The organism is Alcanivorax jadensis T9 (genome assembly GCF_000756655.1).
Classification (GTDB): domain Bacteria; phylum Pseudomonadota; class Gammaproteobacteria; order Pseudomonadales; family Alcanivoracaceae; genus Alcanivorax; species Alcanivorax jadensis.
In genome coordinates this window covers 56,684-114,354 of record NZ_ARXU01000010.1, presented here as the reverse complement: position 1 = coordinate 114,354, position 57,671 = coordinate 56,684, and the positions used below count along the sequence as shown (strand labels likewise).

Below are 57,671 nucleotides of genomic sequence, written 5' to 3'. Positions count from 1 at the left end.
CGCCATAATTGACCCGGCCGCCGATGAATTCGTAGGCAGAGATATGACTGTGGGCATCCACGTAGCCGAACACATCGTCGTTATCGATGCCGGGGGTGCCACGGAAGCGATCGACCTCTTGCAGGTAAATGGCCGGGCCGCTGTCGACCACGGTGGCGTTCAGCTCGGCTTCAGGGTAACCGTTGCAGCCTTCAGCATCGGTGAGGACAAAACGGGTGTCGGCATTCTCCAGGCTGGGCGAGGTCAGAGTCAGCCCGTCATCGCCGGCGGTGAGTAGCAGGCCGGTGACCTGGGAGGCCAGGGTGAAGCTGTCGCCCTCGCTGGGGTTGAGATTCCATACCGCCAGATCATTGGCATCGGCGACCATGGCCAGAGACGGGCGCAGGGTGGTGTCGCCCAGGTTGTTACCGATGCCTTCCAGATTTTCTCCCAGCTCCCGCAGCAGGCCGCCCAGGGGGGCCACCGGATCCAGTACCAGGTTGAGGGTGTCGCCCAGGCCTGCCACCAGATAACTGAGTTCCCCGACGAAATTACCGCCCTGATCCAGCAGCTCCCCGGCAGGGTCGCTGATGCCCAACAGTTGTTTCTGACCGATGCTGCCGGTGGTGCGCTGGTAATCAGACACCAGCAGATAGCGGCCCAGATCGGTGGGTTTCAGGGTAAAGGTGGTGGCCTGGGAGGCGTCCGCGGTCAGGCCATAGGCGCTGCTGGCGGTGTTCGCCTGCAGGAAGCGTCCGTCGCTATTCAGGGTGTAGCAGCCATTGGCGAACTGGAAGCGATTGAGCGGTTGTGGCTCTGGCGCCGGTTCCGGGCCGGGTTCCGGCGTCGGGGCCGGGTTCTCGGTATCGGGCTGGCGCGGCTGCTCGCCGGCAGGGCTGGCGGAGGAGCCGCCACTACCACCGCCACAGCCGGCCAGAAGGCTGACGGCCAGTAGCAGCGAGCAGGGCAATACAGAAGTGTTCAGGGCCGGAGCCCGGGTCAGTTGTAGCATGGCTAACCCCTTAAGGGAGTCCTCGCGATGCGGGGCGCCCGTTGTTGTTATGGGTACGTACGTTCTTATTGGTACGTTTGTACAACTAAAGGACTGGGAGAGGCTGTAGCGTTATTGTCAAAAAGGGGGAGGGGTTTGTTACTGGAGGGGCTCGGGGGGAGATCTAGCGATAACTGTGTAGGGTGCACTGAGCCTAGGGCGAACTGCACCGATCAGACGCCGGGATGGTGCAGTTCGCCCTAGGCTGAGTGCACCCTACGGAGAGTGGGAGAGTGGGTTGGGAGAGCGGTCGCCCCCACAGGGTGTGAGAGGCGACCGCTTCCACAAAAAACGAAAAAAGGGAGCTTATGCCGCCTGCTGGTTATCCAGCGGGCGGGTCAGGTAGCCCAGTACCAGGGCGGCGATATTCACCTTGGGCTGGTAGTGCAGGAAAAAGCCGCCCAGGGTGCCGAACACCCGCGCCAGCATGATGAAGTCGCCGGGCATTTTTTCCACCGGATCATGTTCCAGGCGATCGAGAAGATGGCTGACCTGTTGCATCATTTCCTCGGCGCTGGGCCAGCCCTTGTCCGGGTCCGGGTAGATGATGGCGTTGCGCACCTGATCGAGAATGGCGGCGACGAACGCCAGCAGGGTATCCGGGTTGCCGCTCCGGGTGGTGAAACCCATGGCGGTAAGGGTGTCGGCAATCACTTTCTGATCATCCACCACGCAGGCCTGCAAGACCCGGAAGTAGCCGTGCCGGGCTGCATCGCTGAGGCTCTGGGCACAGCCGAAATCCAGCAGCACCAGGGTATCGTCGGCGGTGATCATGATGTTGCCCGGGTGCGGGTCGGCATGGAAGACGCCGCCATGCAGCACCTGGGAGAACCAGGCATCCAGCAGCCGATGCAGCACTATACCCAGGCGCTCCGGGTCGGTGTGGTGCAGTTCATCCAGCACGGTGGTGAGCTTGCGCCCGTGTACGAATTCAGTGGTCAGCACATGGCGGCTGCTGTGTTCTGCCACCAGGGCTGGTGTGGTGATGCCGGTGACGCTGGCCAATTGTGCGCCGATTTTTGTCATCACCCGGGCTTCGCGTTCATAGTCCAGCTCTTCACGCACGGTGCGCTGGATTTCACTGACGATGGTATCCATGTCCATGGGGGGGAGGGCAGATTTCACTGCGTCCATAAAGACCTTGAGCAGGGCCATGTCCAGCTCCACCACCTCGTCCAGGCCCGGGCGCTGTACCTTTACCGCCACCTCGCGGCCATCATGCAGCCGCGCCCGATGTACCTGGCCGATGCTGGCGGCGGCCAGTGGTTCCGGGTCGAAATGGGCAAACAGCTGGTCCAGCGGCTGGCCGAATTCCTGCTCCAGTACCAGGGCGATCTCGTCGAAGGGCACCGGGTTGGCTTGATCCTGCAAGATCGTCAGTTCATCCACCCAGGCCTGGGGGAGCAGGTCCGGGCGGCTGGACAGCAGCTGACCGATCTTCAGGAAGGCGCCGCCCTGTTCCAGGGAGGTATCGCGGAAGCGGCGGGCATTGCGCTGGTGCAGGCTCTCCAGGGCGGCCTCGCGCATGCTGGTTGGCAAAAAGGCAGAGCGGGTGCCCCACAGGCGGTAGCTGGCCACCACCTTGGTGAGCATCCAGCCGGTTTTGCTCAGGCGCTTGAGGCGGGTCGGCCAGCGGCGCGCCTCGTCAGCCAGGATCTGCATTTCCTCGTTCACGGCGTTGGCGCCACGGCCCACCGCCTTGCAGGCCTTGAGCGCCTGGTCGGCGATGTCGCGACCCTGCCAGGCGGTTTTCTCGATGGCCCGGATACAGCCCTCCACCACGGACAGCCAGGCCTTCAGGCCACTGTCTTTCTGCTTGCGCTCGGCAAAGTCGTTGAGCGGCTGCCAGTTGGGCTCTGCCGGGGTGGTCGGGGTTTGTTGCAATGACGTGTTTTTCATAAGGCACGCCTCCGCTTTGTGAATAGGTGTTCACAAAATAGGGATGAAGGGCTCGATTGGCAAGCAAAAATGTTTACGACCGTTCACTTTGTAGGGCAATTCAGGTCGGGGCGTTGATGCAATGCGGCTCCAGTGCGTCAGGGAATGATGGCTTGGTGCTACCACGGGTAACCTTTCTTTGGTTCTTTCGTACTAAATTCAAAGGGTTACGTGTTCCGGTGTGATGGGCGGTAGTGCCGTGTGGATAACCGGCACTGCAGGCAACGTCTCCCTCACCCACAGTGGACAGACTCCGATACCGTTTGGGAACGGCGGGTCGGTGCCCTTAACGATAATAACAACGTAATCAGAGGAACCTGATGACAACCACTACCAGGATGTTGGTACCAGCCGTGTTGTTGCTGGCGCCGGTGGTCCAGGCGCAATCTCCTGCGTCGCTGGAAGACATGGAGCGGCGTCTTGAGCAACTGGAAATGCAGCAGTACGAAAAGCAGAACAACTGGAGCGATCGCCTCTCCCTTAACGGCTTCATGACCTATGGCGTTACCCGTCACGATGTTCATGTTCGCGCCAATAATGGTGAGCCGATCGATTACATCGATCGTACTACCGACGAGATTTCCCACCGGGAGCTGTCACGGGCGGGGATCCAGTTCAATGCAACCATCAGCGATGAGACCAGTGCTACGGTACAGGTGCTGGCCCGGGGGCGGGATGATTACGATGCACAAGTGCAGTGGGCTTACCTGAGCCATGATCTGTCGCCGTCGGTGACGGTTCGGGCCGGCCGTATGGTGTTGCCGTTTTTCATGCACACCCAGTACAACAATGTGGGTTACACCTACCACTGGGCGACCTTGCCCGGTGAAGCCTACGACGTGGTGCCGTTTGACACCATGGAAGGGGTGGACCTGAGCTGGAATCTGAACACCGGTCCGGTCTCCCATCGTCTCAATGTATATGGCGGTGCCACCGATGTGCCCAGTTTTTCGCTGCCCGCACCGGTGGTGTATGAAGTCAGCGAGTTGACCGGCATCAATCTCACCAGCCAATGGCGGGACTGGACCAGCTGGCTCAGTTACAGCCATGCGGAAGTGACCCTGGATCTGACCGACCTTGCCGGCCCTACCGGTCTGCCGGTGGCGGCACTGGAAGCGCCCGTCAGCCTGGACGAGGCCCAGACCTATATCAGCAGTGTGGGCCTGCAGTATGACAACGGCGCCATGGTGCTGATGGCAGAGCGTACCCAGCTGGGTATCGAAGGCTGGTTCCCCACCAAGTGGGGTGGTTATGTCAGCGCAGGGTATCGTTTCGGGCCATGGATGCCGCATGTGACTTGGGGTGCTGCCAATGCCCACGGCGTCAGTGAAGCACAGAGCGAAGGACCGGTCGCCGCCAACTTCTCTGCAGCCAATCAGGTGCGCAGTAAAAGCTGGACGCTGGGTTTGCGTTACGAGCTGGAAGTGGGCGTTGCCGTGAAACTGGAAGCACAGCGCTTTTATGACATGAGCAACGACAAGATCATGACCAACGGTCTGTTCACTCCCCAGGGGTCGGCACCTTCCATCGAAGAGGAAGAACCGACGGTATTCCGGCTCACCGTAGATGCGGCCTTTTAAGGGAGAATGATCATGTTGAAGAAAGTGTGTGCTGTCTTCCTTGTCCTGTGCTGCCCCGCGTTATCATCCGCCGGCATGCTGGTGATAGTGGCGGAGTCTTCGCCATTGGCGCAGATGGATCGTCATGAAGTCCGTCAGCTTTACATGGATAATGCGTCCCGCTTTGGCGGTTATACCGTGACGGTGTTGGATATGCCGGAGGGCAGCCAGCAGCGCGAACGCTTCTATGAGGGCGCCACGGGCAAGTCCGCGTCTCAATTGAAAAGCTACTGGGCCAGGATGATTTTCACCGGCCAGGGTATGCCGCCACGCCAGGTGAAAAATGCCCGGGACATGGTTCAGCAGGTAAAACAGAACCCGGATGCCGTGGGTTATGTGCAGGAATCGGATCTGCAGGAGGGATTACGGGTATTGTTGCGTTTGCCATGACGTTCAGTGGCAAGTTGCAAGTGGCAGCGCGTGTGATGACAAGCCAATCGATAACCACGACCGCCGCGTTCCAGCGGCGGTTTTTTAATGATGTGATAACTCGCGCTGAAGCGCGGTCACTGTCGGTGCTGCATCGACTATAGCTATCGCGCGTTGCAACTTTCTACTTGTAACTTGCTACTGCCTTACCCTCCCAGCAAGCGGTTTTCCGCAGCTTCCACTGCTTCCAGCGGACCGTAAAGAATCACCGTATCTCCCGGCTCGAGAACCAGCTCTGGGTCAGGGCTTTCCAGTGTCTGGTCATCCCGTTTTACCGCCCGGATTTCCACATCCCGTAATGCACAGCGTGCAATGCTCCGGCCGATGCCCCGGGCCTTGTCGGATAATGTCACCGCATGCAACAGGCGGTACGGGTTGCCGGCACTGTCGGTAGTGGGCAGGGTGTCGCCGTGATAATAGCCCTGCAACATGCGGTAGCGTTCCCGGCGGGTCTTGCGCAGCGTGGCCATGACCCGGTCGAAGGGCACATCCAGCATCATCAGGGCATGGGCAACCAGCATCAGCGAAGCTTCCAGTACTTCGGGGACCACTTCTTCCGCACCGGCATCGATCAGCGCATCAAGGTAAGTGTCGTCCCGGGTACGTACCAGGATGCGGATATTGGGATTGAGCTCCCGAGCGGTATGCAGGATGCGCTCTGCCAGACGTGGGTCGTCAAAGGTCACCACCAGCAGGCGAGCGTGCTGAATACCGGCATTGACCAGGATTTCCTTGCGGCTGGAATCACCAAACAGGATGTGTTCACCGGCGGCGCTGGCTTCCTGTAGTCGTACCAGATCCCGGTCCACCGCCACGGCTTTCATGTGGAAGCTGTTCAGGTAGCGCATCAGGTTCTGACCCACCCGGCCATAGCCGCAGAGGATCACGTGGTTGCGGGTTTCATCGGAGATTGGGGTGTCTTCAGGAATTCTTTGCCAGCGTTGTAGCAGCCGGCGGGTAAGACGACCGCTGTTATCCAGCAATGCGGGCGTGAACACCATGGTCAGCACCACGATGGAGACCAGCAAGCCAGCCTTGTCCGGCGTAATCAGCTGATGAGAGACCCCCAGTGCAACCAGGACAAAACCGAACTCCCCCGCCTGGGAGAGAATCAGTCCGCTTCGCATTGCGGTATCGCTGCGCTCTTTCAACAAGCGCAGCAGCGTAAATATCAGCAGCCCCTTGAACAGCATCAATGCCGCAGCGGCGAGTATGATCCAGTGCCACTGATCGGCGAACAGGTTCGGATCCACCAGCATGCCGACACTGATAAAGAAAAGCCCCAGTAGCAGATCCCGGAAGGGGCGCAGGTCGGCTTCGATCTGATGGCGGAAGTGGCTCTCGCCCAGCATCATGCCGGCCAGAAAAGCACCCAGGGCCATGGACAGGCCCAGCCAGTGAGTTACCCAGGCCGCCAGCAATGCCAGCAGCAGGGCGGTCATGACAAAGACCTCATCGGAACGGGCGCGGCCGGTTTCTTCCAGCATGCGTGGCAGCACCCAACGGCCGATCACATAGATACCGGCAAACAACAGCAGGGATTTGCCCAGCGTCAGTGACGCCACGGACCACATGGGGCCGCTGTTTTCCTGAGTGAGGATCGGCAACATCACCAGCATGATCACGGCGGCCAGATCCTGGAACAGCAGTATGCCAGTGGAGGTTCTGCCGTAGCCGGTATTGACCGATCCCCGGGATATCAGATCGCGGATCACAATGGCGGTTGAGGAGAGGGAGAGAGCACAGGCGGTAATCAGAGAGGGTGTGTAGTCAAACCCGAGCAACCGCATGATAGCGAACACTGCCAGGCCGGTGAGGGCGACTTGCAGCGGGCCGGCGCCGAAGACGATACGGCGCAGGGTCATCAACCGTGGGATGGAAAATTCCAGGCCCAGCGTAAACAACAGAAAAACGATGCCAAACTCGGCCAGGTGTTGAATGCCGTCGGTATTGCTGACCCAGCCAAAGCCGAAGGGTCCGGCAGCAAGGCCGCAGAGCAGGTAGGCCAGAATGGGTGGCATACCAAGCCGCCGAAACAGCACCACGGCAGCCACGGCGGTGCCGAGCAGAACAACAATGAGTGTGAGGGCATCATGCATAGAAAAACCGGGTTCCTGAAGAGCCAGGTTCCCAGTGTAGCAGCCCGCCCATGACAGGACAGACCAGGATGTTGATCCTGATCAATGGGGCCGGAAATGGCTTAGAAGCAACTGAAGCGGAAGCTGTCGTCCAGCGCCAGGGGAAGGGTCATTGAGCGGAAGCCCAGAATCTCCATATGTTCGCAGTGGAAGGTTCTCTCCCCTGCATCCTGGCTGAACCGATAGTCAATATGCAGTACCGGTTTGCCGGCATCGATGAAGGGTTGCAGCAGGTGACACTCGCGCCATTCATGGCAGGATTCGTTGATGGCAAAATCCGCATAATCCACCAGTTCCCTGACCTGTTGCAGGTCATTTTTCAGGGATACGGCGAGGCTGTACTGATGGGCGGTGCGAAACAGAAAACGGTTATAAGAGAGCTGCTGCCTGCTATTCAGAGGGAAGCCGGTTTCATTGGTATAGCCATCCACATTGTCCGGATCGACCCCATCGCAGCCTTTTTGCGCGGCCAGTTCAATACGATCTGCCATGCGCTTGCGAACATTGAGGGAGCGGATATCCAGCCAGCGCTCGCCCGGCCAGTTACCCAGGCGCCGACCCTTTTCAGTGGGCAGGAAACGGTAGCGGTCCGGGCGCCAGTTTTCGTAGGTCCCGGCGGAAAAATAGCAGATCACCTTTTTGCCAGCGGCCTGCAGGTCCTGAATCACACTCTCTTCGGTATCGAAAAGGTCCACCACATACAGTTCCACGTCATAGCCGGTGTTGATCTCACCCTGTAGCTGGATCTGCCACTGCACGTCCACGTGCGGCTGGTACCACTCGGGCGCCAGGTTGCCGCCATCGGTGGGTAGAGGCAGTAATAGTGCGGCAAGCAGGTTTAACGGAAGATCCATTGGGCACCGAAAAATGGCAGGTGTTAGTTAACCGATTTTTCATTGATGTGTGACAGATTACTGTTCAATTCCAAGGTAAAAATGTAGATGTAGCGTGTCCACAATGACATTCTGTTACCTGACAGGGCGGCATGTTCGGCGGGGTGCTGCAGTCTGCCGGAGAGTGGAGGTGATGCTGTCGCCCGAACGTTCCGGCCAGTGGACGCCGGCAAATCTGATTCACGGGCGGGGGCAAGAATGATGGCTAAGGATAATGAACCGGCTATTACGGTAACGTCTCATGGGGCGGCAGGAGAGGTGACCGGCTCTTGTCACCGGCTAACCGTGCAGGGCAAGTCCGTGTTGCTCGACTGCGGTATGCATCAGGGCGGTGATGTGGTGAAACGTCTGCAGGAGGAGCGTTTCGACTTCAACCCCCGGGATATTGATGCGGTGGTGCTGTCCCATGCTCACCTGGACCATAGTGGTCTGTTGCCCCTGCTGGTGGCAGAAGGCTTTGGTGGGCCGATTTACTGCACCCATGCCACCCGAAACCTGCTGGCGATTATGCTCGAAGACGCTGCCAGTATTTACCAGCGTGATCTGGACAATGGTAACTTGCGTCGCCGTCGCGCCGGCCGCCGCCAGTTGAGTCCCCGTTATACCCTCGATCATGTGCGCCAGGTGCTGGAACAGTGCCAGCCACTGAGTTATCGCCAGGATGAAACGATTCTGTCCGGCCTGGATTTGAGCCTGCTGGATGCCGGGCACATTCTCGGCTCCGCGGTGGTTGTGTTGACCGTGGCCGGGGAGCCTCCTCGGACGCTGGTCTTTTCCGGTGACCTGGGGGCCAGCCAGCGCGTGCTGATGCGGCCACCGGAAGTGCCCGAACGTGCAGACCTGGTGTTGATGGAAAGTACCTACGGCGACCGTGATCACCGTAGCCAGGAAGACACCATGACAGAGCTGGAACAGATCATCGCCGAGGCGCGCAATGATGGTGTGATCATGATGCCGGCCTTTGCGGTTGGTCGAACTCAGGAATTACTGTTCCACTTGGGCTGTCTGTATCACCGGGGTCTGCTGTCCGGTTGGCAGGTGTTTCTGGACAGCCCCATGGCGCTGGAAGTCACACGACTCTATGACCAGTGGCTGGATGCCATGGATAAAGATGATCAGCGAGTGATGGCCCATTTCGGGGCCCGTTCACTGCAAGAGTTTTTGCCGGTGCTCTCTCCCACTCCCGACGTGGAGCAGTCCATGCGCATCAACCGCATTGAGCGTGGCGCCATTATCATTGCTGGCAGTGGCATGTGTAACGGGGGCCGTATCCGTCATCACCTCAAGCACCGTCTGTGGCAGGAACGTAATCATCTGGTGTTCACTGGCTACCAGGCACGCGGCACTCTGGGGCGGCAGATAGTGGATGGGGCCAGCCATATCCGCATGTTCGGGCAGCGTTTTGTGGTGCGTGCCCAGTGCCATACGCTGGGCGGTTTCTCTGCCCATGCCGGTCGTAATGAGCTGTTGGCCTGGGCAAAGGGCATTGGTGGAGAGCCCCGGTTTCGTCTGGTCCATGGCGAGCCGGAGGCGCTGGAAAGTCTGGCCGGTGCCTTGAGTGAGATGGGGATTCCGGTGTCTGTGGCCGAGCCCCAGGTAGCGTTCTCGCCAGATTTTTCCTGAGGCCCACAATGGATGCTTCCGCGCACCCGCAATGGCATAACGACAGCGGGGTTGCCGCTCTCGATGCCCTGGAGAGTCAGGCTGAGGGGCTAACCAGTGAGCAGGTGGCTGCTCGTCGTGGCCGCTTCGGCGAAAACCGTTTGCTGGAGCAGAAGCCTCGCAGTGTCTGGCGGCGCCTGGCCAGCCAGTTTCATAACGTACTGCTGTATATCCTGCTGGCTGCGGCGCTGTTGGCGTTGCTGCTGGGCTATTACAGTGATGCCACGGTAATCCTGCTGGTGGTGGTGATCAATGCCCTGGTGGGCTTCGTTCAGGAAGGCAAGGCTGAGGCCGCCCTGCGCTCGATCCAATGCATGCTGGTTTCCCATTGCCAAGTACTTCGTGATGGTCGGCCGCATACCCTGGAAGCCAGTGAGCTGGTGCCGGGGGATGTGGTGATACTGGCCGCCGGGGACCGGGTGCCGGCAGATCTGCGCCTGCTGCAGGTGCGTGAGCTTCACTGTGACGAAGCCATGCTCACCGGCGAATCGGTACCGGTTGCCAAACAGCAGGATTCGTTACCCGGCGATTTTCCCCTGGCGGAAAGGCGCAATATGGCCTGGATGGGGTCCCTGGTGACCACAGGCAGCGCCCAGGGCGTCGTGGTGGCCACCGGCATGGCAACCCAGCTGGGGCACATCGGGAACCTGGTGGCCACGGTCAGTGCGCCGGTGACCCCGTTGACCCGGGCGCTGACTCGTTTCGGTCACCAACTGGCGTTGCTGATCATTGTGGTGAGCGGTATAGGGCTGGCCTGGGGGGCCGGCATCATGGGGCTGGCGCCCGGCGAATTGTTACGGGTTGCCGTGGGGGTGGTGGTAGCGGCGATTCCGGAAGGGTTGCCGGCGGTGGTCACCATTACCCTGGCCATAGGCGTGCAACGGATGGCCAGGAACCATGCGGTGATTCGCAAGTTGCCGGCGGTGGAAGTGCTCGGTTCGGTGACGGTGATCTGCTCCGACAAGACCGGCACCCTGACCCGCAATGAAATGACCACCCGCACTTTTGTCACCGCTGCTGGGCAGGTGCAGTTGTCCGGCGAGGGGTATGCGCCGCAAGGCCTGGTTGAGAGCAACAGCCCGGCGGCATTGGAGATTTTTGCCCGCGCCGCCCAGGTGGCCATGCTGTGCAACGACTCCCACCTGAACCAGCGTGATGGGCAATGGGTGATGCAGGGTGATCCCACCGAGGGGGCCTTGTATGTGCTGGCGCGCAAGGCTGGACTGACGGAAGCGTTTCGCCAGCAGTGTCCGCGCAGGGATGAATTGCCCTTTGCCGCCGAGCGGCTCTACATGGCCACTCTCAACGAAGTGGCGGGTCAGCCCATGCTGATGGTCAAGGGCGCGCCGGAGCGCTTGCTGGCGCTGTGCGATCAGCAACAGAGCGGCGACGGCGCCGAACCATTGAATAGCGACTATTGGCAACAACAATTGGAGAGGTTGGCCGGGGAGGGCATGCGGGTGCTGGGACTGGCCTGCAAGGTCATGCCCTCGATGGGCCGTCCTATTGGCCATCCGGATCTGGAGCAGGGGCTGGTGTTCCTCGGCTTGACCGGCACCACGGATCCGCCCCGTCAGGAAGCGGTCACTGCGGTGGCGCAGTGCCAGCAGGCCGGTATTCGCGTCAAGATGATTACCGGTGATAACCCCCGTACCGCATCGGTCATCGCCGCCCAGTTGGGGCTGCGCGGCCAGCGTGTAATCACCGGCCAGGAATTATCTGCACTGGATGACGGACAACTGGATCAGGTGCTGGCCGAGGTGGATGTGTTTGCCCGCACCTCGCCGGCGGACAAGCTGCGTCTGGTGGAGCGGTTGCAGGCCGGGGGGCAGGTAGTGGCGATGACCGGAGATGGTGTCAATGATGCGCCGGCGCTGCAGCGCGCCGACATCGGCGTCGCCATGGGCGGCAAAGGCACCGATGCGGCCCGTGATGCGTCGGCCATGGTGCTCACCGATGACAATTTTGCCACCATTGCGGCGGCGGTGCGCGAAGGGCGCACGGTCTACGACAACATCGTCAAGGCACTGCTGTTTCTGTTGCCTACTGGTCTTATCGAGGCGTCGGTATTACTGGTGGCGGTGGTGCTCGGTACGCCGCTGCCGATTACCCCGGTGCAGATACTCTGGGTAAACATGATCACGGCAGTCACCCTAGCGTTGGCGTTAGGGTTTGAACACGGCGAACCGGATCTGATGCGCCGCCCCCCACGGCCACCCAGCCAGGGATTGGTATCGCCATTGTTGCTGGGGCGCCTGCTGTGGGTGGGTGCCCTGGGCACCGCGCTGGTGTTCTGGCAATTCAGCCGTTTCGCCGAGACGGATCTGGATCTGGCGCGAAATATGGCGGTGCTCACCCTGGTATGGATTGAGATTACCTACCTGTTTGCCTGCCGCCGGCTACTGGCCCCTGCCTGGTCCGATCTGTCGCTGACGAGACTGTTGCCAACCCTGATGGCGGTGCTGGCCGTGTTGCTGCTGCAGTGGCTGTTTTTCGTGGTGCCCTTCATGCAAACCCTGTTCGCTTCCCGCCCCCTGTCCCCGGCTTTCTGGGGGCAGGCAGCGGCGGTGGCGCTGTTATTGTTGCTGGCAGTGGAAATGGAAAAATGGCTGATCCGCCGCCTGCGTTCTCGCCGCCATCAGCGAAGGGCATCCGGGTCGCCGAGCCCCTGAGCCGCGGCATTTTCATCAGTGGTCAGCCAGGGCGTGGCCGGCTGGCCCAGTAGCTCCGCTACCTGCTGCAAGACATGGGCCCAGGTGCTGTGGTTGGCGTAGAGCATGCCGAAGGTGTCCAGTGTACCGCCGCGATTGCGATAGCCCAGGAAGCGGCTGCGTTCACCGGTATCCAGCGGGCGCATCACACCGCTGAACACTTCCGGGTGACCGTGGACCAGGAATACCCGTTCCGCCACGGTTGGCAACAGCTGTGTCATGGCGGAGAGGGAATGCAGGCTTTGCGCTTCCTCGGAATCGCGCGGGAGCCGAAAACGTCCGGGCTCCTGTATCACCGACAGGCAATGGGGCATGCCATGCTCTTTCAGGCGCTGGCTGGCCCGTTGCATTTCCACCAGCTGGTAGGCGCCGATGGCTACCAGCTGTACCCGGGGCGACGGGTCCTGATGCAGGCACAGGGCGCCCTGGTCCGTCAGTTCCCGGGCCTGCTCTTCACTGAGTTGCGCGGGCTGGGGATTTTTCGGCACCACCAGAACGGCGACCTGCCCCCGGCTGCGGTAGATTTTCAGGAGTGCCTGCACTGCGCTGCGCGCGTCCACCGGAAACAGCACCGGCGCCACATCCTGCATTTCCGCCAGCCAGGCTTCGCACAGGGTTGGGTCCTGGTGGGATTGCTCATTCTTGCCGTTTTCCCAGGTGTGAGAACTCAGCAGAATCGGCACGCTGATCCAGTGGGGGCCTCGGTCGGCATGGCGGCGCTGTCTCGAGAAGAGAATTTCCTGGCGCATGGCGCCGAGCATTTTCACCGCAAAGGCCTCGTAGCTGGCAACCAGATTGAGTCCCTGCTTGTTGGCCAGGGCGGCACATACCACCGCTTCTTCATTGAGGGCGGTGATCACCGAACCATGCAGGGATTCGGCAATGCCTTGCTCCGGATCGGTGACCCGATGCTGCAACAGGTCCAGGCTTTCATTGAGACGGTTGCTGCGCATCTCGTCCGGGTTGCCAACCCGCACCCGTAATGCCGGGTTCGCTTTCACCAGTGCCACAAAGGCCTGGTCGATGGCCGCCATGGGAGCGGCGGGTAGTGTCAGGCCTGCCAGGTCGGGGAACTGTAATGGGGAAACCGGCGCCGGTTCTGCCAGGGGATGGTCCCGCTCCAGTGGGCGCTGGCTGTAACCATGATTGTTCAGTAATGCGACTGCTGCCTGCAGTTCTTCCGGCGGCACAAAAAGCGCGCCGGCGCCGTCGTTGAATCGCTGGCGGGTTTTCGCATCACTGGCCGGGTTATCAACCAGTGGCAGGTTGTGCGCAGCATTGGTGCCGGCACCGGGAAAGCCGAACCCCTTTGTCGTCTCGGCGATGATGTAGGGCAGCGGGGCTGGGTAATCAGCTTGCCGACGCAGGTTGCCCAGACGTTGTTCCGCTTCCAGCAAGGCCCAGGCAAAGGCTGCCGGATCGCGCCCGTCGATGGTGATCGGATCAAAGCCGTTGAGGGTCAGGTGGCCGGCGAACCAGCTGCTGCCACCGGACTGGCTGAGACTGGTACGCTGGTCAATACGGCGGCCGTTGGCAATCATCACCGGCAACAGGTCGCCGCAGTCCTGGCCCCGCCACCAGCGAGGCGTCCAGTCACTGCCACGTTGTTCTTCGAAGGCGCCATCACTGAGAAATGCCACCAGTGATTGGTCGGGTAATGGCATGTGGGCGTACTGCAGTTCTGCAAATCCCAGGTAGCCTCCCTCCATGATGCCGCCGGCAGTGTAGGCGTTGACGTGGCTGCCCAGTGGCGATTGCGGATAACCGTCTGCCTTGACGCCGTAATGATAAAAATCTGCCACAAAACGGGCGAGCCCGGCCTCGTCGAGACGGTAACGTTGCGCATGGGCCGGAGACAGATTGCCGGTGAGCAGATTCACCGCATCAATGGCCGCCACGCAATGCCCTTGTCCCATGAGCCAGCTGCGGGTCTTGCCGCTCAGACTGTTGGCGAGCAGATAGCCGACATAGGCCGGCACCATGTTGAGGGCACCGCCAGTATGACCTTCCGGTGTCTGCTTGAAATCGTCGGCAGTCAGCGGTTGGCCATCCAGCCGCGGGCGCTGCACGTAGGTCATGTTGGCTACCAGCCACATACCCATACAGGTGAGGCGATCCGCTGCTGCCAGCAGTGCCAGCCAGCGTCCGCGGGTGACCGGGTCGCCGGCCTTATCCAGCAGCGTCTTCAGGCGCGACAGGGTAGAGTCATTGTGTTGAATAACACCATAACCGGCAGACCAGGGTTGCATGTCATCGGGCAGGGAAGGGGCGTCTTGCATGATCATTGCTCTCCGTGTCTGTCTGATCGTCGTGGTTCATCATGGCTGAAGCGATAGTGATGACGCCAGGGAGTGAAACGCAGATAGTATGACAGCAGTCCGTCACTGATTTGTTGACAAGGAGCAGAGACGTAGCAATGGAGTATGTAACAACGGTACTGGGTGGTGTGGGCCTTTTTCTGCTGGGCATGTGGTTGATCACCGAAGGGCTGAAAGTGGCTGCCGGTGCGTCACTGGAAAAGCTGCTGGCCAGTTGGACTCGCAATCGCCTGCGTGGTCTGTTGTCCGGCACCTTGTTGACGGCGCTGGTGCAGTCATCCAGCGCCATAACGGTGGCGGCACTGGGTTTCGTCAATACCGGCCTGTTGCGATTCGAACGGGCGGTGTGGGTGATCTTTGGCAGCAATCTGGGTACCACGCTGACGGCCTGGGTGGTGGCGCTGGTAGGGGTCAAGTTTCAGATCAATGCCATCGCCCTGCCATTGGTGGGTATCGGTGCCCTGATGCGGGTGTTTGCGCCGGCGGACCGTTATCGCAATCTGGGTATGGCGCTGGCGGGGTTTGGCGTGTTGTTTCTGGGCATCGAGGTACTGTCCAGCGGGTTCCAGCACATGGGAGAGAGTTTCCCGTTACCCGATGCCGGAACACCGTTGGTGTGGCTGATTCTGGTGGGTATTATTCTGACCACCCTGATGCAGTCCTCCAGTGCCGCTGTAGCGTTGGTGCTCACGGCTCTGGCTGGCGGGTTGTTGGGTTTTCGCGAGGCGGCGGCAGTGGTGATCGGCGCGAATGTGGGCACTACCTCCACAGCGTTGTTGGCTACGCTTGGGGCGACGGCCAATGCGCGACGTCTGGCGGTGGCCCATGTTCTGTTCAATATTCTCACTGGTGTGATGGCGCTGTTATTACTGAGCCCCTTGTTGGACCTGGTGGGCTACCTGGCCGGGCTGTGGCAGCTGGATGGTGATCCCGCAGCGCAACTGGCGCTGTTCCATACCTGCTTCAACCTGTTGGGCATTGCACTGATGTGGCCGCTGGAACCGCCTCTGAGCCGCTTCCTCTTGCGCCGTTTTGGTGAGCGTCAGAAGAGCACCGTACAGCTACAATTTCTCGACAGAAACCTGGTGACATTACCGGATGCGGCGAGAGTGGCGCTGAGTCAGGAAATGCAGCGTTTGCTGGCGCAGTATCCGCAGGCGCTGGCCACCTTACCGGCACCTGATTCTGATCGTCTGGAGCAAATCGCGGATCGAACCCGGTTGCATGCCGGTGTGGGGGATTTCCTTGCCGATGTGGCTCGACAACAACTGGTGGATGAGCAGGTGGCAGCCTTTCAGATGGGGTGGCGGCTGCAGGGAAACCTGGTGAACATGGATGAAACCCTGCAACGGCTCAATGGTTTCGGCCTGGCCATGCAGCGCCACTCTGACTGGCCTGTTATTCAGGCGTTACTGTCACACTGGTTTGCCAATGCCAGCAGAGTGATGGAACAGGACTGGCAGCGTGGCGGTGAACGGGGAGCGGATGCGTCTCTGCTTGGGCAATATGAAAGTACCAAGAGTGCACTGCTGGCGAATGCCATGGCTGGCAAACTGTCCCGCCAATCCCTGGATCTGGCGTTGCAAAGTCTGAGTCAGGGACGCTGGTTTCTGGAGCAATGGCAGCGGGCGCTGGAATATCATCATCAATTGTCTGCTCGTGACCCTGTAGATGGCTCATTGGTTCCAGCAGCAGAAATGGTATCGATTGGGGAACAGGGAAAAGCAACAGTTTCACGCGAGCGCGATACAGAAAACGCTTATTGAGTGACCGTTACTACCGCAATGGCCGAGGAACAACCATTGCCTGTTTTTGCCAAGCGCTCAATAACATCAGGGCCTTTGCCGTCAGGAGGAGACGGGTTTCTTGTGTCGGCCTAAAACGTAACTTCAACCGTGACGGTATCGGAGTAACTGCCCGCCTCGGCGGTGGGGTTGGCGAAAACGCGCCCGTAAACTGTGAGGTTTATTGCTGAGCCAGTGCCCAGCCCGATACCCGTCTGGAGGGTGCCTGGCGTGTTACCCCAGTCTACGGAGCGGGCCGCATCCTGATAAAGCTCGTAGGCCACCTGATCGGTGCCATTGGTCATCTCCCGATTACCGGTAAGCCCTCCGTTGAGGCCGACCTCGAAGTCGGTACTGTTTGTACAGCGCACGGTCACGGTGGAGGTGCTATCCACTTGAGCGAGGGGAGTATTGCGGGTACCAAAATCCAGATCGGTGGCTGCCACCTGGCATTGATCCGGGATGGTTACCTGGGCGGTCAGGGTGTAGTTGTCGGTAATGGCGCCGGCCCCTGCACTGCAGCTCTGGTTGAAGCCGCCCGTGCGCACGCGTACCTGGGAGCCGGTCATCAGTGCTTGATGAAACTCTGCTCGAGTGGTGCCCGGCAGCGGGCCAGGAAGCAACCCATATAGGGTAACGGTACCGCTGTCATTGAAGGTGAAGAACGGCATGTTCACATTGACGGGTATGCCGGAGTTTGTAGCTCCGCCCGGTTGCCCGACTACCTCTACTCTGGCTGCAGAGGTATAGACATTAAAGGGGATAGACGGGGGCTGATTGCTATTGGCTACCAGTCGTCTCGGTAGCATGCCTCCGCTGTTGTCATTGGCGACGTGGACGCACATGGTGTTCTGGTTCGAATCAAAGAAACCACGGGTACAAGACCAGTTCACCGTAACCTGTGTTAGTACATTACCGCCGGTAAAGGGATCCACGTTGCCGAAGTCCAGGGTTGGACTGCCCTGTAAGCTGCAATTTACAGCACCCCATGCACAGGGTGTCAGAAAGAGCACGGCACCGCCCAGCAGCACGTTTCCCCTTTTCATTTTTCCTCCTCAACGGGCAACGTCAGGCTCTTGCCGTTGGCGGTAAATGTTACTGCAACAGGCTGGCCGCTAAAGTCATCGGTGTCCAGCCACAGCTCGCTATCGGGAAGCACGTAACCTGCCAGGCCTTTGTGAATAATGTGGCGTTGTTGTTGATTATCCAGCCAATAGGCGTCGACAAGACGGGCATGGCCATTGCCACCGTTATGAATGACAAAGCGACCCTGTTGTCGCGTGACTGACAGCGCATGGGTCTGGCTCTTGTCGCCGACAAACACCGGCACGGAAAGCCTGAGTAGCACTTTCAGTTGGGCACCGCGCTCCGATTCGGTATCCGGGACTTCGCTGATGATCAGGCGATAGCTTTTTTCCTTTTCAGAGTCCGTAGGCCGTTGCCTCACTACTCGTACTATCTGATCGCTGTTGCCTGGGATCATGGTCACCGGGGGGGTGATTACCAGATCCTGTTGTCTTTTGAGCTGAGTTTCACCGCCTTCCTGTTCCCAGGCAAAAAGCTGTAGCTGGTAGAAGCCATCTTCATTGGAGCCATTGGTAAGGGTGAAGGTGGCGTTGGGCTGCGTCGGGCTCATGGTGAGCCGGATGGGAGCCACGGTTAGCTGTCCGGCCATTAAGGAGGGTGCCAGGGTCAGCAGCACGGGGACGATGAGGACAGCAAAGCGTTTGATCATGATGCACATTACTCTTTATGGATTGCTGGTTTCAGACGTTGGATGACAAGTATAGGGACCAATCCGTGGCAAGGTTCCTGGCGCGGGTGTGAAATTGAAATCGGCGGTACACCGTTTGCCATTGTCAATAATATCCAGCGTATTCTCGCCCGCCTCCAGGCCCTGAATAAAGACTTCTCCATCGTAGCCCACTACCGTGACATCATCGTCACTGAAGAGTGCTCGGCTTCCGGCAGGGAGCGGTTTGCCTTGGGGATCATGTATCACAACAACCGCACTGTGTATTTGTTCCACCGAGAAGCGTGCGGTGATGCCGGTAAGGTCTGCGGGTTTGATCAGTAATTCCGTGTCACCGATCCGGGCATCCACCGGCAGATCGTTGACATCAATGTTCAGCTTGTTTTCCGTGAAAGGAATCATGTCGGGCAACAACAATGTGCCGTTGCGATTGGTATGGCCGATTACCCGGTTAGCACGGCGAACCGGGACATTGGTGAAGTCACCGGCGTCGACAATGGCAAAGCTGTCGTTCATGGTGTTGGCGGCAAACACGTCTTCGTAATTGGTCACCAGGGAACCGCTCAGGTTGGCAAAGGTATTGGTGCTATCCTGCTGACGGAACACGCCGGCTTGCACATCCAGATAAGGCGTCCACCAGCGACCGCTGGCCCGCCGGATGCCGTCTGAATCTGGGCTATAGGCCAGATCCCAGCCCAGGTCCCAGAACTGTTCCACCTGGCGCTGCAGGGTCAGAACGGTGCTGGTATCGTCGGTTTTTTCATCATGGCTGATACGCGCGCCTGCTTGCACAGGGCGATCCTGGGAGCGATCGAGATAGTAATTGAACGAGGCCAGCCAGGTGCGATCCTCACTATCATCCAGGTTCTGGTTAACACTCAGGGTCAGCGATAGTTGCCGCCAAAGTGTACGGTTGTGGCCAATCACCAGAAAGCGGTTTTCATCGCCATTAAATAGCTTTGTGTCCAGATAGCTGGCATTGAGGCTGCCCTGGCGGCGGCCCAGGTTCAGGCTGCCATTGATCTGCAGGCTGCTTTCGATGGCCGGGCGAATATCCAGGCTGTTGCCCAGATCTCTGTACCCCTCGGTGCGGCGTGTGTATTGACCGCTGAGACCAAAACGGCGGGTGCGGAATTCATGCCCGGCCGCCCACTGCGTCCCCTGGCTGATGTCATCCTCGCCGTGCGCCAGAGACACATTGCTGACCCCCAGTAATCCGGGGCGGAACACTACGCCGGCGCCGGCATTGGTGAGGGATTCACTGGCATTTGCGGTGGCTTCCAGAGTGACGCGGTCGTTGAGGCCATAACGTGCTACCCCGGTGGCGACCGGGTCGTTGTCGTAATCATTGGAGCGCACGCTATAGAAGCGCCGGGGGGCGCCCACCGTGGCGGAATAGTCCCAATAACCCTCTCGCAGCAATTGTGGGCTGACATAAAAGGGAACGGTCTGGCTGACTTGCCGCCCCAGGGTGTCAGTGGTGACGACCTGGACTTCCCCTAGCCCGGTAAGGCGGGGTGAGGTTTCCAGCAGGAAAGGACCCGGCTGAACATCCTGTTCTGTGAGCCGCAAGTCGTTGACGAAGACTTCCAGAGCAGACGGAAGTGTTGCGGAGCCACTGATTTCAGGAAGCGGGAAGGTAATCAGATCCGGGCGAGAGGCAAAATTGCGTGACACCTGGACACCGGCGAGCCGTACGGTCGGGGTCCAGCTCAATGCCCCATTCAGTGTGTCGCCAACCACATAGGTGCGCATTTTGTCAGGGTTGGTATAGCGCCAGAAACTGTCCAGCCGCACATAGTCCCCGGAGGTTTCCGGGTCCGAATCGTTCCAACGCACCACCCCGCTACTGCTGAAAGCGCCCCAGTCCCCGAAAAAACGAGCCTCATGACTGGCAGAGGTGGTTTGGTCACCGTTTTCCTGTCGAGTGCTAAATGCATCATAGTTCAGCAGTGCACCCTGGCCCCGCTGCACCGGAGTGTTGCTCTGGAAGGTACCAGCCGTGAACGACTGGTTAGGCAGCCACTCTGCAGGCACAACCAGATTGATCTGTTGGGCATTGTTATCGTACCGACCGGCAATGCCCATCTCATCAAGGCTCTGCCATTGGGCCTGGGGCGGAGTCGGAAATTGAACGCCGATTTTTTGTAATTCCCGGGTTTCTACAGCCAGCTCTTGGCCATAGACCTGGGTGGGCAGCATGTGAGCGGTAGCTGCGCCATTGAGGATAAGTTGCGGATAAGCAATATAGGCAGCGTTACTGTTGCCACTGGCCTGGGCGCGAAGGCGGGCAACATCTGACTGCGAGAAGGTTTGATTCAGAGATACCTGGTTCTGCTGTGCCTCACCGGCATCTGCAAGCCTTGAATCTTGCCCCCAGGCAGGTCCGGACCAGCACAAAAACGCCGCGAGCAGGCAGGCAGGGGCGGCGGGCACCTGACTCTCTGGCAAGCGGCGAATTGACGTGGGTAATATTTTCACGCAAATGCATCCCCGAATGTGTCCGCCCCACAGTGGGGGCGGTAAACGACGGCTATGCGGATCAGAATGTGACGGTCACGGTGACGGTATCACTCAGGTCGATACCGGTGTCGCCGTCGATGTTGTCAGCAGCATCAATGGTCGCTGTCTGGGCGGGAATCAGGCCGTATACGATGAAATCCTGCTGGGCACTGTTACCCGTGTCGGAGACCACGCTGGTATTGTCCCAGTCGGTGCTGTTACCGGCATCTTGGTACAGCTCATACGCTACCGATGATCCTGCAGCGGTGGTCATGGCGCGGCTGCCATTGGTGCCACTCAGGCCGATATCGTAGGCCGTGCCAGTAGAGCAGGTAACACCGACGGTGCTGGTGGATGTGACGCCCCCGGCGTTCACATCGGCTTCGGTCTGTGTGCCGAAATCCAGATCCGTGGCCTGATCAATAGTGCATGAGGCAAGCAGAGTGAGCAGTACCTCGAAGGTGTCGGTTTCAGTGGCTGCCTGGCTAGCCAGGGGGGCACAGAGTAGGGCCGCAGTCAGTGCAGAAGCCGTATAGAGTTTCTTCATTGGGTTCTCCTGGCCGGTCTCAGACCGGATGTTGGTATAAAAATATGTGAACTAAGTCACACTTCTGGTGTGACGCAAATATGCCTAGGACGATTTGCTTAGTAAACAAGAAACCTGTAATAGGACGTAAAATGCGGATGGATGGTAGTAATTGGAGTGCTATTGGTAGCAAATAAACGGTGAGCGCTTGGTGAAGCAGCCATGTGTCTAATGCAGGGCAGTTCCAGGGGCCTGGTTTTTTTGGCTAATTATTCAACGTGATCGAGAAACGGGCCCGCTACCTTGCGATAACGGGCCCGTACTCCCTGGTCCTGAGGGAGGTAACCGGTCAGGGCTGCGGGGTGCGGATCACCAGCAGTCGTTCTTCTGTCATGTCGTTGATGGCCCAGCGAATGCCTTCTCGGCCCAGGCCGGAATCCTTCACGCCGCCGTAGGGCATGTTGTCTACCCGCCAGCTGGGTACGTCGCCGATCACCACGCCGCCCACTTCCAGTTCGTCCCAGGCTTTGTGGGCCTTGTACAGGTCGCGGGTGAAGATGCCGGCCTGCAGGCCGAACTTGGATTCGTTGACGGTGTTCAACGCGTCGTCGAAATCGCTGAAACGGCTGACCACCGCCACCGGGCCGAAGGCTTCCTCTTCCACGATGTTGGTGCCCTTGGGGGCATTTTCCAGCAGTGTGGCTTGCAGCATGGCGCCATCGCGCTTGCCGCCCACCAGCAGGGTGGCGCCGGCATCCACCGCTTCATTGATCCAGTTTTCCAGACGTTTCGCTTCGCCTTCGGAAATCACCGGGCCGATAAAGGTGTCTTCGTCTTTCGGGTCGCCCATTTTCAGGGCGGCGGTTTTTTCCACCAGTTTGGCTTTCAGTTCGTCGTAGATGGCATCGTGGATCAGGATGCGCTGTACGCCGATGCAGCTCTGGCCAGACTGGTAAAAGGCGCCGAAGACGATACGTTCCATGGCATCGTTCAGGTCCGCATCTTCATCGACGATCACGGCTGCATTGCCGCCCAGCTCCAGGATCACCGGTTTTTTGCCGGCGCGGGCTTTCAGGTCCCAGCCCACATCCGGGCTGCCGGTAAAGCTGAGCAGTTTGAAGCGCTCGTCGGTGGTGAACAGGTCGGCGCCTTCGCGATGACAGGGCAAAATGGAAAACGCGCCTTTGGGCAGATCGGTCTCCGCCAGCACTTCACCGATGATAATGGCGCCGATGGGAGTCCGGCTGGCCGGCTTGAGCACAAAGGGGCAGCCGGCAGCGATGGCCGGGGCGACTTTGTGGGCCGCCAGGTTCAACGGGAAGTTGAACGGGGAAATAAATGAGCAGGGGCCGATGGGCACGCGCTTGACCATGCCGCGATAGCCTTTGGCGCGGGCGGAGATCTCCAGGTTGGGCATTTCGCCATCAATGCGCACGGCTTCTTCGGCAGCTACCCGGAAGGTGTCGATCAGGCGGCCCACTTCGCCACGGGCATCCTTGATGGGTTTGCCGGCTTCAATGCACAGGGCCAGGGCCAGTTCGTCGTAGCGCTCTTCAAAGCGTTTCACGCAGTGATAGAGGATCGCCTGGCGCTCGTAGGGCGCCAGTTTTGCCATGGCACCAGCGGCCTTGTCGGCGGCGTCGATGGCTTTATCAATGGTGGCCGCATCGGCCATGGCTACTCGGGTGGCCACTTCACCGCTGTATTTGTCGGTGACATCCAGGTCCTGGTTGGCGAAGACGGCTTCGTTGGCGAGGTAGTAGGGGTAGGCGTCTTTTAGCATGTCGGTTCCTTAATGGAAGAGGTTGTCGCTGGCTAAGCACTCTCAGAGAGTCGCGGATTGGTGCCCCGACCAAGCATCGCTTCCCACAGGGTTCTGTCTTTGTGGGAAGTCATGCTTGCATGAGGAAGGGCGAGGCACTGGCCGTCACAACTTGCTGCTCAACTCGCGAATTTCCCGGTTGAGGATGCGACTGTTGTCGCCGTAAGCCACCATGCAGTCGATCACATGCACGCCGCCGGTCTGGTAGCACTCTTCCACCAGGGGGCCCAGGCCGGCGGTGGATTCCACCCGGTGGCCATAGGCGCCATAGGAACGGGCATAGTCGACGAAATCCGGGTTACCGAAATCCAGACCGAAGTCCTGGAAATCCATGTCGTTCTGTTTCCACTTGATCATGCCGTAGCCATCATCGCGCAAAATCAGTACCACGATGTCGAGCTTCAGGCGCACTGCGGTTTCCAGTTCCTGGCTGTTCATCATGAAGCCGCCGTCGCCGACGATGGCCATCACGCGCCGGTCCGGGTGCACCATCTTGGCGGCCATGCCGGAGGGCAGGCCGGCACCCATGGTGGCCAGGGCGTTATCCAGCAGCACGGTGTTGGGCTTGGTGGCCGGGTAGTTACGGGCAAACCAGATCTTGTACATGCCGTTATCCAGGGTGAGGATGCCATCCTCGGGCATGATCTTGCGGATCTCGTCCACCAGCCGTTGCGGGCGGATCGGGAAGCTGTCGTCCACGATGCCTTCACGGATGTGTTTCTGCAGCGCATCGCGGATACGGTGAAAGTCGGAGAAACCCCAATGCTCCTGTGGCTCCAGGCGTTCCTTGAGCTGCCACAGGCTGTTGGCGATGTCGCCCACCACTTCGATCTGCGGGAAGTACACCGGGTCCACCTGGGCGGAGTTGAAGTTGATGTGGACCACTTCGGCACCACCGGGGCGCATGAAGAACGGCGGCTTTTCCACCACGTCGTGGCCCACGTTGATGATCAGGTCGGCCTGGTCGATGGCGCGGTGTACGAAGTCGCCGTCGGACAGGGCGGTGTTGCCCAGGAAGTGCGGACCGGTTTCGTCAACGACCCCTTTACCCATCTGGGTGGTGATCACCGGGATCCCCAATTTTTCCACGAACTGGCGCAGCATCTTGCTGGTCAGCTTGCGGTTGGCGCCGGCACCGGCCAGCAACAACGGCTTGCGGGCGCCCTGGATGGCCTCGATGGCCCTGCAGATGGCCTTGTCTTCGGCAATCGGGCGGCGGGTTGAGCTGGGCTCGGTCACCGGCATGGTGGAATGTTCGCGGGCGATATCTTCCGGCAATTCCAGGTGGGTGGCGCCGGGGCGCTCTTCCTGGGCCAGGCGAAAGGCCTCGCGGATGCGGGTGGGAATGCTGTCACCGCTGACCACCTGCTTGGTGAATTTGGTGAGCGGGCGCATCATGTCGACCACATCAATGATCTGGAACTGGCCCTGCTTGCTGGTCTTGATCGGCTTCTGGCCGGTGATCATCACCATGGGCATGGCGCCCAGCTGGGCATAGGCGGCGGCGGTCACGAAGTTGGTGGCGCCGGGGCCCAGGGTGGACATGCAGACACCGGCTTTGCCGGTGAGTCGACCATAGGTGGACGCCATAAAGCCGGCGGCCTGCTCGTGGCGGGTAATCACCAGTTTGATTTTCGAGCCGCGCAGGGACTCCAACAGGTCCAGGTTTTCTTCCCCGGGGATGGCGAAGACGTGTTCAACCCCTTCGGCTTCCAGGGCGCGAACGAACAAATCTGATGCTTTCATGGTGCGTTGTCTCCAGTTGATCCCGCTATCGGTTTTGCCTGTCAGCGGGAGTCCACGATGCGTGGCTGTCAAAATTCACCGCGGTTAATGCAAGGATGGTGCCGCATTTTCCTCATGCTGGTGCAGGAAAGTTGCTTTAAGTTGGTGCGCCACCTGCACGTCGGGCTTCACTATAGCGCGCCGGGGCCGGGAACAGGTATGGGGTAATCTGATCTGTTTCATTAACAAATGTGATATTGCCGCTTGAGGCCGCAGGCGGGTCACGGCAGAGTCAGCGCTAGCACGCTGCCAAGGAGCGATCACTATGAAAAAAGTCTGGTTTATCGGGGCCGTATCGCTACTGGCGTTGCTGGCGGCGGGCGTGGCCGGAGTGCACCGCTGGTTTAATCCGCCACCTCCCCCTGTGCAGCTGTTTACCAACGGTACCATTCTGACCATGGATCCGGGCAATCCCCAGGTGAATGCCATGCTGGTCAAGCGCGGCGAGATCGTGGCACTGGGTGACAGCGATGCCCTGCGCGATCAGGTGAGTCGCGATGTGCGGGTGGTGGATCTGCAGGGTGGGGTGCTGATGCCCGGCTTTATCGAGGCCCATGGCCATTTCCCCGGTGAGGGACTGTCGGCGGTGGCGGTGGATGCCAACAGTCCGCCGATTGGTGACCTGGACAGTATTGATACTCTGCTCGAGCGGTTGCGTACCCTGGCCCAGCGACGCACGGACGGGGCGCTGATGGCCTACGGATTCGACGACACCACCGTGAGTGATCAGCGTTATCCTACCCGGGCGGAGCTGGATGCAGTCAGTGAAACCCGGCCGATCATGGTGTTGCACATCTCCGGCCATCTGGGAGTGGTGAATGCTGCGGCCCTGAAGGCCATGTCCATCAGCGAGAACGTGCAGGACCCGCCTGGTGGTTACTATGGTCGCGATGACGATGGCCGTCTCAATGGCTTGCTGGCAGAGACCGCGTTCAACCCGGTGCGTGCCAACCTGTTGAAGCTGTCGGCCATGGATGGCTACCGGGTCATGCGCCGGGCCTCACGGTTGTATCTGTCACGGGGGATTACCTTCGCCCAGAACGGCCTGGCCGATACCACCACCATCAAGGCGTTGGTGCCGGCGTTGCGGTTCGGGCTGATCCCCCTGCGCCTGAGTGTCTGGCCGGATGCGGCGGCTGAGCAGGCACGGCAGAACGGCCAGTGGACCTTGCCGGAGGGTGAACGAGTCCACCTGGGGTCGGTGAAGCTGGTCAGCGATGGTTCCTTGCAGGGCTATACCGGTTTTCTCAACGACCCTTATTTTTCTGTGCCCGAGGACCACCCGCCGGAATACCTGGGCTTTCCCAACCAGTCGCCGCAGCAGCTCTCCGAGCAGGTGGTGCAGTTCCACTGTGCCGGTCGGCAGACCGCGATCCATGCCAATGGCGATGCGGCCATCAGCATGAGCCTGGATGCGGTGGCCGCGGCTCGGCAGCAGTGCCCGGACATGACTGTGCAGCCGGTACTGATCCATGCCCAGATGGCCACCGGCGAGCACCTGACGCGTATGCAGACGCTGGATGTGATTCCCTCTTTCTTCAATAACCATGTTTACTACTGGGGTGATCGTCACCGGGATATTTTCCTGGGGCCGGAGCGGGCAGCACGCATCAGCCCGCTGTCGGAAGCGGCGGATGCGGGGCTGCGCTTTACTCTGCATGCGGATTCACCGGTGGTGCCGTTCCAGCCGTTGCAACTGGTATGGAATGCGGTCCAGCGCCGCACCGCCTCCGGCGCCATGCTGGGGCCGGAGCAGGCGATTCCCGTTGAGCGGGCGCTGCAGGCAGTGACCGTAGATGCCGCCAGGCAGCTGGGCGTGGCAGATCGGGTCGGGCAATTGCGTATCGGCATGCGCGCGGATCTGGTCTGGCTGGATCGCGATCCGCGGGAATTTATCGGTGACTGGTCGTCTATCCAGGTGCGGGGGACCTGGGTGGATGGGGTACGCCGTTATCCGGAAAGGATCGCGGAGTAGGTGAGAGTGGGGCCATCGATGCGGCCCCTGTCACTTCACACTGAGAGGAACTAGTGCCAGGTGCCTTCCAGGTTCTCGCACTGCTCCAGGAATTCCTCGGCGCTCATTTCAACCGTGTACGGGTCAAGGTGTGAGGCCACCTGTTCCTTTAGCTGCCCGACTACTTTGGACATGACTGTCAGGGTTTCTTCTACCTGCTCAATCGTTTCCAACAGGTCTTCGGCTTCTTGCTGGTAATCATCTCTGTCGTCGTAATCGCTCATGGGAAGCCTCCTGCGGTAGGGATGAGCCCCGTAGTATTGGGCCCAGCTCAATGTTGCCAACGATGGCGACGTAAAACAAACGGGAAATCCTCGTTCTGATGAAACTTTCACCAGTCAAGACAAACGGTTGTAGCTGCTTGTTGTGCGGACTGGTGTTGCAGAGTGTTCGGTGTGGCTGCTGATAAAAACCATCCAGGCCTGGCTGGAGTATGGTTTGGAGGAGCGCCCAGAGTCAGAGAGATTGCCTGAATGCCTCCGGCGTGACATTAAACCAGCCTTTGAAAGCACGCCGAAAGTTGGAGCTGTCGTGGTAGTTCAAGAGGGCGGCAATAGCGTCGACGGTAAGTTTGCTGTCACGCAGATAGTTGGCAGCTTGCTGCGAGAGGATATCTTTCTGAATATGTCGAAATCCTGTGTTCTCGGTTTTTAGTTTACGCGCAAGGGTGCGCTTACTCATGAATAATGCGGCGGCGGTTTCCTCTTCTGTTAACGTTCCTGGTGGAAATGACAGCATCATTTTTTCTACTCGGTAGCGAAAACTATGAGTACTGGATCGCAGTTGAGAAAGCATGGTTTCGCATTGCTGCAGCGCTAACTGGTAGTTTTCATGGTTGGCCGAAATATTGGGATAGAAGCACAGGGCTTTAGGTATTTTCGCCATTAACTGTGCTGCAGAGAATCCGTAGGGGCCGGGTATATGCTTGTTGTATAAAGCGGCATGTGGTGGGGCGGAATGATTAAAGAAGGTCTCCACTTCGTGGGGCTCTCGCCCCAGAATAGACCCCGCTATCTCGAAAAACATCATGATAAAGGCTTCAGATAAACACCGCCGCATTTTATCCGTTAACGTTACATCGAAATGCACATAGCACTCCAACCATTCTCCCCGATCAAATAATTCTACACGCACAAAACTCATTCGTGTTGGTGCGTAGAGATGTATGGCTTGCAGTGCCTCAAATAAATTCGCGCTGCTTAGTGCCAGAAATCCCATGGCGCCGTGGGTCGCTGGAGTCAGGCGTTGTCCCAAACGAAAACCAAAGGCTGGGTCGTTACTGATATCAAGTGCATTGCTAAGCAATTGGATCTGCTGGTGGGCGCTGAGCAGGGTATCTTCGTCAAGCAGCTGTTCAACCTTGAGCCCTGTATTGGGTAACAGCCGACCCAGGTCGGGCGCCTGAAGGCCGAGCTCGCGAGCAATGAGGCGTGCGTAATGTGACGGGTTAGAGGCCAGGCTGTTGGCTGAAGCGGTTGGCATTGTCATGGATTGCTCTACGCAATAGATCAGCCTGATTGTCTTTAAATGACCCCCTTTTATCAAAAAATGACCTGCTGTTGCGTTTTGCCTTGGCGCACTGTTGTGGGTAACACAATAACAAAGTGAGGCAATGTGATGGCCAGTGTGACCATTATTGAGTTTGGTGGTACCGAGCATGAGGTAGAGATTGAACCAGGCAAATCCCTGATGCAGATCGCCGTGGATAACAGTATTCCCGGTATTGATGCAGACTGTGGCGGCGCTTGCGCCTGTGGCACCTGTCACGTGATTGTGGCTGATGCATGGTTTGCCAAAACCGGACAGACCAGCGATGAAGAAACCATGATGCTGGGGATGACGCCGGAGCGTGCAGAGACGTCGAGACTGGCATGTCAGATTGAAACCAGCGATGCGCTCGACGGCATGGTGGTGCAATTGCCCGAATTCCAGATGTAAATCTGGTCACGACAATGCAGGTCCCAGGGAGTAAAAATCATGTCCATGAAATCCACAGCAATGAATTTGACCTCGACAGTGGTGCCCCCACACTGGCAAATTCGTGCGGTACATCGTTTTGTGAAGATGAAGAACCGTATTTTCAAAGGGCCCTTCATCCCCACCTTTGTTGAAACCCCAATTCCTGATGTGAATACCCTTCCTCTGGAAGAGATTGATGTCAGTAACCCGTTCCTGTTCCGCCAGAACAAGTGGCAATCCTACTTCAAGCGCTTGCGTGATGAATGCCCTGTGCATTATCAGAAGAACAGCCCCTTTGGCCCGTTCTGGTCGATTACCCGCTACGACGATATCGTCTTCGTGGATAAGCACCATGACCTGTTTTCTGCCGAGCCAATCATTACGTTGGGGCGCACTCCGGAAGGCCTGGAAATTGAAACCTTCATCGCTATGGACCCGCCGAAGCATGATGAGCAGCGTAAAGCGGTACAGAATGTGGTGGCCCCTAAAAACCTGAAAGAGATGGAAGGGCTGATCCGTCAGCGTACCCGGGAAGTGCTGGATGGCTTGCCGCTAGATCAACCTTTTGACTGGGTGAAAACGGTATCCATTGAGCTGACGGCGCGGATGCTGGCAACGTTGCTGGATTTTCCCTACGAGCAGCGCCAAAAGCTGGTTTACTGGTCCGATGTGTCCACGGCAAGCCCGGAAACCAGTGGCGGCACGGTCGATTCAGATGAGATTTTTGCGGCGGCCGCGGATGCAGGTAAGCACTTCGTCAAGCTCTGGCACGAAAAAGCCGCGCAAAAAGCGGCGGGGCATGAACCCGGCTTTGATCTTATTAGCCTGATGCAGGCGAATGAAGAAACCAAGGATATGGTGAAGCGGCCCATGGAATTTATGGGTAATCTGATCCTGCTCATCGTTGGCGGGAACGATACCACCCGGAACTCCATGACAGGTGGTGTATTTGCGTTGAATCAATTCCCGGATGAGTTTGAAAAACTCAAGGCGAATCCCTCACTGATTCCAAATATGGTTTCCGAAATTATTCGCTGGCAAACGCCGCTGGCCTACATGCGCCGCATTGCCAAACAGGATGTTGAGCTAAACGGAAAAGTCATCAAGAAAGGCGACAAGGTGGTGATGTGGTATGCCTCCGGAAATCGTGACGAACGCAATATCGATCAGCCCGATACCTTCATGATTGATCGCAAGGGAGCGCGTAACCATCTTTCTTTCGGATTCGGGGTGCACCGCTGCATGGGAAACCGCCTTGCGGAATTACAGTTGCGCATTCTTTGGGAAGAGTTGCTGGAGCGTTTTGATAATATTGAAGTGCTCAGTGAGCCTGAATGCGTGCAATCCAATTTTGTTCGCGGTTATAGCAAGATGATGGTGCGGCTGTCAGCAAAAAGATAGTAGGTTTTCTTGGTGCCTTTTGTTTAGGTTGTGGCGGATTATTTGCTGCGTGGAGTGGAAAATAACAAGGGCGCCGAAGCGCCCTTTATTTGTGCTTGTGAGTTGCCATTAGAGGCCTCACTCCACTTCTATTAAAAACAGTCACTTAGCGATTTCTTGCCATAGGCAAATCGCGGTTCTTGCCATAATAAAAAGCACAGATCTCGCAACTACTTGAATTAGACAGCATAACTCAGAACTTCCAAAGCGCTGAATAGCTGCGCAATAGCACGCTTTGCTGGCGTATAAAAATATAGTTTTCAGTATATTTATGGACTATACCGCGCTTATCTGTGCCAATGGAAGAGTCGAAAGGTGTATTCAGAAATGGGGCCCAGTGAGTAAATTGGGCAATGCTCTGGCCTTGGATAAAGTGTAGCCTTGATCCAGGATTAAGCTGGTGGCTTGCTGCTTGAATCTAGGGATAATGGAGAGCCGTTTCTTGTGGTCTGACACCTCGATTAGGTAGTGATTGACCGCCTTCGTTGGTGTTCGGAATCATGTAGCACACTACATAGGCTATTAACTGTCCCTATCTATGAAAGTTGTAACCTGGAATTGTAATGGGGCACTTAGGCTGAAGCTTGCAGAAGCAGATAGCTTGCAGGCTGATGTTCTGGTGGTTCAGGAGTGTGAAGATCCTGCACGATCGACCCCTGCATATAGAGAGTGGGCCGGTTCTTATCTGTGGCTGGGCGAGTCAAAAAATCGTGGCATTGGCATCTTTCCCCGAAACGGTCACCGAGTTGAGAAGTTAGATTGGAGTGGCAGTTTTTCCGTCCCTGGGCTGTTCAGCAAAAGTGAAACACTGAGTTGGGTTACGGAAGATCTCAGGCTTTTTCTCCCGTTCACTATCAACAGAGATTTCACTTTGCTGTCCGTCTGGACGAAGGGGCGCAATGAGGAGGTATTTGGCTACATGGGGCAATTCTGGAAGTATCTCCAGATTCACCGTGAGGATCTTAACCGGTCAAAGACAATCATCCTCGGCGATTTTAATAGCAATGTGCGCTGGGATAAGCCGGATCGCTGGTGGAACCACTCGGATGTAGTTGCTGAGCTCCAGGAGATGGGCTTCAAGAGTCAGTATCACCGAGTATTTAAGGAGGAAGAAGGAAATGAAAGCTGCCCAACATTTTTCATGCAGCGAAACCGCGATAAGCCTTACCACATTGATTACGTATTTACCTCGTCAGATTTTTCCGAAGAATGTAATTTACAGGTTGGTCAGCACGACGAGTGGATCTCAATAAGTGACCACGTGCCGTTGACGTTGAGCATCAAAAGTTAATAAGGAAATAAAATCCGTTACGGGATTTGGTCGCCATCGGACGCTCTTTTTAGGTCGTCGTTTATTGATGGCGTTAGGCTACAAAGAAAGGATCGTGCAGATGGAAACGGTAGATTTGCCGAAATTTAATGAAACTTTTGGACCAATTCTCCAAGTTCTTTCAGATGGACAGGTTTTGAAAGGCAGGGAGCTTATTCGCGTAGTTGAGGAGCGCTTTTACAGCGATTTGCCAGTAGAACTGCTGCAAAGAACCACCAAGAATGGCGAGCGATTGATTGAAAATCGAATTGCTTGGGGAAAGTCGTACTTAAAGAAGGGTGGGTTGGTTCACTATCCACAGCGCGGTCAAGTTCAGATAACGGAAAAGGGTAAAGTTTCTGCTTCTCAGGGGGTCGGGCTTGAGCAGTTGCATTCAAACGTATTCTCATTTTATGAGCCTGAAAACAGTAGCCGCATAGGTTTTTCAGCTGCAGCAGGAGAGGATAGCCCACAAGATCTCATTGATGCTGGCTTCGAAAAAATAGAAGCTGACGTTAAAGGTGAATTACTGGCCAAGCTCAAAGAGGTCGACCCATATAGATTTGAAACAATCATCTTAATGCTGCTAAAAAAAATGGGGTATGGAGATTTTATTGAAACAGCTAAATCGGGAGATGGTGGGATTGATGGAATCATTAACGAGGATCAGTTAGGCCTTGAAAAAATCTTTATTCAAGCTAAGCGATTTACCCAAAATAAGGTTCGTGAAACCGATATTAGAAATTTTATTGGAGCGATGAGTGGGGATACCCGCAAAGGCATTTTTGTAACCACTTCTTCTTTCGACCAAAAGGCGGTTAAGAAAGCACATGATGCCCACCACACGATCGTTTTATTGGATGGAGAAGGGTTAGTGGATTTGATGCACAAGTTCAATGTTGGTGTGCAGATCAAAAACTCCTATGAGGTTAAGGCTGTTGATAGTGATTTTTTTGAATATGAGGATATGTAGCCTCACCATTTGTAGCGTTCGGCAGCTAAATGGGGATGAGTTCGGGTTAACTTTGAATCGTCATAACCTCCCTGGGTTTCTTCTGGCAATGCAAAATTTTAATCATCGAGCTGTTCATGCTTAGCAAGCATTAACCCGAAGAGTTCAAGATTGAGTCACCCCTTGAGTGGTGATTTTTCGGTTTGGTGCGATCCTCTAATGGCAAGAAATCTGTAAGTCCCTGATATAAAAAGAGGACACGTTACCGTCTAATGGAAAACGTGCCCTCTCTAATGGCAATTTACAGCTGTTATTCCCTATTCCCAGGAGAGCGCGCCGCCCACCTGGTATTCGGTCACCCGCGTTTCGAAGAAGTTCTTCTCCTTGCGCAGGTCCATGATTTCGCTCATCCACGGGAAGGGGTTGTTCACGCCTTTGAATTGCTCCGGCAGGCCCAGCTGGACCAGGCGGCGGTTGGCGATGAACTGTAGGTACTCTTCCATCATGGCGGCATTCATGCCGAGCACGCCACGCGGCATGGTGTCGCGGGCATATTGGATTTCCAGCTCGGTGCCTTCCAGGATCATCTGGGTGGCCTTGTCGCGCATCTGGGAATCCCACAGGTGTGGGTTTTCCAGTTTGATCTGGTTGATCACGTCGACACCGAAGTTCACGTGCATGGATTCGTCACGCAGGATGTACTGGAACTGCTCGGCCACGCCGGTCATCTTGTTGCGGCGACCCATGGACAGGATCTGAGTGAAGCCGCAGTAGAAGAAGATGCCTTCCAGTACGCAGTAGAACGCGATCAGGTTTTCCAGCAGCGCCTTGTCGGTTTCCACGGTGCCGGTTTTGAATTCCGGGTCGGACAGGTCGCGGGTGTACTGGATGCCCCATTGCGCTTTCTTCGCTACCGAGGGAATCTCCTGGTACATGTTGAAGATTTCGCCTTCATCCATGCCCAGTGACTCGATGCAGTATTGATAGGCGTGGGTGTGGATCGCCTCTTCAAAGGACTGACGCAGGATGTACTGGCGGCACTCCGGGTTGGTGATCAGCCGGTAGATGGCCAACACCAGGTTGTTGGCGACCAGGGAATCCGCGGTGGAGAAGAAACCCAGGTTGCGCTTGACGATACGACGCTCGTCGTCGGTGAGGCCGTCGGTTTTCTTCCACAACGCCAGGTCGGCGTTCATGTTCACTTCCTGGGGCATCCAGTGGTTGGCGCAGCCATCCAGGTATTTCTGCCAGGCCCAGTCGTACTTGAACGGCACCAGCTGGTTCAAGTCGGCGCGGCAGTTGATCATGCGTTTGTCGTCGACTTCCACGCGGCCGGCGGTGCCTTCCAGCTCGGCAACGCCTTCGCTGGCATCCATTTGCGACACAGTGGCGCGGGCGCGAGCTACGGCGTCGGTGGTGTCTCGTTCGGTTCGTCCTTGTCGCTGTTCGTCGGCTCCGCCTGTAATCGGCGCACTTCCCGCTCCCGGTGCTTTAGCTTCAGGTGCCGCTTGGTCAGATACCGTCTCAGGTTGCGGCGGCGTTGCGGGGCTTGGCTGCGGTTTGGCGACAGGCGTCTCTTGCGCATTAAATTCGTCCCAGTTCAGCATGTGCTCTCTCCATATTCTTTCAGGGATGACGCCGTGGCGTCATCGATGGTGCATTGTTTTAAGTGGCCTGGGGCCGGCAGCTGGACGCCTGGCGCTCGAAGAATGGCAAGCGTCGAGCGTCCGGCAGCTGGCACCTTACTGACAAGCCTCGCAATCCGGGTCATCAATGGAGCAGGCCTGCGGTACGTCAGCAGCCTGGTTGAATTCGGCAGGGGCTTGCGGGGCTGCGGAGACCCGGTTGAGCTTGCCGTCATTGATGGTGGATTTTTCTGTTTGAGTTGCCCCGATGGCGCGCAGGTAATAGGTGGTTTTCAAACCCAGCAACCAGGCCATCTTGTAAGTCACGTCCAGCTTCTTGCCGTTGGCTTCGGCAATGTACAGGTTCAGGGACTGAGCCTGATCGATCCACTTCTGGCGACGGCTTGCCGCTTCCACCAGCCAGCGCGGTTCCACTTCAAAGGCGGTGCGGAACTGCTCTTTCAGGTCGGCCGGAATTCGTTCGATGGGCTGTGCGGAACCATCGTAGTATTTCAGGTCGTTGACCATCACGTTGTCCCACAGGCCGCGATCTTTCAGTGCCTTCACCAGGTAAGGATTGACCACGGTGAACTCGCCGGACAGGTTCGATTTCACATACAGGTTCTGGTATGTGGGCTCAATGGACTGTGAAACCCCGGTGATGTTGGCGATGGTGGCGGTGGGGGCGATGGCCATGACGTTGGAGTTGCGCATGCCTTTCTTTGCCATCTCGCGCACGTTGTTCCAGTCCAGGGACTGGCTGCGATCCACCTTGCAGTATTCCTCGCCACGTTGCTTGACCAGAATGTCGATGGAGTCGATAGGCAGTACGCCCTGGCTCCACAGGGACCCTTCGAAGGTCTGGTAGGCGCCACGCTCTTCGGCCAGTTTGGCGGAGGCCTGGATGGCGTAGTAGCTCACCGCTTCCATGGAATTGTCGGCGAATTTCACCGCGCCTTCGGAGGCGTAGCTGATGCCCTGCTTATACAGCGCGTCCTGGAAGCCCATGATGCCCAGCCCGACCGGACGGTGCTTCATGTTGGAACGTTCTGCCTGGGGCACGCTGTAGTAGTTGATGTCGATGACGTTATCGAGCATGCGCACGGCGGTGTTGATGGTGCCTTGCAGCTTCTCGATATCCAGGCCGTTTTCGTCCACGTGCTGGGCCAGGTTAACGGAACCCAGGTTACACACGGCGATTTCTTCCTGGTTGGTGTTCAGGGTGATCTCGGTGCACAGGTTGGAGGAGTGCACCACGCCCACGTGCTGCTGCGGGCTACGCAGGTTGCACGGATCCTTGAAGGTGAACCAGGGGTGGCCTGTTTCAAACAGCATGGAGAGCATCTTGCGCCACAGGTTGATGGCGGGGACGCGCTTGAACAGCTTCATTTCGCCGCTGCGGGTTTTCGCTTCGTATTCCAGGTACGCCTTCTCGAACGCTTCGCCGTACAGATCGTGCAGGTCCGGGGCGTCGTTGGGGCTGAACAGGGTCCACTCTTCTTCGTTGATCACGCGCTTCATGAACAGATCAGGAATCCAGTTGGCGCTGTTCATGTCGTGGGTGCGACGGCGGTCGTCACCGGTGTTCTTGCGCAGCTCCAGGAATTCTTCGATGTCCATGTGCCAGGTTTCCAGGTAGGCACAGACGGCGCCTTTGCGCTTGCCACCCTGGTTAACGGCAACGGCGGTATCGTTGACCACTTTCAGGAACGGTACCACGCCCTGGGAGCGACCATTGGTGCCCTTGATGTAGGCGCCCAGTGCACGCACCGGGGTCCAGTCGTTCCCCAGGCCGCCGGCAAACTTGGACAACATGGCGTTGTCCTGAATGGCGCCATAAATGCCGTGCAGGTCGTCGGGCACGGTGGTCAGGTAGCAGCTGGACAGCTGCGGGCGCAGGGTGCCGGCGTTGAACAGGGTCGGCGTGGAGCTCATGTAGTCGAAGCTGGACAGCAGATTGTAGAACTCGATGGCACGGGCTTCGCGGTTGTCTTCTTCTACCGCCAGGCCCATGGCCACACGCATGAAGAAGCACTGGGGCAGCTCGATGCGTGTGTCGTTGTGGTGGATGAAGTAGCGGTCGTACAGGGTCTGCAGGCCCAGGTAGGAGAACTGCAGGTCGCGGTTGCCATCAAGGGCGGCGCCCAGCTTGTCCAGGTCAAACTCGGCCAGTTTCGGTGACAGCAGTTCTAGCTCGATGCCTTTGCCGATGTAGGCTTTCAGGGCCTCACCGTAGAGCGCATTCATCTCGTCATGGCTGGCACGCTCCGCCACGTTCAGGAACTGCAGGGCTTCGGCGCGGATCTTGTCCATCAGCAGGCGGGCAGTGACCTGGGAGTAGTTGGGCTCCACTTCGATCATGGTGCGGGCAGTGATCACCATGGAGGTGTTCACGTCATGGATGGACACCCCGTCGTACAGGTTCTTCACCGTTTCGGTGATGATCTTGTCGGCGTTGACGTCTTCCAGGCCGGAGCAGGCAGCACGAATCAGGTGCTCCAGGCGCGCCATGTCCAGCGGTGCCTTGCTGCCGTCTTCCATGGTGACGGTCATGTCCACCTGGTGGGTGGGCTCGGGCAGGTCGTGGCTTTGTTCGGCACGCTTGGCGGCCTGGCGTTCACGGTAGAGCACGTAGTCACGGGCCACTTTCTGCTCGCCGTTACGCATCAGCGCCAGCTCTACCTGATCCTGAATCTCTTCGATGTGGATGGTGCCACCGGAGGGCATGCGACGTTTGAAGGTGGCGCTGACCTGCTCGGTGAGGCGCGCCACGGTTTCATGGATACGGGAAGAGGCGGCAGCGGTGCCGCCCTCTACCGCCAGAAACGCCTTGCTGATGGCCACGGTGATCTTGTCGTCATCGTAGCCGACCACTTTGCCATTGCGCTTGATAACGCGAAGCTGGCCCGGGGCAGTGCTGGCAATGGACTGGTCCTGGCCGCTGTCGTCGCCTGCCGGGGAGCCCGTGTGGTTGGGGTTTTGGCTCATATCCGTCTGCATGGTGCGCTCTCCGTTGTTTGTGCTGTTCTGTCTGTTGTCGGGTTTGTGTGGTGGTGCCGGCGTGGTCTGATGCCGCGTATGGCACACCACGCAAAACGCCACAGCCGTCAGGCCATGGCGCAGTGAAATCTATGTTGGATGGTGCCTGGTGGTCGAATTTGGATGTGGACCACTATATCTTGTGTCTTGTCCATGACGATGATCTTGCCCCTGGTAGCCCGAAAAGCTCTAAATGGCTGATGTGGCTATATTTTTCGGTACGCTGGATAGTGTTATCCCGGGGTGGCGGCAATTTTACAAAAACCCAATATGTTGGGGTCGCCGCCTGACTTCAGTACAAGTTATAGTTGCGCTCCCGGATTTGCAAGCACTTCGCCTGGGGAAATTTTGTGGATAAGTTGTGGACCAATGTGGGTGCATTTGGGGCGCGCTTTTCCGGGGCATGCCAGTACTAGATATTGTGTTTGTCAACTGTAAAAACTCTGCCGTGAAGCGGCTTCAGTGTACCTTTGGTATCAGCAAGGTTGCCGTGGACAGTGTCTATGCGTATAAACACCTGATAGGGATACGTTTGTTACAGTTTGCCGCCTTGTGCACTGTGTACGACGACAATAATGATACGAAGTGAAAAAGGATAAGGACGGGATGACAACGGTGCAGGATAACCCGCCAGCAATCATGATCGTGGAAGACGACGAACGACTTGCCGATCTTACCTGTGAATATCTGCAAACCAATGGTCTCAATGTGACGGTGGTCAGCGATGGCGAAGAAGCCATTCGTCGCATTCGTGCCGAGCAACCGGATCTGGTGGTACTGGATTTGATGTTGCCCGGAGCCGACGGCTTGACCGTCTGCCGCGAGGTTCGCAGCGCCTACAAAAATCCCATTCTCATGCTCACCGCCCGTACCGATGATATGGATCAGGTACTCGGCCTGGAGATGGGGGCCGATGATTATGTGGCCAAACCGGTAAAACCCCGGGTACTGCTGGCGCGCATTCGTGCCCTGCTGCGCCGGGTGGAAACCGACAACGAACGTGACAGCTCACCGGCGCGGCTGGAATTTGGCGCCCTGGTGATCGATAACTCCGCCCGGGAAGTGACCCTGGCCGGGGAATCGGTGGACCTGACCAGTGCCGAGTACGATCTGCTCTGGCTGCTGGCCTCCAACGCGGGCACGGTGCTGTCCCGGGAAACCATCTTCGAGAAGCTGCGTGGCATTCAGTATGACGGTCAGGATCGCTCCATCGATGTGCGTATTTCCCGTATCCGCCCGAAGGTAGGGGATGACCCGGAAAACCCCAAGCGTATCAAGACGGTACGATCCAAGGGCTATCTGTTCGTCAAGGAAATCGGCGCGGCCTGAGCGTTTCTGTGCCGTGGCGTGATGCTGGGTGACGCTTGAATAGTATTTTCCTGAGGCTCTACGGTGGCTTGCTGCTGGCGCTGTGTTTTATCGGCGCCATCACCTATGCCGCCGTACAGCTGGTTAACAGCTACCGCTCGGATATCTACCGGGAAGAAATGGCGCGGGGTACCTTCTACCTGATGGCGGAAGGGTACCAGCGCTATGAACCCGGTGAGCGTGACCGCTGGAGCCAGGTGCTCAGCAAGCTGTTCAATGCGGATATCCAGCTGCAGTCTGCCGCAGAGCTGGATTTGGGCTACCGGGAAACCCTGCACCTGGAAGACGGCCTGGTCGTCATGCGCCTCAATGAGCAAAAAGGGTATGCCGATATCCTTTTTCAGCTGCCTGGTGAGCCGGAGTACATCACCACCCGTATGACCAAGGTGTCAGAGCAGCAGGCCCGGGCCACTGCAGTGCTGGTGCTCAACCACCTTTCCCTCTTCCCCGAAGACGAATGGGAGCTGGCCCTGGGGCGGCTCCAGCAGCACTTCGGTTACCCCCTCAGTCTGGTGTCCCGGGACCATGTACCCCTGGATCCGGAGCAGGAACAGCGCCTTAACCGCCGCGAAGTGGTGATCGGCCTGGATGACAGCACCCGCAGCGACTCCAGCATCCGCATTTATGCGCCGGTGGCAGACACTGGCAAATTGCTGGTGATTGGGCCTCTTAGTCTGTTCGACCAGTTTCCTATCGAGCTGCTGCTGGTGGCCGGTATTCTCAGCCTGTTGGCGGTGGCATTGGCAACCTACCTGCAGGTGAGCCCCCTGCAACGCCGCCTCAAGCAGCTTGACCAGGCGGTGAGTCAGCTGGGCAGCGGTGACTTGGGGGCCTATGCCAATATTGAAGGTAACGATGCCATTGGCCAGGTGGCGGCCACCTTTAATGGGATGACAGCGCATATACGTCGCCTCATTGAATCCCAGCGGGAAATGACCCGGGCGGTGAGCCATGAACTGCGTACCCCGGTGGCGCGGTTGCGTTTTGGTTTGGAGATGCTGGCGGATATTGAGTCGGCGGAATTACGCCGGGAAAAACTCAATGCCCTGGATCATGACATTGAGCAGCTGGATCAGTTGATCGACGAAATCCTTACCTATGCCCGCCTGGAACAGGGCACCCCCAATATCGAATTCAAACCGGTGCTTCTGGGCGAGCTGTGCGAACAGTTACGCGAAGAGCTGGAAACCATTCGCGGCGACACCGTGATCACCGTGGACTGTGATCAGCCCACCCTGGAAGTGGAAGCGGAAGAGCGCTACCTGCACCGGGTATTGCAGAACCTGGTCACCAATGCCCTGCGTTACGCCGGTTCACAGATCGTCATGGTGGTTGATGGCGACGAAGACCAGGTCATTATTCATGTTGATGATAACGGCCCGGGCATTCCCGAGCATGAGCGGGAGCGAGTGTTTAAGCCCTTCGCCCGGCTGGACAAGAGCCGCCACCGCGCCAGCGGGGGTTATGGCCTCGGCTTGTCCATCGTCAAACGGATTGTGGATTGGCATGGTGGTGACATCCGTGTGGACGAGAGCCCCATGGGCGGTGCCCGGTTTACCATCATCCTGCCGCGTAGCCAGCAAGGCCAGCATGTGCTGGGGCGTGTGAACTGAGCTACGAGCTACGAGCTACGAGCTACGAGCTACGAGCTACGAGCTACGAGCTACGAGCTACGAGCTACGAGCTACGAGCTACGAGCTACGAGCTACGAGCTACGAGCTACGAGCTACGAGCTACGAGCTACGAGCTACGAGCTACGAGCTACGAGCTACGAGCTACGAGCTACGAGCTACGAGCTACGAGCTACGAGCTACGAGCTACGAGCTACGAGCTACGAGCTACGAGCTACGAGCTACGAGCTACGAGCTACGAGCTACGAGCTACGAGCTACGAGCTACGAGCTACGAGCTACGAGCTACGAGCTACGAGCTACGAGCTACGAGCTACGAGCTACGAGCTACGAGCTACGAGCTACGAGCTACGAGCTACGAGCTACGCTCGTAGGATAGGGAAAGGGTGGAAAGTTCCCGGTGTCTCTTCATTTCTACGAAGCCGCTGTAGGAACGGCGCGTAGCGGAGTAACGCACGTAGTTCCGTGCGGCCCGAAGGGTGAGCGAAGCGAATAAAATTCTTGCATGGCGAACCGCGCTTGCGCGGAAATCGACCGAAGGGCGATCAGGGCTTTCAAAGCGCAACAGATGTCGACAACCAGCATCGTAGGGTGGATTACGCCTTCGGCTAATCCACCCTCCGTTCAAGTGCTCCTAAATAGCCGATAAGGTCTATCCGGTTGTCCGTTATCGTTCAATCTGTCATCAGGGCTTCATGTAAAATACGGTTCTCGACGCACCCAAGAGGCGTCTGTCTATCCAGCCACCAATACTGATAACAGGGTTAGCTGAGCCATGTCATATATCCTTTCCATTGACCAGGGCACCACTAGTTCCCGCGCCATTGTGTTCGACAGCAGTGGCCGGGCCTGTGGGCAGGCGCAGAAAGAGTTCCGCCAGCATTTTCCCCATGATGGCTGGGTGGAACACGATGCTATGGAGATCTGGAACGATACCCTGGCCCTGTGTCAGCAGGCTCTGCGTAACGCCCGGGTAGAGGCCCGGCAGCTGGCTGCCATCGGTATTACCAACCAGCGGGAAACCACCGTGCTGTGGGACCGCAGGACCGGGGATCCACTTGCCAAGGCCATTGTCTGGCAGGACCGGCGCACCGCCTCTGCATGTCAGAGTCTGCGGGATGCTGGCCATGAAGACATGGTGCGGAACAAGACCGGCCTGTTGCTGGATCCGTATTTTTCCGCCACCAAACTGGCCTGGCTGCTGGATAATGTGCCCGGCGCCCGTCCGCGCGCCGAGTCGGGGGAACTGGCGTTCGGCACCATCGACTGCTGGCTGCTCTGGCAGCTGACCCGTGGCAAGGTGCATGCCACCGACGCCACCAATGCTTCACGTACCCTGTTGTTCAATATCCATGAGCAGGTCTGGGATACGGCACTGCTGGAGCTCTTTGATATTCCCGCAGCGGTGTTGCCGGAGGTGCGTGACAGCGCCGGGGAATTCGGGTCCACCTGCCCCGAGCTGTTGGGCGCAGCAGTGCCAGTGGCCGGCATTGCCGGGGACCAGCAGGCGGCGCTGGTAGGGCAGGCCTGTTTTCAGCCGGGCATGGTAAAAAGCACCTATGGCACCGGCTGCTTCATGGTGATGAATACCGGTGAGGCAGTGGAATCTCATAATCGCCTGCTCACGACCGTGGGTTACCGGCTCAACGGCAAAACCACCTATGCGCTGGAGGGCTCCATCTTCGTGGCCGGTGCAGCCATCCAATGGCTGCGCGACGGCCTTAATCTGATCCGTGATGCCAGCGAAACCGAAGCGCTGGCACGCCGTGCCGGTTCCGCCGGTGGCGTCTATCTGGTGCCGGCCTTTACCGGCCTCGGTGCTCCCTGGTGGGACCCCCACGCTCGTGGCGCCTTGTTGGGATTGACCCGCGATACCGGTATTGCCGAGGTGGTAACGGCGGGGCTGGAAGCGGTGTGTTATCAGTCCCGGGACTTGCTGGATGCCATGGCAGCGGACTGCGGTACCCGGCCCACTACCTTGCGGGTGGATGGTGGAATGGTGGTCAATAACTGGCTCAGCCAGACCCTGGCGGATGTGCTGGGTGTTTGCGTGGACCGGCCCATGGTCACCGAGACCACGGCGCTGGGGGCGGCCTATCTGGCGGGTCTGGGCGTGGGTCTGTACGACTCTCTGGATGCCGTGGCTGAGCAGTGGCGCTGCGAGCGGGAGTTTACGCCGCTACTGGAAGAAGGGGAGCGCCAACGTCGCTACCAGGGATGGCGTGAGGCGGTGGCACGGGTCTGCCAGAGCCCGGCTGGTGAATAAGGTCCTGAGGTAAGTGCCGGAAAAATCAGGGACTTTTGTGCCACTTTTTTCATTGGCATGGCGATGGACGGTCCGGTTTCAGGGATGAAAACTGTGACGCGGTAGACATTTAGGGTTAGAGTTCATCAAACAATAATACTAAATTGCTACCAACGGGTGCGACTGATAGTGGGGATGGTCGCACCGGATCGGGAATCCGGCATGGATCAATCGTTAACGCTTAACCCTGCAGCCTTGCAGTTCCAGCGACTGCGCCGGGTACTGTTCGCCATACTGGCAGGCGGCAGTGCTCACACCCTGTTGTGCTGGATTTCCCTGCAGCTGGATTTCTTCCGCGGCGGCTCCCCCCTGTTCTATGCCTTGTTCGGTGTCATCTGGGTGGGGCATCTGGGCTTTATCCTATTTATGCTTCTGGGACTCAACCGTCGCCTTTCCGAACCGTCCATGATCATGCCGTTAATGGTCTGGTCCACTACGGGAATCCTGTTGACTGCCCTGGTGGTGGACCAGGTGCGCCTGTGCGTGATGATGATTTTCTTTGCCATTGTCCAGATGGGCGTACTGCAGGCCTCATTCCGGCAATTTGCCTGGCTGGCAGGCTACTGCGTATTCGGTTATGCGGTGATACTCGGTGTGGTCTCCGGGTACTGGCCGGAGGTGGTGGACCTGCGCGGTGAATGGATTCAGTGGGGCCTGTTTTCGGCCATGGTGTTGGCGGTGATTCTGCTGGCGTCGGAAATCTCCACCATCCGCTCCCAGTTGAGCCGGCGCAACCTGCAACTGGCGGACATTGTCGAGCGTATCCACGACATGGCGGTGAAGGACGAGATGACCGGTTTTTATCGCCGCCGTCACGCCATGGAGCTGTTGGCCAAAGCCTGTGGGCAGGCTGCCCGGGGCGCCTATCAGCTGGGTGTGGTGTACCTGGACCTGGACCACTTCAAACGTATTAACGACCAGTATGGCCATCGGGTGGGAGATCTGGTGCTGGAGCGTTTTGCCGAGGTGTCACGCCGTCATTTGAGTGGCCAGGATTTTGCGGCTCGCCTGGGTGGTGAAGAATTCATGTTGGTACTGCCGGTCAGTGATCCGGAAGAGGCCAGTAATCTGGCCGAAGGGATCTTGCTGGGCATGCGCAGCCAGCGCTTCAAGGAAGCGCCTGGGCTCAGTGTCACGGTGTCGGCGGGTCTGGCCATGTACCATCGTGAGGAAACGCCGGAGCAGGTGGTTCTGCGTGCGGACCGGGCTCTCTATCAGGCCAAGGAATCCGGTCGCGACAAACTGGTGGTGGAGCAGGGCGCATGAATCAGGATCTGCGGCAGGCGGAAATGTTGACCCTCAGCGAAAAGCGGCTGCTAAAAAGACACAGTCGTTCGGCCATGGCGATCATGGCGATGCATACCTTGTTATGTGTGGTGTATTTCCAGTTCGGTTATTTTGCGGTGGAACTGGATCAGGGACTGCTGATGCTGTTTGTGGTCTGGGTATCGCTGTTTGCCTACCAGTTACTGCTTGCCACGGGGTGGACCCTGCGTTTCAGTGAGCCCAGCCTGTCGCTGCCCATGGTGCTGCATTTCATGGTGGTATTCATGGTCTCCGGCTACTACGTGGATGAGTTTCGTCTCAGTGTAGTGACTCTGTTCTTTGCCGGTTTGTTGCTGGCGTCGTTCCGGCTTTCCGGCAAGGTGATGATCGGCGTGGCGATGCTGGCCAGTGTCGCCTACGCGATGATGTTGTGGCTGGCCATGAATGATCGCTGGGTGGAGCTGAGCTTTTCCGTGGAGGCTTTGCAGTGGCTGGTGTTCTCCATGATTTCGGTAAGCTTTGCGATCACCGGTGGTGGCATTAACCGTCTGCGTGATGCCCTGGCCGACAAGAATCATCAGCTGGCCCGTGCGGTGGAGCAGGTCCGCGAAATGGCGATCCGTGATGACCTGACCGGCCTGTTCAATCGTCGCCACCTGTTGGAAGTTCTGGAGCGCCAGCGGGCCCTGTTCGCCCGTAAGGGTCTGTCCTTTGCCATCTGCTATGTGGATCTGGATCACTTCAAGCAGATCAATGACCGTCATGGTCATGATTGGGGGGATCGGGTATTGCGTCGCTTTTCTGCGCTGGCGCTGGCGGGGATGCGTGACGGGGATTATTTCGGCCGTCTCGGTGGCGAGGAATTCCTGCTGATCCTGCCGCAGAGCAATGAACAGGGTGCCTTGCGGGTCGCCGAGCGCCTGCGTGAGCGCTGGCGCGAGGAAAGCTTCGGCCAGGAAGGCGGCCCCAACGCCGTGAGCCTCTCCGTCGGCGTGGCCGCCTGCCAGGAAGACGAAACCGTGGACGAACTACTCAACCGGGCGGATCAGGGACTGTACAGGGCGAAGTCCGGGGGGCGGAATCAGAGCAGGGTGGCGTGAGGAATTGATAATTGAGAATGGATAATTGATAACTCGCGGGGAAAGCCTGCTGGTTCTGAAACGCAAGAGGCCGCGCCCAAACTTGGAACGCGGCCTCTTGCGTTTAATGATTGAACTACGCCATTTCGCGCAGTTATCAATTATCCATTCTCAATTAGCTTCAAACGCTACCAGGTGCTTGGTCGCCAGTCGCACATGCAGCGCGTCGCCTTCCACCACATTGGTGTGGCTGTCGGTCTGGCAGAGCAGGGTTTCTGCGGCGCCGACGCGCAGGTGGTAGAGAATGGTGGCGCCGGTGAACTGGCGGCGGGTGACGGGCAGAGCCAGGTGTGCGCTTTCGTCGGCGATCACATCTTCCGGCCGTAACAGGACATCGACGTTGCCTCCGGGTGTCAGGGTCGTATTGCTGCGTCCGGTGAGTTCGCCCAGGCTGGTTCTGACTGTGTTGTCATCCACTACCTCACCACGGAGAAAAGAACCGTAGCCGGCGAATTCCGCCACGAAGCGGTTGGCCGGTGCGTGGTAAATGTTATACGGCGTGTCCCATTGTTCCAGTTGGCCCTGGCGCATCACGCCTACCCGGTCTGCCAGGGCAAAGGCTTCTTCCTGATCGTGGGTGACCAGAAGGGCGGTGACGTTTTCCTGGCGGAGAATGTCGCCCAGCTCGCGAGCCAGTGCCCGGCGAAGATCCAGGTCCAGGCTGGCAAAGGGTTCATCCAGCAACAGCAAGGCGGGGCGGGGTGCCAGTGCCCGGGCCAGTGCGACCCGCTGTTGTTGGCCGCCGGACAATTCATGGGGGTAACGGTCTTCCATGCCAGACAGGCGCACCCGGTCCAGGCATTCGCTGACCCGCTGGCGCTGTTGCTCGCGGGGTTGTTTGCGCAGCCCGAAGGCCACGTTGTCGGCCACAGTCAGATGAGGGAAAAGGGCGTGTTCCTGGAACACCATACCCAGTCCGCGTTTTTCCGGTGGCAGCTGGCGGCTGCGGCTGGAGACCTGACGACCCTGGATATGAATGCTGCCGCCAGTGACCGGTTCCAGCCCGGCAATGGCGCGCAATGTGGTGGTTTTGCCGCAGCCGCTGGGGCCTAGCAAGCAGGCGATTTCACCGGCGGCCAGTTCCAGGCTCAGATCCTTCACCACGGCCTGCTGATGGTAGCCGCAGGCCAGGTTGTCGAGGGTAAGCAGCGGCGGGTTCATAGCGTTGGCGCCTTCTGGGGATGTTGGAGTCTGGCTCGCTGGACTAAAGCCTGAAAGCATTCGCCTTGGGAGCAAGGCTCCAACGGTTTACGGGTGAGTATCAGTGCTGACCTGTCAGCAGGAACTCCAGCAGGGCCTTCTGGGCATGCAGGCGGTTTTCCGCTTCATCCCACACCACTGAGCGCGGGTCGTCCATCATCTCATGGCTGACTTCCTCGCCGCGGTGGGCGGGCAGGCAGTGCATGAAGAGGGCGTCCGGATCGGCCAGGTCCATCAGTTCCGGGGTGACCTGATAGCCTTCAAACGCATTGAGACGGGTCTGCTGTTCGTCTTCCTGGCCCATGGATGCCCACACGTCGGTGACCACCAGATGCGCCCCTTTCACGGCTTCGTTCACATCTACTTCCAGACGAACCCGTTCCGGGTAACGGTTGAGCAGTTCTCCGTCTGGTTCAAAGCTGGTGGGGCTGCTGATCACCAGCTCGAAGTCGAACTGGTTGGCGGCATTGATATAGCTGGCACACATGTTGTTGCCGTCGCCGACCCAGACCACTTTCTTGCCCTGGATGCTGCCGCGATGCTCCACAAAGGTCTGCATGTCGGCCAGCAACTGGCAGGGGTGGAAATCGTCGGTGAGCGCATTGATCACCGGCACTGCCGAATGCTCGGCAAAGGTTTCCACGGTGGCATGATCGAAGGTGCGGATCATGACCGCGTCCACCATGCGTGACAGCACGCGGGCGGAGTCCTCGATGGGCTCACCACGACCGAGCTGGGTATCCCGGGGCGACAGGAAGATGCTGGAGCCGCCGAAGTGAGTCATCGCCACTTCAAAGGACACCCGTGTACGGGTGGAGGATTTCTCGAAGATCATGCCCAGGGTCTTGCCCTGCAGTGGCGTATGGCTTTGGCCATTGCGCAGCATGGTTTTCAGTTCAATGGCGCGCTGGATCAGATAGCCCAGCTCGTCCCGGCTCAGATCGGTGAGCGTCAGGAAGTGGCGGGTCATGCGACCTCCTGTTCATTGGCGAAGTCATGAATGACCTGGGAGAGGGTATCTACCAGGTGCTGCATTTCTGTCTGGCTGATCACCAGGGGCGGCAACAGACGTACCACGGACGCCGCGGTGACATTGATCAGCAATCCGGCTTCCCGGGCCCGGCTGACCAGCTCGGCGCAAGGGCGATCCAATTGGATTCCCATCATCAGGCCGCGCTGACGGATTTCGGTAATCATAGGCAGATCGGCAAAAGACCGGGTGAAGGCCTCTTTGAGCCAGGCACCCTTGTCGGCCACGCCATCCACCACGTCATCGGTGAGCGTGTTGACCACGGTCAGGGCGGTGGCGCAGCCCAGCGGGTTGCCGCCGTAGGTGCTACCGTGGTTGCCGGGGCCGAACACGCCGTCGGCCTTGCCGGCCACCAGGCAGGCACCGATGGGGAAGCCGTTGCCCAGGCCCTTGGCGGTGGTCAGCACGTCCGGGGTGACCTTGTCGCCCAGGCAGGCGAAGTAATCGCCGGTGCGGCCATTACCGGACTGGATCTCGTCCAGCATCAGCAGCCAGTCCTGTTCATCACACAGGGTCCGCAGGCCAGGCAGGTAATCGCTGGTGGGAATATTGATACCGCCTTCGCCCTGTACCGGTTCCACCAGTACGGCGACCACATCCGGGTTGTCGGCCAGGGCGCTTACTGCGTCCAGGTCGTTAAAGGGCACTCGCACAAAGCCGTCCAGCAGTGGGCCAAAGCCCTCCTGCACCTTGGCATTGGCGGTGGCGGACAGGGTGGCCATGGTGCGGCCATGGAAACTGCCTTCCATTACCACCACGGTGGGGCGGCTGACGCCCTTTCGCTGACCGAACAAGCGGGCAATCTTGATGGCCGCTTCATTGGCTTCGGCGCCGGAATTGGAGAAGAACGCACTCTGCATGCCGCTCAGTTCGCACAGTCGCTCGGCCAGCGCTTCCTGGGTCGGGATCCGGTAGAGGTTGGAGGTATGCATGAGCTGCCCGGCCTGATCGGCCAGGGTGCGGGTCACCGCCGGATGGCAGTGGCCCAGGTTGCAGACCCCGATCCCGGAGATGGCATCCATGTATTTGTGGCCGGCTTCATCAAAGAGCCATACCCCTTCACCGCGCACAAACGCCAGAGGCTGCCGTGCATAGGTGGGAATCAGATATTGCGACATAACAGGCAATTGATAATTGATAATGGAGAATTGATAACGGGCACCGGACCGTTGATCACAGCACCGTCTGTACGCGTCCCAAACAAAAAACGGCAGCCCAAGGCTGCCGGAACCGACGATAATAGCGTAGTTATTGGCCAATAGTTAATAGTTGATGCAACACAATGAACAAGGGCAGACTGCCCGTGCACCAGGTTTTAGCTGCCAACTATCAATTATCAACTGTCAATTGCCGTTATGAATCCTGTCCAGCTCAGTATTTTTGCCAATCGCCTGTCAGGGGTCTGTGATGAGATGGGCGCGGTACTGCGTCTGAGCGCTCTGTCTCCCAATATCAAGGATCGCCTGGATTTCTCCTGCGCCATTTTCGATGCACAGGGCAGGCTGTGTGCCCAGGCGGCCCATATCCCGGTGCATCTGGGGTCCATGGCCTACGCCATGGCGGATCTGGTCAGTGATCGGGACTGGCAGCCGGGCGACCTGCTGGTGGTTAATGATCCGTATATGGGGGGCACCCACTTGCCGGATGTGACCGTCGTGGCCCCGGTATTCGGAGCTGCCAGCCTGATCGGTTTTGCCGTGACCCGGGCCCACCATGCCAATATCGGCGCTCACAGCCCGGGCTCCATGCCGGTGTCCACCCGTCTGGACCAGGAAGGGATAGTTATTGCCCCCAGTTGGCTGAAACGGGGCGGGCAGTGGCAGGTGCCCTTGTGCCGGGAGCTGGCCGGGCTGGAGGAGAGCGGGGCACTGCCGGTGGAGAGTCGCCGCTTCGCCGACTTTGTCGCCCAGGCCAGTGCCTGCGAGGCCGGCGCCCGGCGCCTGGCGGAACTGGCCGATCAGCAAGCGGATCTGGTCGCCGCCTTTGATGCTCTCAACCGCTATGGCGAAAAGCGCGCCCGGGCTCGTATCGCGGCGTTGCCGGATGGCTGTTACCGGTTCCAGGATTACATGGATGACGATGGCCAGGGCCAGCAGGACATCGTCATTGCCGTCACCCTGACCATCGCCGGGGAGCTGGCCCGCCTGGATTTCTCCGGCACCGCCGACCAGGTGGCAGGGAACATCAATTGTCCGCTGTCGGTGGCGGCGGCCGCGGCCTATTACTGCTTTCGCTGTCTGATGGACGATGATGTGCCCGCCTGCGATGGCCTGTTCCGGCCCATCAGTTTGTCCGCCCCGCAAGGTTCTTTGCTGAATGCCAATCGCCCGGCGGCGGTGGCTGCCGGCAATGTGGAAACCAGCTCGCGGGTGGTGGATGTGGTGCTGGGGGCTTTGGCCCAGGCGGCGCCAGAGGCGATTCCCGCTGCCAGCCAGGGCACCATGAACAATGTGGCCATGGGCGCGGCTGGTGAGAATGGCTGGGACTATTACGAAACCATGGCCGGCGGCACCGGTGCCCATGCCCGTGGTCCGGGGCTGTCGGCGGTTCACAGTCATATGACCAACACCCTCAATACTCCCATCGAAAGCCTGGAATCCCACTATCCACTGCGGGTACACCGTTACCAGGTGCGCCGGGGCAGCGGCGGCGACGGCCAGTTTGTGGGCGGTGATGGCCTGGTCCGTGAGCTGGAGTTTCTGGGCGATGCCCAGGTAACGCTGCTCACCGAGCGTCGTCGCCATGCTCCCTGGGGGCTGGCAGGCGGGCAGCTTGGGGCGGTCGGGGAAAATCGTCATAACGGGGAGTTATTGCCACCGAAAACCAGCTTTACCGCCCGTGCCGGTGATCGTTTGCTCGTAGCGTCACCTGGTGGAGGAGGTTATTGCGATACGAAGTGTAAATGAGAATGATATTTGATTGATGTTGATTCTTTTTCGCTGTATCTTTCCTTCGCTTACGGTCTTTACAATTTTTGCACTTGCGTTGGGAAGGAGAAAACCATGCATTTACAACGCCGCTTGCTTTGCTGTGCCATCGCCTCCGCCATGGCCACCGGGGCCGCTCCGGCTCTTGCTGACCAAGCCAATGAGCTGAAACCGGTACAGATTCTGGGGGATCGCCAGAATACCTTTAGTGTTAGTGGCTCTGCCCACGTGCTCACCAACGAAGACCTGGAAGAAAAAGAAAACACCGATGTGCACCGCATGCTACGCGACGTGCCCGGCGTTTATTTCCAGGAAGAGGAAGGTTATGGCCTGCGCCCGAACATCGGTATCCGTGGTTCCGGTCGTGATCGTTCCAGCAAGGTTTCCCTGATGGAAGACGGGGTGCTGATTGCCCCGGCGCCTTATGCTGCCCCGGCTGCCTATTACTTCCCCAGCGCCGGCCGTTTCTACGGTGTTGAAGTGCTGAAAGGCCCCGATACCCTGCGTTATGGTCCCTTTACCGTGGGTGGTGCGATCAACTTCCTGTCCACCCCGATTCCTGCCCGTGCTTCGGGCATGGTGAATGTGGAAGGTGGTGAAGATGGCGCCCAGCGGGCTCACGCCTACTACGGCGCTACCGAAGGCCAGTTCGGCTTCATGCTGGAAGCGCACCAGCAACGCACTCAGGGCTTCAAGGACATCGACCGTTCCAACCGCGACGCAGGTTTCGATAAGCGTGATTATGTCGCCAAGCTGCGTTGGCAGGCGCCGGAAACCGCTGATATCCAGCAGTCGCTCGAATTGAAACTGGAGCACTCCACGGAAGTGTCCGACGAAACCTATCTGGGCCTGACCGACCGGGATTTCGAACGGGATGCCAACCGTCGTTACGGCATGAGTGACATTGACCAGATGGACAATGATCGGGATGCGGTATCCCTGCGTCATACCCTGGTGTTTGACGAGAGCACCCAGTTGAACTCTGTGGTGTACCGCAACGAGTTCAACCGTAACTGGTACAAGCTGGCCAGCATCGGTGGCCAGGGCATTGGCGGTTTTGTGGCGGATGCCAACGCGAATGGTGGCGCCAAGCAGGCGGTGCTGCGCGGTACTGCTGATGCCACAGATCTGGTGTTCAAGAACAACAATCGTGAGTACGTTTCTGAGGGCGTGCAGACCGAACTGAGCCATCGCTTCCAGACCGGCTCTGTGGACAATGATCTGATTATCGGGGCCCGTTACCACCAGGATGAAGTGGACCGCTACCAGCCCACTGATACCTTTGATCAGACCAATGGCAGCCTGGTGTACCAGACGTCCACCTTGCCCACCGGCGGTGATAACCGTCTGGAAAATGCCGATGCTATGTCTGCCTGGATCATCGACCATGCTTATGTAGGTGATTTTATCGTCACCGGCTCTCTGCGTTACGAGAATGTGGAGAGCAAGAGCAAGCGCTGGGGTGATCCGGCTCGTAACACTGTCAGTGCCCGCACTGAAAACCGTAACGAAGAACTGATGGCGGGTCTGGGTGCTACCTGGTTGCTCAATGACAACTGGTCGGTACTGGCCGGTGTCCATCAGGGCTTTGCGCCGGCAGGTGCTTCTTCCCAGAAAGGCACCGATGCGGAAAAGAGCGTCAACTATGAAACCGGTTTCCGCTACTGGAACGAGAATTTCAGTGCGGATGTGATCGCGTTCTACAGTGATTATGAAAACACCATTCAGAACTGCTCTATCGCTAACCCATGCCCGAATGGTAACGATTCCGGCACCCAGAGCTTTGGTGAATCCGAAGTGCGAGGTCTGGAAGTGGGCCTGAACAGCGTGGTCTGGAAAGGTGACAGCGGTTTGCAGGCACCGGTACGACTGACCTATACCTACACCGATGGCGAAATCACCAAGGATGCGGATGATCTGTCCGTACTGGATGGCGATGTACTGCCTTACCTGCCTGAGCATCTGGCCAGCTTGACCTTCGGCCTGGAAAAACCGGCAGCCTGGTCTGCGCTGATGTCCGTCAGCCACACCGAGGGTATGTGTATCGACAATAGCTGTGATCGTCCTGGTCAGGTAACGACATTCAAGCGCACCAGCGATTATGTGGTCGCGGATGTAGTGGCCACCTACCACGTGAACAGCGATATGGAAGTGTATGCCAAGGTGGATAACGTGTTTGACGATCAGGAAATCGTCTCCCGCGATCCCGCCGGCGCCCGCCCGAACAAGCCGCGTACCGGCTATCTGGGTATGAAAGTGCGCTTCTGAGGCATTTGCCTGTCGCAGCAAGAGGAAAAGGGGGCTTCGGCCCCCTTTTCTGTTATGGAAGACCCTTGAAGCCGCATTGTTCCGGCCCCATCTGGGAGGGGCAGGGCCATCAGTGGTAGAATAGTGGCCAACCACAGCCAATACACCCCAAACCGCCAGGTAGTCAGTATGGATGTTATCCAGGTCATCAAAGACCAGATCGAAAAGAACCCGGTGATCCTCTACATGAAGGGCACCCCGCAGTTCCCCCAGTGCGGTTTCTCCGCCCAGGTGGTGGAAGCCATGACCGCTGTTGGCAAGCCGTTTGCCTACGTGAACATTCTGGAGGCGCCGGAAATCCGTCAGAGCCTGAAGGAATACGCCAACTGGCCGACCTATCCGCAGCTGTGGGTGGGCGGTGAGCTGGTCGGCGGCTGCGACATCATTATGGACATGTACCGTTCCGGGCAGCTCAAGGAGCTGGTTGAAGATGCCGCAGTGGATGCCGACGCCGGCGATAACGCCTGATAGCGTCGTCCTCCCGCGTACAAAAGACCCGGCCTCGCGCCGGGTTTTTTTGTGTCCGCCGTTTGTGTGCTCTTGACGGTTTTGTTCATCGGTCTGGTTGTCCCGGTGTTGGCTCCGGTGTCATAGCGCCTACAATCGAAGCGGATTGTTCACAGTATTGAGGAAGCCCGGTGAAACAACGCAAACCCACAGGCCATTGGCGTCGCTGGCATCGCTGGTTGGGCCTGCTGGTCGCTCTGCCGGTGCTGGTGCTGTCGGTCACCGGGGTGTTGCTGAATCATATTGAGTCCCTGGACTGGGCCGATGACCCCTTGCCGTCCTGGTTGGCGCGTAGCTATGGCGTGCCGCTATCGGAGCAGATTCATGGCAGTCAGGTGGACGGGCACTGGTATGCCCAGACGGGTGAGCGACTGTTTATGGATGGCAGTGCCGTGGCGTCTTGTTTGGCTCCGTTTCAGGGGGCGGTAGCGGCGCAGGGTCTGACCGTGGCCGGTTGTGGTGGCGATCTACTGTTGTTGCAGGGCAGCGAACAGGTGGAACGGCTGCGGCCAGGCCAGGGTGTCCCCGCGTTTACCCGCCTCGGAGTGGCCGGGGAAGCGTTGGTCCTGGAGACAGAAAGTCGGCTGCTGCGGTTCGGTCTGGAAAATCTGAACAGCGTGGTGCTGGCAGTGTCTGACTGGCAGCCTGCTGTGATCGAGCCGTTGCCGGCGGTGCTGCAACCCCGTTTGCAGGCCGCCAGTGTGCCGGCATCGCTGAACTGGCAACGGCTGCTACAGGATCTGCATGCCGGGCGTGTATTCGGCTGGGCAGGACAACTGGTGATGGACCTGGCAGCCTTGTTACTGGTGATACTGGCGCTGACCGGGGTGATCATATGGTCGCGCAGCCGGTGATTATTTGAGCAGGTATGGTCGATTCCGGCCTCAAAAGCCACCGGACCATTGAAAGCAGGGCCATAATCCCCATGATAGTGCCATGCAGCGTGGCGGCAGCCGTTGTATTATCGCTGCTCAGATTCAATGTTGGTTCCGGCATCCTCAATTGCCGGATAGTCAATTTAGTCATAATGGAGAGAAACAATGGGCGTTCTGGTAGGTAAACCTGCACCTGATTTTACGGTTCCCGCAGTACTGGGCGATGGCAGCATCGTTGATGAATTCACCCTGTCCGAAGCCATCAAGGGCAAGTATGGTCTGGTGTTCTTCTACCCGCTGGACTTCACCTTTGTCTGCCCCTCCGAGCTGATCGCTCTGGATCACCGCATGGACGCGTTCAAAGAGCGCAACGTGGAAGTGATCGGTGTGTCCATCGATAGCCACTTTACCCACAACGCATGGCGTAACACTCCGGTCAACGAAGGCGGTATCGGCCCGGTGAAATACACCCTGGCCGCCGACATGAACCATGGCATTGCCCAGTCCTACGACGTTGAGTCCGAAGGCGGCATGGCATTCCGCGGTGTGTTCCTTATCGACCAGAACGGCGTGGTGCGCAGCCAGATCGTTAACGATCTGCCCCTGGGCCGTAACATGGACGAGCTGATTCGTCTGGTCGACGCCCTGCAGTTCCACGAAGAGCACGGTGAAGTGTGCCCGGCGGGTTGGCAGAAAGGTGATTCCGGCATGAAGGACACCCCGGACGGCGTGGCCGAGTACCTGTCTGGTAACGCAGACAAGCTGTAAAAAGAAAGCAGCACAAAAAAGGGCGGCCCTAGGGTCGCCCTTTTTTTGGCCGCAAACTTTTGCGGTTTTCAAACGTAGGGTGCACTGAGCCTCAGGCGAACTGCACCATCAAACGCCGGATCGGTGCAGTTCGCCTGAGGCTCAGTGCACCCTACGCAATCAAAGGTGGCGTTCCGGGATTCAGAGGTGAGACCCAGTCTTTTCTCGGTGTCCTGAGAGTCCTCTGTGGTAAAAAAACCAGTTCAATCCAGCTGCTTCGCCAGCGTCGGCGGCATATCCTTTGGTGGAGGGGGTGGCCAGCCGCCCAGGTCCTTGAAGCGGTTTACCATGGAGCAGAACAGCTCGGCGGTACGGGTGGCATCGTAGAGCGCCGAGTGAGCCTCGCGCTGGTTGAAGCGGATGCCGGCGGCTTCGCAGGCCTTGGCCAGTACGGTCTGGCCATACACCAGCCCGGCCAGGGCAGCGGTGTCAAAGCTGGAGAACGGGTGGAAAGGGTTGCGCTTGATGTCGGCTCGTTCCGACGCCGAATTCAGGAAGCCCTGATCGAAGAAGCTGTTATGCCCCACCAGCACGGCGCGGGTGCAGCCATGGTGCTTGATGGCCTTGCGGACCGGCTCGAACACGCCTTTCAGGGCGGTTTCCTCGGGCACAGCCCCCCGTAGCGGGTTGTCCGGATCAATGCCGGTAAAATCCAGCGCAGCTTGCTCGATGTTGGCTCCCGGGAAGGGGTCCACATGAAACTGGATGCGGGTGGATGGACGCAGGTAGCCCTGGGCGTCCATATCAATCAGGACGGCGGCGATTTCCAGCAGCGCGTCGGTCTGGGCATTAAAGCCCCCGGTTTCCACATCTATCACTACTGGCAAAAAGCCCCGAAACCGCAGCGCCAGGCTGGGGTGCTGATCATTCATGATCACTCCATCAGACACACAAATCCCGTCTGACTGCCCTGGGCAGCCGCGAGAGGGGGCTATGCTACCGGAAAGCCAGCAGGGGCAACAGGCGCGAAAGCGGATCAGAGATGACGCCAGCCGGGCAGGGCGGGTACAATACGCGGCCTCGATTCACCGGGGGGCGCCTGATCCGGGGCCTCTCACATGCGGAGTCTTTCAATGTCCAAGATCAACAAGGTGGTACTGGCCTATTCCGGCGGCCTGGATACCTCGGTTATCGTCAAATGGCTGCAGGATACCTATGACTGTGAGGTGGTGACCTTTACCGCCGATATCGGTCAGGGCGAAGAAGTGGAGCCGGCCCGCGCCAAGGCAGAAGCCATGGGCGTGAAGGAAATCTACATTGAAGACCTGCGCGAAGAATTCGTGCGCGATTACGTATTCCCCATGTTCCGCGCCAATACCATTTATGAAGGTGAGTATCTGCTGGGCACCTCCATTGCCCGTCCGCTGATTGCCAAGCGTTTGGTGGAAATTGCCGAAGAAACCGGTGCTGATGCCATTTCCCACGGCGCCACCGGCAAGGGCAACGACCAGGTGCGTTTCGAGCTGGGTGCCTACGCCCTGGCCCCGGGCATTCAGGTGATCGCTCCTTGGCGGGAGTGGGATTTGAACTCCCGCGAGAAGCTGATGGCGTACTGCGAAGAGCGCAATATCCCGGTGGATTTCTCCACCAAGAAAAAGAAATCCCCGTACTCCATGGACGCCAACCTGCTGCACATCTCCTACGAGGGCGGCAACCTGGAAGATCCCTGGTGGGAAGCGGAAGAAGACATGTGGCGCTGGAGCGTGAGCCCGGAAGCGGCCCCGGACCAGCCCACCTATATCACTCTCACCTATGAGAAGGGTGATATTGTGGCCATCGACGGCGAGAGCCTGAGCCCTGCCGAAGTGCTTGCCAAGCTCAACAAACTGGGTGGCGACAACGGTATCGGCCGTCTCGACATCGTCGAGAACCGCTATGTGGGCATGAAGTCCCGTGGCTGTTACGAAACCCCGGGCGGCACCATCATGATGCCGGCCCACCGCGCCATCGAGTCCCTGACTCTGGATCGCGAGTCTGCCCACCTGAAAGACTCGGTGATGCCCAAGTACGCTGAGCTGCTCTACAACGGCTATTGGTGGAGCCCAGAGCGTCTGGCCCTGCAGAAGCTGATCGATGCGACCCAGGAGCATGTTAACGGAGAAGTGCGCATGAAACTGTACAAGGGTAACGCCATTGTGGTCGGTCGTCGCTCTGACAATGACAGCTTGTTCGATGCCTCTATCGCCACGTTCGAAGACGATGCCGGTGCTTACGACCAGAAAGACGCGGAAGGCTTTATCAAGCTGAACGCCCTGCGTCTGCGTATTGCTGCCAAGAACGGCCGCAAGCTGAGTTAAAGAAACGCGGCACGCTTCACGCTGCATGCAATACGGAAAACCGCCGTAGCCGAGAGGCTGCGGCGGTTTTTTTTGTGCCCGGTGTTCGGTCTTTGCGGTTACATAACGACAAGGAAAATGCATTTAATTTGCACGGTAGTCTCAATTAGCCTGAGTGCAGCAACATACTCACAACAACAGGCTGATCGAGGACCTTGCCATGACTATCGGGCAAAACCGCTTTTCCATTGTTCGCTTGGGGATACTGACTCTGCTGGCCGCGTCGCTACTGGGTGGCTGTGGCGGGGGCGGCAGTGATTCCGCAACGCCTGCTGCTACCGATGTCGATGAGGCCCAGCGTGAGGCGCCACCACAGGAGGACACCCCGGATGAGGTGGCCGAGGAGGTGCCGGAAGAGACTGAAGATGGCCCGCGGCGGGTAATCTTTGTGGGCAACAACTGGGAAGGCGTGATCGATGTCATCGATGCCCAGACCTATCAGCGCCTTGGCCGTATCAGCGGTATCCCGGATCAGGCGGCACGAGAGAAGGAAATTGCCCTCAATCCGCTGGATCTGTTGTTTTTCCAGGGCATTCGCGTACTGATCGGCGAAGGCAATCACCAGTATGTGGACGATATGTACAGTTCGCCGGACGGTCGTCTGCTGATCGTTTCCCGGCCCAGCTATGCGGATGTGGTGGCCATCGACGTGGTCAGCGGTGAGATCGCCTGGCAATTCCTGGTGGATGGCTATCGCTCTGACCATATGGCCCTGTCTCCGGATGG

The 57,671-nt window shown here is 58.3% G+C and carries 41 protein-coding genes (2 of these 41 running past the window's edge); 22 read left to right on the top strand and 19 right to left on the bottom strand.

Translation table 11 applies throughout. The annotated features are described in order from the left end of the window. On the bottom strand, positions 1 to 991 hold the start of the coding sequence (locus tag T9A_RS12630) for an amidohydrolase family protein (protein WP_035248987.1). The gene continues 1,502 nt to the left of window position 1, outside the view; 991 of the gene's 2,493 nt are visible here — the first part of the coding sequence; its start codon is at positions 989 to 991; its stop codon lies beyond the left edge, outside the window. Between the two features lie 345 nt (positions 992 to 1,336). Further along, complete coding sequence (locus T9A_RS12625) at positions 1,337 to 2,929, bottom strand: ABC1 kinase family protein (protein ID WP_035248985.1); 1,593 nt, start codon at positions 2,927 to 2,929, stop codon at positions 1,337 to 1,339. A gap of 359 nt (positions 2,930 to 3,288) precedes the next feature. Between T9A_RS12625 and T9A_RS12620 the strand changes: the two genes are divergently transcribed. Next, complete coding sequence (locus tag T9A_RS12620) at positions 3,289 to 4,548, top strand: TonB-dependent receptor (RefSeq protein WP_035248982.1); 1,260 nt, start codon at positions 3,289 to 3,291, stop codon at positions 4,546 to 4,548. A 12-nt stretch (positions 4,549 to 4,560) separates the two neighbouring features. Next, positions 4,561 to 4,977 carry a hypothetical protein gene (locus tag T9A_RS12615; protein WP_035248979.1) on the top strand — a complete coding sequence of 139 codons (417 nt, stop codon included), beginning with the start codon at positions 4,561 to 4,563 and terminating at the stop codon, positions 4,975 to 4,977. A gap of 185 nt (positions 4,978 to 5,162) precedes the next feature. Here the strand turns inward: T9A_RS12615 and T9A_RS12610 are convergent, their stop codons facing one another. Beyond that, positions 5,163 to 7,115 (bottom strand): monovalent cation:proton antiporter family protein, encoded by a 1,953-nt coding sequence (locus tag T9A_RS12610; protein WP_035248976.1) that lies wholly within the window; start codon positions 7,113 to 7,115, stop codon positions 5,163 to 5,165. A 101-nt stretch (positions 7,116 to 7,216) separates the two neighbouring features. After that, a complete protein-coding gene (locus tag T9A_RS12605; protein ID WP_035248973.1) occupies positions 7,217 to 8,008 on the bottom strand; it encodes an endo alpha-1,4 polygalactosaminidase in 792 nt (263 codons plus the stop codon). A 237-nt stretch (positions 8,009 to 8,245) separates the two neighbouring features. Between T9A_RS12605 and T9A_RS12600 the strand changes: the two genes are divergently transcribed. Then, positions 8,246 to 9,670, top strand: a complete 1,425-nt coding sequence (locus T9A_RS12600; protein ID WP_232222108.1) for an MBL fold metallo-hydrolase RNA specificity domain-containing protein — start codon at positions 8,246 to 8,248, stop codon at positions 9,668 to 9,670. Positions 9,671 to 9,678: 8 nt separating this feature from the next. Then, positions 9,679 to 12,381, top strand: coding sequence for a cation-translocating P-type ATPase (locus T9A_RS12595; protein ID WP_052042971.1), 2,703 nt, complete (start codon positions 9,679 to 9,681; stop codon positions 12,379 to 12,381). Here the strand turns inward: T9A_RS12595 and T9A_RS12590 are convergent. Beyond that, positions 12,348 to 14,699 carry a phosphoketolase family protein gene (locus tag T9A_RS12590; RefSeq protein WP_035249029.1) on the bottom strand — a complete coding sequence of 784 codons (2,352 nt, stop codon included), beginning with the start codon at positions 14,697 to 14,699 and terminating at the stop codon, positions 12,348 to 12,350. The genes T9A_RS12595 and T9A_RS12590 overlap by 34 nt on opposite strands. 137 nt (positions 14,700 to 14,836) lie before the next feature. Between T9A_RS12590 and T9A_RS16680 the strand changes: the two genes are divergently transcribed. Beyond that, entirely contained in the window at positions 14,837 to 16,504 is a 1,668-nt protein-coding gene (locus T9A_RS16680) for a Na/Pi cotransporter family protein (RefSeq protein WP_052042969.1), read from the top strand. Between the two features lie 110 nt (positions 16,505 to 16,614). On the opposite strand, the gene T9A_RS16905 is transcribed toward T9A_RS16680, so the two are convergent. The 6 genes from T9A_RS16905 to T9A_RS12555 form a co-directional block, all read right to left on the bottom strand. Next, entirely contained in the window at positions 16,615 to 17,568 is a 954-nt protein-coding gene (locus T9A_RS16905) for a Csu type fimbrial protein (RefSeq protein WP_084573495.1), read from the bottom strand. Beyond that, complete coding sequence (locus T9A_RS12575; protein ID WP_198030668.1) at positions 17,565 to 18,257, bottom strand: fimbrial biogenesis chaperone; 693 nt, start codon at positions 18,255 to 18,257, stop codon at positions 17,565 to 17,567. The genes T9A_RS16905 and T9A_RS12575 overlap by 4 nt, the downstream gene beginning before the upstream one ends. Before the next feature lie 15 nt (positions 18,258 to 18,272). Beyond that, positions 18,273 to 20,756, bottom strand: a complete 2,484-nt coding sequence (locus T9A_RS12570) for a fimbria/pilus outer membrane usher protein (protein ID WP_156964899.1) — start codon at positions 20,754 to 20,756, stop codon at positions 18,273 to 18,275. Positions 20,757 to 20,817: 61 nt separating this feature from the next. Continuing rightward, complete coding sequence (locus T9A_RS12565; protein WP_035248968.1) at positions 20,818 to 21,324, bottom strand: Csu type fimbrial protein; 507 nt, start codon at positions 21,322 to 21,324, stop codon at positions 20,818 to 20,820. Between the two features lie 328 nt (positions 21,325 to 21,652). After that, on the bottom strand, positions 21,653 to 23,086 hold the full coding sequence (locus tag T9A_RS12560) for an aldehyde dehydrogenase family protein (RefSeq protein WP_035248966.1): 1,434 nt from the start codon (positions 23,084 to 23,086) through the stop codon (positions 21,653 to 21,655). A gap of 144 nt (positions 23,087 to 23,230) precedes the next feature. Beyond that, positions 23,231 to 24,871, bottom strand: a complete 1,641-nt coding sequence (locus T9A_RS12555; RefSeq protein WP_035248964.1) for an acetolactate synthase large subunit — start codon at positions 24,869 to 24,871, stop codon at positions 23,231 to 23,233. A 304-nt stretch (positions 24,872 to 25,175) separates the two neighbouring features. On the opposite strand from T9A_RS12555, the gene T9A_RS12550 reads away from it, so the two are divergent. Continuing rightward, positions 25,176 to 26,885 carry an amidohydrolase gene (locus T9A_RS12550; protein WP_052042965.1) on the top strand — a complete coding sequence of 570 codons (1,710 nt, stop codon included), beginning with the start codon at positions 25,176 to 25,178 and terminating at the stop codon, positions 26,883 to 26,885. Between the two features lie 50 nt (positions 26,886 to 26,935). Here the strand turns inward: T9A_RS12550 and T9A_RS12545 are convergent, their stop codons facing one another. Both T9A_RS12545 and T9A_RS12540 read right to left on the bottom strand, forming a co-directional pair. Continuing rightward, positions 26,936 to 27,148, bottom strand: coding sequence for a hypothetical protein (locus T9A_RS12545; protein WP_035248960.1), 213 nt, complete (start codon positions 27,146 to 27,148; stop codon positions 26,936 to 26,938). Positions 27,149 to 27,380: 232 nt separating this feature from the next. Further along, positions 27,381 to 28,412: an AraC family transcriptional regulator gene (locus tag T9A_RS12540; protein WP_035248957.1), complete on the bottom strand. Its 1,032-nt coding sequence runs from the start codon at positions 28,410 to 28,412 to the stop codon at positions 27,381 to 27,383. Positions 28,413 to 28,541: 129 nt separating this feature from the next. Here T9A_RS12540 and T9A_RS12535 point away from each other — a divergent pair, with 129 nt between their 5' ends. The 4 genes from T9A_RS12535 to T9A_RS12520 all read left to right on the top strand — a co-directional run bounded on the left by T9A_RS12535 (position 28,542) and on the right by T9A_RS12520 (position 32,605). Next, positions 28,542 to 28,862: a 2Fe-2S iron-sulfur cluster-binding protein gene (locus T9A_RS12535; RefSeq protein WP_035248954.1), complete on the top strand. Its 321-nt coding sequence runs from the start codon at positions 28,542 to 28,544 to the stop codon at positions 28,860 to 28,862. 39 nt (positions 28,863 to 28,901) lie between these two features. Further along, on the top strand, positions 28,902 to 30,284 hold the full coding sequence (locus T9A_RS12530) for a cytochrome P450 (RefSeq protein WP_198030667.1): 1,383 nt from the start codon (positions 28,902 to 28,904) through the stop codon (positions 30,282 to 30,284). Positions 30,285 to 30,861: 577 nt separating this feature from the next. After that, the gene (locus T9A_RS12525) at positions 30,862 to 31,614 is read left to right on the top strand and encodes an endonuclease/exonuclease/phosphatase family protein (protein WP_035248948.1); all 753 of its coding nucleotides are present in this window, start codon (positions 30,862 to 30,864) and stop codon (positions 31,612 to 31,614) included. A gap of 100 nt (positions 31,615 to 31,714) precedes the next feature. Further along, the gene (locus tag T9A_RS12520) at positions 31,715 to 32,605 is read left to right on the top strand and encodes a restriction endonuclease (protein WP_035248946.1); all 891 of its coding nucleotides are present in this window, start codon (positions 31,715 to 31,717) and stop codon (positions 32,603 to 32,605) included. Positions 32,606 to 32,901: 296 nt separating this feature from the next. Here the strand turns inward: T9A_RS12520 and T9A_RS12515 are convergent, their stop codons facing one another. Together T9A_RS12515 and T9A_RS12510 are read right to left on the bottom strand one after the other, a co-directional pair. Continuing rightward, positions 32,902 to 34,191, bottom strand: a complete 1,290-nt coding sequence (locus tag T9A_RS12515; RefSeq protein ID WP_035248944.1) for a ribonucleotide-diphosphate reductase subunit beta — start codon at positions 34,189 to 34,191, stop codon at positions 32,902 to 32,904. 135 nt (positions 34,192 to 34,326) lie between these two features. Then, a complete protein-coding gene (locus T9A_RS12510; protein ID WP_035248942.1) occupies positions 34,327 to 37,209 on the bottom strand; it encodes a ribonucleoside-diphosphate reductase subunit alpha in 2,883 nt (960 codons plus the stop codon). Positions 37,210 to 37,854: 645 nt separating this feature from the next. Between T9A_RS12510 and T9A_RS12500 the strand changes: the two genes are divergently transcribed. From T9A_RS12500 to T9A_RS12480, 5 genes are all read left to right on the top strand, one after another. Further along, entirely contained in the window at positions 37,855 to 38,577 is a 723-nt protein-coding gene (locus tag T9A_RS12500; RefSeq protein WP_035249018.1) for a response regulator, read from the top strand. Positions 38,578 to 38,612: 35 nt separating this feature from the next. Continuing rightward, positions 38,613 to 40,229, top strand: a complete 1,617-nt coding sequence (locus tag T9A_RS12495) for an ATP-binding protein (RefSeq protein WP_035248937.1) — start codon at positions 38,613 to 38,615, stop codon at positions 40,227 to 40,229. A gap of 792 nt (positions 40,230 to 41,021) precedes the next feature. Beyond that, positions 41,022 to 42,512 (top strand): glycerol kinase GlpK, encoded by a 1,491-nt coding sequence (gene glpK, locus T9A_RS12490; protein WP_035248935.1) that lies wholly within the window; start codon positions 41,022 to 41,024, stop codon positions 42,510 to 42,512. A gap of 174 nt (positions 42,513 to 42,686) precedes the next feature. Further along, positions 42,687 to 43,817 carry a GGDEF domain-containing protein gene (locus T9A_RS12485; protein WP_232222107.1) on the top strand — a complete coding sequence of 377 codons (1,131 nt, stop codon included), beginning with the start codon at positions 42,687 to 42,689 and terminating at the stop codon, positions 43,815 to 43,817. Next, positions 43,814 to 44,917 carry a GGDEF domain-containing protein gene (locus T9A_RS12480; protein ID WP_035248933.1) on the top strand — a complete coding sequence of 368 codons (1,104 nt, stop codon included), beginning with the start codon at positions 43,814 to 43,816 and terminating at the stop codon, positions 44,915 to 44,917. Before T9A_RS12485 ends, T9A_RS12480 begins: the two co-directional genes overlap by 4 nt. Before the next feature lie 150 nt (positions 44,918 to 45,067). Here the strand turns inward: T9A_RS12480 and T9A_RS12475 are convergent, their stop codons facing one another. The 3 genes from T9A_RS12475 to T9A_RS12465 all read right to left on the bottom strand — a co-directional run bounded on the left by T9A_RS12475 (position 45,068) and on the right by T9A_RS12465 (position 48,304). Then, on the bottom strand, positions 45,068 to 46,117 hold the full coding sequence (locus T9A_RS12475) for an ABC transporter ATP-binding protein (protein WP_035248931.1): 1,050 nt from the start codon (positions 46,115 to 46,117) through the stop codon (positions 45,068 to 45,070). Between the two features lie 100 nt (positions 46,118 to 46,217). Beyond that, the gene (gene argF, locus T9A_RS12470) at positions 46,218 to 47,126 is read right to left on the bottom strand and encodes an ornithine carbamoyltransferase (protein WP_035248929.1); all 909 of its coding nucleotides are present in this window, start codon (positions 47,124 to 47,126) and stop codon (positions 46,218 to 46,220) included. Then, positions 47,123 to 48,304 carry an aspartate aminotransferase family protein gene (locus tag T9A_RS12465; protein ID WP_035248927.1) on the bottom strand — a complete coding sequence of 394 codons (1,182 nt, stop codon included), beginning with the start codon at positions 48,302 to 48,304 and terminating at the stop codon, positions 47,123 to 47,125. The genes argF and T9A_RS12465 overlap by 4 nt, the downstream gene beginning before the upstream one ends. Positions 48,305 to 48,541: 237 nt before the next feature. Here T9A_RS12465 and T9A_RS12460 point away from each other — a divergent pair, with 237 nt between their 5' ends. The 5 genes from T9A_RS12460 to T9A_RS12440 all read left to right on the top strand — a co-directional run bounded on the left by T9A_RS12460 (position 48,542) and on the right by T9A_RS12440 (position 54,570). Continuing rightward, on the top strand, positions 48,542 to 50,092 hold the full coding sequence (locus T9A_RS12460) for a hydantoinase B/oxoprolinase family protein (protein ID WP_035248925.1): 1,551 nt from the start codon (positions 48,542 to 48,544) through the stop codon (positions 50,090 to 50,092). Between the two features lie 96 nt (positions 50,093 to 50,188). Continuing rightward, the gene (locus T9A_RS12455; protein ID WP_035248922.1) at positions 50,189 to 52,381 is read left to right on the top strand and encodes a TonB-dependent receptor family protein; all 2,193 of its coding nucleotides are present in this window, start codon (positions 50,189 to 50,191) and stop codon (positions 52,379 to 52,381) included. Between the two features lie 168 nt (positions 52,382 to 52,549). Next, positions 52,550 to 52,888, top strand: a complete 339-nt coding sequence (gene grxD / locus T9A_RS12450) for a Grx4 family monothiol glutaredoxin (RefSeq protein WP_035248920.1) — start codon at positions 52,550 to 52,552, stop codon at positions 52,886 to 52,888. A gap of 170 nt (positions 52,889 to 53,058) precedes the next feature. Next, the gene (locus T9A_RS12445) at positions 53,059 to 53,781 is read left to right on the top strand and encodes a PepSY-associated TM helix domain-containing protein (protein WP_035248917.1); all 723 of its coding nucleotides are present in this window, start codon (positions 53,059 to 53,061) and stop codon (positions 53,779 to 53,781) included. 186 nt (positions 53,782 to 53,967) lie between these two features. After that, positions 53,968 to 54,570: a peroxiredoxin gene (locus T9A_RS12440; protein ID WP_035248916.1), complete on the top strand. Its 603-nt coding sequence runs from the start codon at positions 53,968 to 53,970 to the stop codon at positions 54,568 to 54,570. A gap of 242 nt (positions 54,571 to 54,812) precedes the next feature. Here T9A_RS12440 and rnt read toward each other — a convergent pair whose 3' ends face one another. After that, positions 54,813 to 55,481 carry a ribonuclease T gene (rnt, locus tag T9A_RS12435; RefSeq protein ID WP_052042962.1) on the bottom strand — a complete coding sequence of 223 codons (669 nt, stop codon included), beginning with the start codon at positions 55,479 to 55,481 and terminating at the stop codon, positions 54,813 to 54,815. A 201-nt stretch (positions 55,482 to 55,682) separates the two neighbouring features. Here rnt and T9A_RS12430 point away from each other — a divergent pair, with 201 nt between their 5' ends. Together T9A_RS12430 and T9A_RS12425 are read left to right on the top strand one after the other, a co-directional pair. Next, entirely contained in the window at positions 55,683 to 56,906 is a 1,224-nt protein-coding gene (locus T9A_RS12430) for an argininosuccinate synthase (RefSeq protein WP_035248911.1), read from the top strand. Positions 56,907 to 57,105: 199 nt separating this feature from the next. Beyond that, positions 57,106 to 57,671, top strand: the 5' end (the start) of a protein-coding gene (locus tag T9A_RS12425) for a YncE family protein (RefSeq protein WP_035248909.1). Its footprint extends 838 nt past the window's final position; only the first 566 of its 1,404 coding nucleotides appear in the window; its start codon is at positions 57,106 to 57,108; its stop codon lies beyond the right edge, outside the window.

What these genes read in the sequence shown, in the direction of transcription:
- glpK (WP_035248935.1), top strand. Translation starts at nt 41,022, where the DNA reads ATGTCATATATCCTTTCCATTGACCAGGGCACCACTAGTTCCCGCGCC.
- T9A_RS12525 (WP_035248948.1), top strand. Translation starts at nt 30,862, where the DNA reads ATGAAAGTTGTAACCTGGAATTGTAATGGGGCACTTAGGCTGAAGCTT.
- T9A_RS12515 (WP_035248944.1), bottom strand. Translation starts at nt 34,191, where the DNA reads ATGCTGAACTGGGACGAATTTAATGCGCAAGAGACGCCTGTCGCCAAA.
- T9A_RS12575 (WP_198030668.1), bottom strand. Translation starts at nt 18,257, where the DNA reads ATGATCAAACGCTTTGCTGTCCTCATCGTCCCCGTGCTGCTGACCCTG.
- T9A_RS12535 (WP_035248954.1), top strand. Translation starts at nt 28,542, where the DNA reads ATGGCCAGTGTGACCATTATTGAGTTTGGTGGTACCGAGCATGAGGTA.
- T9A_RS12465 (WP_035248927.1), bottom strand. Translation starts at nt 48,304, where the DNA reads ATGTCGCAATATCTGATTCCCACCTATGCACGGCAGCCTCTGGCGTTT.
- T9A_RS12540 (WP_035248957.1), bottom strand. Translation starts at nt 28,412, where the DNA reads ATGACAATGCCAACCGCTTCAGCCAACAGCCTGGCCTCTAACCCGTCA.
- T9A_RS12520 (WP_035248946.1), top strand. Translation starts at nt 31,715, where the DNA reads ATGGAAACGGTAGATTTGCCGAAATTTAATGAAACTTTTGGACCAATT.
- T9A_RS12475 (WP_035248931.1), bottom strand. Translation starts at nt 46,117, where the DNA reads ATGAACCCGCCGCTGCTTACCCTCGACAACCTGGCCTGCGGCTACCAT.
- T9A_RS12565 (WP_035248968.1), bottom strand. Translation starts at nt 21,324, where the DNA reads ATGAAGAAACTCTATACGGCTTCTGCACTGACTGCGGCCCTACTCTGT.
- grxD (WP_035248920.1), top strand. Translation starts at nt 52,550, where the DNA reads ATGGATGTTATCCAGGTCATCAAAGACCAGATCGAAAAGAACCCGGTG.
- T9A_RS12550 (WP_052042965.1), top strand. Translation starts at nt 25,176, where the DNA reads ATGAAAAAAGTCTGGTTTATCGGGGCCGTATCGCTACTGGCGTTGCTG.
- T9A_RS12610 (WP_035248976.1), bottom strand. Translation starts at nt 7,115, where the DNA reads ATGCATGATGCCCTCACACTCATTGTTGTTCTGCTCGGCACCGCCGTG.
- T9A_RS12460 (WP_035248925.1), top strand. Translation starts at nt 48,542, where the DNA reads ATGAATCCTGTCCAGCTCAGTATTTTTGCCAATCGCCTGTCAGGGGTC.
- argF (WP_035248929.1), bottom strand. Translation starts at nt 47,126, where the DNA reads ATGACCCGCCACTTCCTGACGCTCACCGATCTGAGCCGGGACGAGCTG.
- T9A_RS12430 (WP_035248911.1), top strand. Translation starts at nt 55,683, where the DNA reads ATGTCCAAGATCAACAAGGTGGTACTGGCCTATTCCGGCGGCCTGGAT.
- T9A_RS12545 (WP_035248960.1), bottom strand. Translation starts at nt 27,148, where the DNA reads ATGAGCGATTACGACGACAGAGATGATTACCAGCAAGAAGCCGAAGAC.
- T9A_RS12485 (WP_232222107.1), top strand. Translation starts at nt 42,687, where the DNA reads ATGGTCGCACCGGATCGGGAATCCGGCATGGATCAATCGTTAACGCTT.
- T9A_RS12500 (WP_035249018.1), top strand. Translation starts at nt 37,855, where the DNA reads ATGACAACGGTGCAGGATAACCCGCCAGCAATCATGATCGTGGAAGAC.
- T9A_RS12455 (WP_035248922.1), top strand. Translation starts at nt 50,189, where the DNA reads ATGCATTTACAACGCCGCTTGCTTTGCTGTGCCATCGCCTCCGCCATG.
- T9A_RS12560 (WP_035248966.1), bottom strand. Translation starts at nt 23,086, where the DNA reads ATGCTAAAAGACGCCTACCCCTACTACCTCGCCAACGAAGCCGTCTTC.
- T9A_RS12605 (WP_035248973.1), bottom strand. Translation starts at nt 8,008, where the DNA reads ATGGATCTTCCGTTAAACCTGCTTGCCGCACTATTACTGCCTCTACCC.
- T9A_RS12440 (WP_035248916.1), top strand. Translation starts at nt 53,968, where the DNA reads ATGGGCGTTCTGGTAGGTAAACCTGCACCTGATTTTACGGTTCCCGCA.
- T9A_RS12590 (WP_035249029.1), bottom strand. Translation starts at nt 14,699, where the DNA reads ATGCAAGACGCCCCTTCCCTGCCCGATGACATGCAACCCTGGTCTGCC.
- T9A_RS12555 (WP_035248964.1), bottom strand. Translation starts at nt 24,871, where the DNA reads ATGAAAGCATCAGATTTGTTCGTTCGCGCCCTGGAAGCCGAAGGGGTT.
- rnt (WP_052042962.1), bottom strand. Translation starts at nt 55,481, where the DNA reads ATGAATGATCAGCACCCCAGCCTGGCGCTGCGGTTTCGGGGCTTTTTG.
- T9A_RS12530 (WP_198030667.1), top strand. Translation starts at nt 28,902, where the DNA reads ATGTCCATGAAATCCACAGCAATGAATTTGACCTCGACAGTGGTGCCC.
- T9A_RS12625 (WP_035248985.1), bottom strand. Translation starts at nt 2,929, where the DNA reads ATGAAAAACACGTCATTGCAACAAACCCCGACCACCCCGGCAGAGCCC.
- T9A_RS16905 (WP_084573495.1), bottom strand. Translation starts at nt 17,568, where the DNA reads ATGAAAAGGGGAAACGTGCTGCTGGGCGGTGCCGTGCTCTTTCTGACA.
- T9A_RS12510 (WP_035248942.1), bottom strand. Translation starts at nt 37,209, where the DNA reads ATGCAGACGGATATGAGCCAAAACCCCAACCACACGGGCTCCCCGGCA.
- T9A_RS12615 (WP_035248979.1), top strand. Translation starts at nt 4,561, where the DNA reads ATGTTGAAGAAAGTGTGTGCTGTCTTCCTTGTCCTGTGCTGCCCCGCG.
- T9A_RS12620 (WP_035248982.1), top strand. Translation starts at nt 3,289, where the DNA reads ATGACAACCACTACCAGGATGTTGGTACCAGCCGTGTTGTTGCTGGCG.
- T9A_RS16680 (WP_052042969.1), top strand. Translation starts at nt 14,837, where the DNA reads ATGGAGTATGTAACAACGGTACTGGGTGGTGTGGGCCTTTTTCTGCTG.
- T9A_RS12595 (WP_052042971.1), top strand. Translation starts at nt 9,679, where the DNA reads ATGGATGCTTCCGCGCACCCGCAATGGCATAACGACAGCGGGGTTGCC.
- T9A_RS12600 (WP_232222108.1), top strand. Translation starts at nt 8,246, where the DNA reads ATGATGGCTAAGGATAATGAACCGGCTATTACGGTAACGTCTCATGGG.
- T9A_RS12480 (WP_035248933.1), top strand. Translation starts at nt 43,814, where the DNA reads ATGAATCAGGATCTGCGGCAGGCGGAAATGTTGACCCTCAGCGAAAAG.